The 57,671-nt window shown below is 31.9% G+C and carries 50 protein-coding genes and 2 tRNA genes (1 of these 52 cut by a window edge); 22 read left to right on the top strand and 30 right to left on the bottom strand.

The window, feature by feature from the left end; genetic code table 11:
• Positions 1 to 35 precede the first annotated feature (35 nt).
• Positions 36 to 233 carry a Sec-independent protein translocase subunit TatA/TatB gene (locus tag IEV77_RS02790; protein WP_188461632.1) on the top strand — a complete coding sequence of 66 codons (198 nt, stop codon included), beginning with the start codon at positions 36 to 38 and terminating at the stop codon, positions 231 to 233.
• 78 nt (positions 234 to 311) lie between these two features.
• Here IEV77_RS02790 and IEV77_RS02795 read toward each other — a convergent pair whose 3' ends face one another.
• The 3 genes from IEV77_RS02795 to IEV77_RS02805 all read right to left on the bottom strand — a co-directional run bounded on the left by IEV77_RS02795 (position 312) and on the right by IEV77_RS02805 (position 4,178).
• Complete coding sequence (locus tag IEV77_RS02795) at positions 312 to 1,289, bottom strand: DUF4837 family protein (RefSeq protein ID WP_188461634.1); 978 nt, start codon at positions 1,287 to 1,289, stop codon at positions 312 to 314.
• Positions 1,290 to 1,315: 26 nt separating this feature from the next.
• On the bottom strand, positions 1,316 to 2,908 hold the full coding sequence (locus tag IEV77_RS02800; RefSeq protein ID WP_188461636.1) for a LysM peptidoglycan-binding domain-containing protein: 1,593 nt from the start codon (positions 2,906 to 2,908) through the stop codon (positions 1,316 to 1,318).
• An 82-nt stretch (positions 2,909 to 2,990) separates the two neighbouring features.
• The gene (locus tag IEV77_RS02805) at positions 2,991 to 4,178 is read right to left on the bottom strand and encodes a phosphoglycerate kinase (RefSeq protein WP_188461638.1); all 1,188 of its coding nucleotides are present in this window, start codon (positions 4,176 to 4,178) and stop codon (positions 2,991 to 2,993) included.
• A 74-nt stretch (positions 4,179 to 4,252) separates the two neighbouring features.
• Here IEV77_RS02805 and IEV77_RS02810 point away from each other — a divergent pair, with 74 nt between their 5' ends.
• Both IEV77_RS02810 and IEV77_RS02815 read left to right on the top strand, forming a co-directional pair.
• A complete protein-coding gene (locus tag IEV77_RS02810; protein WP_188461640.1) occupies positions 4,253 to 5,407 on the top strand; it encodes a DNA polymerase III subunit in 1,155 nt (384 codons plus the stop codon).
• Between the two features lies 1 nt (position 5,408).
• Positions 5,409 to 6,329: a diacylglycerol/lipid kinase family protein gene (locus IEV77_RS02815; RefSeq protein WP_188461641.1), complete on the top strand. Its 921-nt coding sequence runs from the start codon at positions 5,409 to 5,411 to the stop codon at positions 6,327 to 6,329.
• Between the two features lie 54 nt (positions 6,330 to 6,383).
• Here IEV77_RS02815 and IEV77_RS02820 read toward each other — a convergent pair whose 3' ends face one another.
• The 6 genes from IEV77_RS02820 to IEV77_RS02845 form a co-directional block, all read right to left on the bottom strand.
• Complete coding sequence (locus IEV77_RS02820) at positions 6,384 to 6,896, bottom strand: OmpH/Skp family outer membrane protein (RefSeq protein ID WP_188461643.1); 513 nt, start codon at positions 6,894 to 6,896, stop codon at positions 6,384 to 6,386.
• 230 nt (positions 6,897 to 7,126) lie between these two features.
• On the bottom strand, positions 7,127 to 7,978 hold the full coding sequence (locus IEV77_RS02825; protein ID WP_188461645.1) for a class I SAM-dependent methyltransferase: 852 nt from the start codon (positions 7,976 to 7,978) through the stop codon (positions 7,127 to 7,129).
• Between the two features lie 11 nt (positions 7,979 to 7,989).
• Positions 7,990 to 8,493 (bottom strand): hypothetical protein, encoded by a 504-nt coding sequence (locus tag IEV77_RS02830; RefSeq protein ID WP_188461647.1) that lies wholly within the window; start codon positions 8,491 to 8,493, stop codon positions 7,990 to 7,992.
• A 55-nt stretch (positions 8,494 to 8,548) separates the two neighbouring features.
• Positions 8,549 to 10,420 (bottom strand): tRNA uridine-5-carboxymethylaminomethyl(34) synthesis enzyme MnmG, encoded by a 1,872-nt coding sequence (gene mnmG / locus IEV77_RS02835; protein WP_188461649.1) that lies wholly within the window; start codon positions 10,418 to 10,420, stop codon positions 8,549 to 8,551.
• 131 nt (positions 10,421 to 10,551) lie between these two features.
• Positions 10,552 to 10,971 carry an rRNA maturation RNase YbeY gene (gene ybeY, locus IEV77_RS02840; RefSeq protein ID WP_188461651.1) on the bottom strand — a complete coding sequence of 140 codons (420 nt, stop codon included), beginning with the start codon at positions 10,969 to 10,971 and terminating at the stop codon, positions 10,552 to 10,554.
• Positions 10,964 to 14,395, bottom strand: coding sequence for a DUF4175 family protein (locus IEV77_RS02845; RefSeq protein WP_188461653.1), 3,432 nt, complete (start codon positions 14,393 to 14,395; stop codon positions 10,964 to 10,966). The genes ybeY and IEV77_RS02845 overlap by 8 nt, the downstream gene beginning before the upstream one ends.
• A 143-nt stretch (positions 14,396 to 14,538) precedes the next feature.
• Between IEV77_RS02845 and IEV77_RS02850 the strand changes: the two genes are divergently transcribed.
• From IEV77_RS02850 to IEV77_RS02860, 3 genes are all read left to right on the top strand, one after another.
• Positions 14,539 to 15,579, top strand: coding sequence for an alkane 1-monooxygenase (locus IEV77_RS02850; RefSeq protein ID WP_188461655.1), 1,041 nt, complete (start codon positions 14,539 to 14,541; stop codon positions 15,577 to 15,579).
• A gap of 106 nt (positions 15,580 to 15,685) precedes the next feature.
• Positions 15,686 to 17,203 (top strand): glutamate--tRNA ligase, encoded by a 1,518-nt coding sequence (gene gltX, locus IEV77_RS02855; RefSeq protein WP_188461657.1) that lies wholly within the window; start codon positions 15,686 to 15,688, stop codon positions 17,201 to 17,203.
• A 184-nt stretch (positions 17,204 to 17,387) separates the two neighbouring features.
• A complete protein-coding gene (locus tag IEV77_RS02860) occupies positions 17,388 to 18,308 on the top strand; it encodes an SPFH domain-containing protein (RefSeq protein WP_188461658.1) in 921 nt (306 codons plus the stop codon).
• A gap of 51 nt (positions 18,309 to 18,359) precedes the next feature.
• On the opposite strand, the gene IEV77_RS02865 is transcribed toward IEV77_RS02860, so the two are convergent.
• The 4 genes from IEV77_RS02865 to IEV77_RS02880 form a co-directional block, all read right to left on the bottom strand.
• Complete coding sequence (locus tag IEV77_RS02865; RefSeq protein WP_188461660.1) at positions 18,360 to 18,569, bottom strand: hypothetical protein; 210 nt, start codon at positions 18,567 to 18,569, stop codon at positions 18,360 to 18,362.
• An 82-nt stretch (positions 18,570 to 18,651) separates the two neighbouring features.
• Complete coding sequence (locus IEV77_RS02870) at positions 18,652 to 19,809, bottom strand: GNAT family N-acetyltransferase (protein WP_188461662.1); 1,158 nt, start codon at positions 19,807 to 19,809, stop codon at positions 18,652 to 18,654.
• A gap of 66 nt (positions 19,810 to 19,875) precedes the next feature.
• On the bottom strand, positions 19,876 to 20,358 hold the full coding sequence (locus IEV77_RS02875) for a DUF1761 domain-containing protein (RefSeq protein WP_188461663.1): 483 nt from the start codon (positions 20,356 to 20,358) through the stop codon (positions 19,876 to 19,878).
• Positions 20,359 to 20,471: 113 nt separating this feature from the next.
• Entirely contained in the window at positions 20,472 to 22,475 is a 2,004-nt protein-coding gene (locus IEV77_RS02880) for a glutamine--tRNA ligase/YqeY domain fusion protein (RefSeq protein WP_188462949.1), read from the bottom strand.
• A gap of 99 nt (positions 22,476 to 22,574) precedes the next feature.
• On the opposite strand from IEV77_RS02880, the gene IEV77_RS02885 reads away from it, so the two are divergent.
• The 4 genes from IEV77_RS02885 (at position 22,575) to IEV77_RS02900 (ending at position 24,721) form a co-directional block, all read left to right on the top strand.
• Positions 22,575 to 22,784 (top strand): zinc ribbon domain-containing protein, encoded by a 210-nt coding sequence (locus IEV77_RS02885; RefSeq protein ID WP_188461665.1) that lies wholly within the window; start codon positions 22,575 to 22,577, stop codon positions 22,782 to 22,784.
• 66 nt (positions 22,785 to 22,850) lie between these two features.
• On the top strand, positions 22,851 to 23,213 hold the full coding sequence (folB, locus tag IEV77_RS02890; protein ID WP_188461667.1) for a dihydroneopterin aldolase: 363 nt from the start codon (positions 22,851 to 22,853) through the stop codon (positions 23,211 to 23,213).
• A 95-nt stretch (positions 23,214 to 23,308) separates the two neighbouring features.
• Positions 23,309 to 23,379, top strand: a tRNA-Cys gene (locus tag IEV77_RS02895).
• A gap of 202 nt (positions 23,380 to 23,581) precedes the next feature.
• On the top strand, positions 23,582 to 24,721 hold the full coding sequence (locus IEV77_RS02900; RefSeq protein WP_188461669.1) for an erythromycin esterase family protein: 1,140 nt from the start codon (positions 23,582 to 23,584) through the stop codon (positions 24,719 to 24,721).
• Between the two features lie 55 nt (positions 24,722 to 24,776).
• On the opposite strand, the gene IEV77_RS02905 is transcribed toward IEV77_RS02900, so the two are convergent.
• The 6 genes from IEV77_RS02905 to IEV77_RS02930 all read right to left on the bottom strand — a co-directional run bounded on the left by IEV77_RS02905 (position 24,777) and on the right by IEV77_RS02930 (position 32,199).
• Positions 24,777 to 25,127 (bottom strand): ribose-5-phosphate isomerase, encoded by a 351-nt coding sequence (locus IEV77_RS02905; protein ID WP_188461671.1) that lies wholly within the window; start codon positions 25,125 to 25,127, stop codon positions 24,777 to 24,779.
• Between the two features lie 67 nt (positions 25,128 to 25,194).
• Positions 25,195 to 25,881 (bottom strand): LysE family translocator, encoded by a 687-nt coding sequence (locus IEV77_RS02910; RefSeq protein ID WP_188461673.1) that lies wholly within the window; start codon positions 25,879 to 25,881, stop codon positions 25,195 to 25,197.
• 110 nt (positions 25,882 to 25,991) lie between these two features.
• Entirely contained in the window at positions 25,992 to 26,663 is a 672-nt protein-coding gene (locus IEV77_RS02915; protein ID WP_188461675.1) for a head GIN domain-containing protein, read from the bottom strand.
• 59 nt (positions 26,664 to 26,722) lie between these two features.
• Positions 26,723 to 28,957 (bottom strand): ribonuclease R, encoded by a 2,235-nt coding sequence (gene rnr / locus IEV77_RS02920; protein ID WP_188461677.1) that lies wholly within the window; start codon positions 28,955 to 28,957, stop codon positions 26,723 to 26,725.
• Between the two features lie 245 nt (positions 28,958 to 29,202).
• Positions 29,203 to 30,663: a T9SS type A sorting domain-containing protein gene (locus IEV77_RS02925; RefSeq protein ID WP_188461679.1), complete on the bottom strand. Its 1,461-nt coding sequence runs from the start codon at positions 30,661 to 30,663 to the stop codon at positions 29,203 to 29,205.
• Between the two features lie 39 nt (positions 30,664 to 30,702).
• Positions 30,703 to 32,199: a T9SS type A sorting domain-containing protein gene (locus IEV77_RS02930; protein ID WP_188461681.1), complete on the bottom strand. Its 1,497-nt coding sequence runs from the start codon at positions 32,197 to 32,199 to the stop codon at positions 30,703 to 30,705.
• Between the two features lie 757 nt (positions 32,200 to 32,956).
• On the opposite strand from IEV77_RS02930, the gene rpiB reads away from it, so the two are divergent.
• The 3 genes from rpiB to IEV77_RS02945 are packed head-to-tail and all read left to right on the top strand — an operon-like array spanning position 32,957 to position 34,810.
• Positions 32,957 to 33,391 (top strand): ribose 5-phosphate isomerase B, encoded by a 435-nt coding sequence (rpiB, locus tag IEV77_RS02935; protein ID WP_188461683.1) that lies wholly within the window; start codon positions 32,957 to 32,959, stop codon positions 33,389 to 33,391.
• Positions 33,392 to 34,306: a cation diffusion facilitator family transporter gene (locus IEV77_RS02940; protein ID WP_188461685.1), complete on the top strand. Its 915-nt coding sequence runs from the start codon at positions 33,392 to 33,394 to the stop codon at positions 34,304 to 34,306.
• 60 nt (positions 34,307 to 34,366) lie between these two features.
• The gene (locus IEV77_RS02945; protein ID WP_188461687.1) at positions 34,367 to 34,810 is read left to right on the top strand and encodes a GNAT family N-acetyltransferase; all 444 of its coding nucleotides are present in this window, start codon (positions 34,367 to 34,369) and stop codon (positions 34,808 to 34,810) included.
• On the opposite strand, the gene IEV77_RS02950 is transcribed toward IEV77_RS02945, so the two are convergent.
• The 6 genes from IEV77_RS02950 to IEV77_RS02975 all read right to left on the bottom strand — a co-directional run bounded on the left by IEV77_RS02950 (position 34,807) and on the right by IEV77_RS02975 (position 42,279).
• A complete protein-coding gene (locus IEV77_RS02950; protein ID WP_188461689.1) occupies positions 34,807 to 35,646 on the bottom strand; it encodes an OmpA family protein in 840 nt (279 codons plus the stop codon). The two genes, IEV77_RS02945 and IEV77_RS02950, sit on opposite strands and share 4 nt — an antisense overlap.
• A gap of 64 nt (positions 35,647 to 35,710) precedes the next feature.
• Entirely contained in the window at positions 35,711 to 37,348 is a 1,638-nt protein-coding gene (locus tag IEV77_RS02955) for a S41 family peptidase (protein ID WP_188461691.1), read from the bottom strand.
• A 7-nt stretch (positions 37,349 to 37,355) separates the two neighbouring features.
• Positions 37,356 to 37,736, bottom strand: coding sequence for a ribonuclease P protein component (gene rnpA / locus IEV77_RS02960; protein WP_188461693.1), 381 nt, complete (start codon positions 37,734 to 37,736; stop codon positions 37,356 to 37,358).
• 162 nt (positions 37,737 to 37,898) lie between these two features.
• Positions 37,899 to 39,725 (bottom strand): M1 family metallopeptidase, encoded by a 1,827-nt coding sequence (locus IEV77_RS02965; protein ID WP_188461695.1) that lies wholly within the window; start codon positions 39,723 to 39,725, stop codon positions 37,899 to 37,901.
• A 56-nt stretch (positions 39,726 to 39,781) separates the two neighbouring features.
• Positions 39,782 to 41,392 (bottom strand): S8 family peptidase, encoded by a 1,611-nt coding sequence (locus IEV77_RS02970; RefSeq protein WP_188461697.1) that lies wholly within the window; start codon positions 41,390 to 41,392, stop codon positions 39,782 to 39,784.
• A gap of 26 nt (positions 41,393 to 41,418) precedes the next feature.
• Entirely contained in the window at positions 41,419 to 42,279 is an 861-nt protein-coding gene (locus IEV77_RS02975; RefSeq protein ID WP_188461699.1) for an MBL fold metallo-hydrolase, read from the bottom strand.
• Positions 42,280 to 42,423: 144 nt separating this feature from the next.
• Between IEV77_RS02975 and IEV77_RS02980 the strand changes: the two genes are divergently transcribed.
• A complete protein-coding gene (locus tag IEV77_RS02980) occupies positions 42,424 to 42,774 on the top strand; it encodes a DUF202 domain-containing protein (protein ID WP_308419199.1) in 351 nt (116 codons plus the stop codon).
• 148 nt (positions 42,775 to 42,922) lie between these two features.
• A complete protein-coding gene (locus IEV77_RS02985; RefSeq protein ID WP_188461701.1) occupies positions 42,923 to 44,773 on the top strand; it encodes a cation:proton antiporter in 1,851 nt (616 codons plus the stop codon).
• Between the two features lie 184 nt (positions 44,774 to 44,957).
• Here the strand turns inward: IEV77_RS02985 and IEV77_RS02990 are convergent, their stop codons facing one another.
• Both IEV77_RS02990 and lepA read right to left on the bottom strand, forming a co-directional pair.
• On the bottom strand, positions 44,958 to 45,182 hold the full coding sequence (locus IEV77_RS02990) for a hypothetical protein (protein WP_188463010.1): 225 nt from the start codon (positions 45,180 to 45,182) through the stop codon (positions 44,958 to 44,960).
• A gap of 170 nt (positions 45,183 to 45,352) precedes the next feature.
• Positions 45,353 to 47,149 carry a translation elongation factor 4 gene (lepA, locus tag IEV77_RS02995; RefSeq protein ID WP_188461703.1) on the bottom strand — a complete coding sequence of 599 codons (1,797 nt, stop codon included), beginning with the start codon at positions 47,147 to 47,149 and terminating at the stop codon, positions 45,353 to 45,355.
• A 161-nt stretch (positions 47,150 to 47,310) separates the two neighbouring features.
• Here lepA and IEV77_RS03000 point away from each other — a divergent pair, with 161 nt between their 5' ends.
• Positions 47,311 to 49,728: a TonB-dependent receptor domain-containing protein gene (locus tag IEV77_RS03000; protein WP_188461706.1), complete on the top strand. Its 2,418-nt coding sequence runs from the start codon at positions 47,311 to 47,313 to the stop codon at positions 49,726 to 49,728.
• A gap of 207 nt (positions 49,729 to 49,935) precedes the next feature.
• Here IEV77_RS03000 and IEV77_RS03005 read toward each other — a convergent pair whose 3' ends face one another.
• A complete protein-coding gene (locus IEV77_RS03005) occupies positions 49,936 to 51,045 on the bottom strand; it encodes a TolB family protein (protein WP_188461707.1) in 1,110 nt (369 codons plus the stop codon).
• A 61-nt stretch (positions 51,046 to 51,106) separates the two neighbouring features.
• On the opposite strand from IEV77_RS03005, the gene IEV77_RS03010 reads away from it, so the two are divergent.
• Positions 51,107 to 52,330, top strand: coding sequence for a M28 family peptidase (locus IEV77_RS03010; protein ID WP_188461709.1), 1,224 nt, complete (start codon positions 51,107 to 51,109; stop codon positions 52,328 to 52,330).
• Positions 52,331 to 52,333: 3 nt separating this feature from the next.
• Positions 52,334 to 53,326, top strand: a complete 993-nt coding sequence (dusB, locus tag IEV77_RS03015; protein ID WP_188461711.1) for a tRNA dihydrouridine synthase DusB — start codon at positions 52,334 to 52,336, stop codon at positions 53,324 to 53,326.
• On the opposite strand, the gene IEV77_RS03020 is transcribed toward dusB, so the two are convergent.
• Together IEV77_RS03020 and rbfA are read right to left on the bottom strand one after the other, a co-directional pair.
• Complete coding sequence (locus tag IEV77_RS03020) at positions 53,323 to 54,528, bottom strand: ABC transporter permease (protein WP_188461713.1); 1,206 nt, start codon at positions 54,526 to 54,528, stop codon at positions 53,323 to 53,325. The two genes, dusB and IEV77_RS03020, sit on opposite strands and share 4 nt — an antisense overlap.
• Positions 54,529 to 54,927 carry a 30S ribosome-binding factor RbfA gene (gene rbfA / locus IEV77_RS03025; RefSeq protein ID WP_188461715.1) on the bottom strand — a complete coding sequence of 133 codons (399 nt, stop codon included), beginning with the start codon at positions 54,925 to 54,927 and terminating at the stop codon, positions 54,529 to 54,531.
• Positions 54,928 to 55,132: 205 nt separating this feature from the next.
• Between rbfA and mce the strand changes: the two genes are divergently transcribed.
• The 4 genes from mce to IEV77_RS03045 all read left to right on the top strand — a co-directional run.
• Positions 55,133 to 55,537, top strand: coding sequence for a methylmalonyl-CoA epimerase (gene mce / locus IEV77_RS03030; RefSeq protein WP_188461717.1), 405 nt, complete (start codon positions 55,133 to 55,135; stop codon positions 55,535 to 55,537).
• A gap of 47 nt (positions 55,538 to 55,584) precedes the next feature.
• Positions 55,585 to 55,658 (top strand) — tRNA-Ile (locus IEV77_RS03035).
• A 538-nt stretch (positions 55,659 to 56,196) separates the two neighbouring features.
• Positions 56,197 to 57,075: an RsiV family protein gene (locus IEV77_RS03040; protein WP_188461719.1), complete on the top strand. Its 879-nt coding sequence runs from the start codon at positions 56,197 to 56,199 to the stop codon at positions 57,073 to 57,075.
• 198 nt (positions 57,076 to 57,273) lie between these two features.
• Positions 57,274 to 57,671: the 5' portion of a VIT1/CCC1 transporter family protein gene (locus tag IEV77_RS03045; RefSeq protein ID WP_188462953.1), read on the top strand. It continues 319 nt past the right edge of the window; the window shows 398 of its 717 coding nt (coding positions 1-398); its start codon is at positions 57,274 to 57,276; its stop codon lies off the right edge, out of view.

Raw genomic sequence — 57,671 nt, forward strand, 5'->3', positions numbered from 1 at the left:
TAATTATTAACTTTGTGCTTTAAAAATAAATCAATATGAGTTTATATATGTTACCCTTAGCAATAGGCCCTTGGCAAATAGCACTTATTGTTGTTATTGTACTATTATTATTTGGTGGGAAAAAAATACCAGAATTAATGCGTGGTTTAGGTAGCGGCATTAAAGAATTTAAGGACGCTAGCAAAGAAGAAGAGAAAGACGCAGCAAAAGACACTAAAGCTACTAAAGAATAGTGTTCTTTTTATATCAAAAAAAACCCATCAATTACTAATTGATGGGTTTTTTTGTGGAATTAAATAGTTGCTATAAGCCTAATCGTTTATTTTAAGCGACTTTATTATAGCTTCCAACTCAAACATATAATCACGTTTTTCTACTGAAGGTGCAAAAGCAAAACCTTCAATTACAAGAAGTCTGTTATTAATTTTATCGTCAATAATATAATTAATAAAAGGTCCAGACATAAAAGCATTTTTCACATCCCAAAGTCCTTTAGTTTCAATTGCAGGTTTGTTATCAATAATCGTTTCAAAAACTGCTGGAGCATATGCTTCTTCGGTAATCATATAAGTGCCTTCCGTAGGTCCAGGAATATATGCCTTACCAATAGAGTCTCTTAATTTTATAATCTGATTTACCAAACTGTCATCTTTTTTTATAGCATCATATGGCAGTTGAAAAATCATTAAATTGGTAGTTCCCGTTGTAATGTCTTTTCGTATCCAAAAAAAGTTATCATCTTCTTTTGCTATTCTATAGGCAGTTGGGAATTTAATTGAAATCCCTAATTTTTCTTCTAAATTGTTGTTATTATGAAGCGATAAACCAATACGTCTTTGCTTTTCTTTAATCTCTTCGCTTTTAAATGCTGCTATTATTTTTTGAGAATTATCTTCTATCTGCTGAATAATCTCATTATCTGTTTTACCTGTTATAAGCACCAATTTTTGAGGCTTCGCATACACATTTGAAATTATTTTTACAGCAGCTTCACCTCCTTTTTCCACTTTTAAAACCGTTCTATTTTTAGTTACAAATCCTGAAAAAACAGCAGGAGGAATCTGACTCATGTTAAATAAGGGTTCGTCTTGAGGCAAGCCATCAACAGGAGCAGCTAAAGTGTTTCTAATAGCTTCCCCAACATTTCCTTCCCAAAGGTCATTATCTATGACTACGGACAAGTTATTAATGTTCCCTGATGAATTGGAAAGCATTTTTGGATCAGAAGATTTTTTTCCATCGCAACTAATAATAAGCAAAAACGATAATAAGAATAGTGATTGTTTCATGTATATAAATATGTTGGTTTAAAAACTTAACCTTTAGAAATTTTAAGTTTCATTCCAGGCTTTAAATTACTTCCACTAATATCGTTCCAATCTCGAAGGTTTTGAATAGAAACTCCAGGAAATTTTTGAGAAATACTCCAAAGAGAGTCTCCACTTTTTACAGTATATATATTTTGACCACTTGAAGTAGTTGTAGTTACAGGCTTTGGGGTTGAATTAGTTTCTTGAGTTGCAACTGGATTTCTTGGGTAAAGGGATAAACGCTGTCCTATACTAATATTATTGCTTCGTAAACCATTCCAACGTTTTATATCGCTTACCCGAACACTGTATTTTCTTGCAATGTAACCTAAATTATCACCACTTTTAACGCGATATGTAAGTTTGGAGCTCATTGCCGAAAATTGTGGCAATTGCTTTTCACGCGCATCTAATTCTGCTTTTGCTGAGGTATAAATGGTAGATTCATTGGTAACAAATGTTCCAATAGAGGTTCTAGGTAGTCTTAAGTAATAATTTTTATTCTCTACTACAGGTATAATATCTAATTTATACGAAGGGTTTAAAAACTGAAGTTCTTCAATAGTTAAATCGGTAGCTTCGGCAACCTGATCGAGCGTTATCATTTGTTTTACTCTAATAGTATCTGTTTCAAAAGCATAAAACATCGGTTTTTCAGAAACAAATCCATGCTCTTTAGCATATTCAAAAATATACATGGTTGCTAAGAAAGCAGGTACATAACCAGCCGTTTCTCTTGGTAGATTATGACGAATGTTCCAATAGTTTTCATAACCTCCAGAGCGACGAATGGCTTTGGACACGTTTCCAGGCCCTGAATTGTAAGCCGCTAAGGCCAAATCCCAATCTCCAAAAATTTCATATAATTTTGATAAATAAACAGCTGCAGTGGTAGTTGATTTTATTGGATCGCTTCTTTCATCTACATAACTGCTAACATCTAATCCATATTGTTTTCCAGTAGCATACATAAATTGCCATAAACCTGTTGCTCCAACTCGAGATTTTGCTCTTGGGTTTAAGGCCGATTCCACAATGGCTAGATATTTCATTTCTAAAGGAATGTTATAAGCATCCATTTCACGCTCGAACATTGGGAAATAAAAAGAACTCAAGCCCATAATCCGTTCAAAATAACCTCTTCTATTTTTTAAGAAGTTTTTTATAACACTTTCTAAAGAAGGGTTGTATTCTACATTAAAAGGGGTTCTAGCATTTAATCTTGCAAGCCTTGCTTTTAATGTATCTGTAGATAATTCTGGATAATCTATTGTTTTGTAATCTAGGTCGGAAACTGTTTTATAGATGGTATCATAAAGCGTATTGTTATAAAGTTCTTCAAACCATTTGGCATCTATTTCCATCGCTAATTCATGGTCTCTCAGGGAATCTAATTCTGAAATTTTTGGAACAATACCTATCTTATTTTTATAAATGGTTTTTCCATCTATAATAGTATCCACCACGTAATTTTCACCTTCAACTAAGTCGGCTTTAGAAAGTTTATCGTTTAGATTTTTAACTTCTAAAGAATCCTGGGCATAAGAAATGCTGATACTTAAAAAGAATAATAGAAAGTAGATTTTTTTAAAATTCATTTATTTTCTTGTTTAACTATGGTAAACGTTGTTACAATTAATTTCTTATGTGTTTTAGAATATCAAGCCTAACTTTTTAAGTTTAATTTAAAATAGCTGCAATTCCAGGAAGTGTTTTGCCCTCTAGGCTTTCTAACATGGCTCCTCCACCAGTGCTAACATAACTTACTTTATCTTCAAATCCAAATTGTTTTACTGCTGCAACAGAGTCTCCTCCTCCAACTAAAGAAAATGCGCCGTTTTTAGTGGCTTCTGAAATAGCATAACCTAAAGCAATAGTTCCTTTTGCAAAATTAGGCATTTCAAAAACTCCTAAAGGTCCGTTCCATAAAATGGTTTTAGATTCCATAATTACTTGAGCAAAAAGAGCTTCGGTGTTTGGTCCAATATCTAATCCCATCCAACCATCTGGAATATTACTAACATCGCAGGTATTGGTATGCGCATCGTTACTAAAAGCATCAGCAATTATAGCATCTACAGGTAAATGTACTTGCACATTTTTTGCTTTTGCTTTTTCCAAAATTTCGCTGGCAAGTTTTAATTTATCATCTTCAACTAAAGAATTCCCCACTTTTCCTCCCTGAGCTTTAATAAAAGTAAAGGTCATTCCTCCACCAATAATTAAATGATCAATCTTATCTAATATGTTATCAATAATAGTGATTTTCGAAGATACTTTTGCTCCTCCTAAAATAGCACAAACAGGTTTTTCACCTGTTTTCATAACTTTATCAATACTTTTTATTTCTTGTTCCATCAAAAAACCAAAACATTTATTATCCGGAAAAAATTGAGCAATGACAGTTGTTGAAGCATGCGCTCTATGTGCTGTTCCAAAGGCATCGTTTACATAAATGTCTCCTAAACTGGCAAGTTGTTGAGCAAAAGCTTCATCTCCTGCTTCCTCTTCCTTATGAAAACGTAGATTTTCAAGTAATAAAATTTCCCCTGGTTCTAGATTATTAGTTGCATTTATAGCGTCTTCTCCAACACAATTTGAAACAAATTTAACTTCTACTCCTAAAATATCTTCTACTTTATCAACAATGTGCTTTAAGGAAAACGATGCATCAACTCCTTTTGGTCTTCCTAAATGCGACATTAAAATACAACTGCCGCCATCTTCCAAAATTTTAATAATGGTTGGTTTGGCAGACTGAATTCTTGTATCGTCTGTAACTTTAAATTGATCGTTTAAAGGCACATTAAAATCGACACGAATAAGTGCTTTTTTATTTTTAAAATTGAAGTCATTAAGGGTTTTCATAAAAATTGATTTTGAATGACAAATATAATTTTTTCATTTCAAAAAAAAGAGTTGAATTCTGTTATCTTTGCCTTATGCTATTTAGTGAAATTCTTGGTCAAGAACATATAAAAACCCATTTAACACAAAGTGCTGAAAATGGTCGCGTACCTCATGCACAACTTTTTGTTGGTCCTGAAGGTTCAGGTACTTTACCAATGGCAATTGCTTATGCACAATATTTATTATGTAAAAATACGAATGGAGAGAACACAGGTGGCAACGACGCTTGTAATTTAAAATTTAATCATTTATCACACCCAGATTTACATTTCGCATTTCCAGTTGCTACTAACGATAAAGTCAAAAAACATCCAGTTTCCAGTATGTTTCTGGCAGAATGGCGCGAATTATTAGCAGAACAACCTTATGGTAATTTATTCGATTGGTTTAAAAAGCTTGGAATAGATAATAAACAAGGTCAGATTGGTGTAGATGAATCGACGGAAATTGTAAAAGCTTTATCATTAAAGGCTTACGAAGGCGGTTATAAAGTTATGCTTATTTGGATGGCTGAAAAAATGAACACTGCCGCTTCTAATAAATTATTAAAGCTAATAGAAGAGCCTCCAAATAAGACTGTTTTTATACTTATAGCTGAAGACGAAGGACAAATTATAAACACAATTCGTTCTAGATGTCAAGTCTTGCATTTTCCTCCATTAGCGGAAGAAGTCATTAAAGATGCTATAATCAAAAATTATACTTTAGATTCAACCATTGCTACAAAAATTGCACATCAAGCAAATGGAAATTATAATAAAGCCTGCGATTTGGTGTATCACGATAGTGAGGACACACCTTTTGAATCTTGGTTTATCTTTTGGATAAGAAGTGCCTTTAAAGCCAAAGGGAATAAAAGTGCCATTCATGATTTAATTTCCTGGAGTGAAGATATTTCTAAAACTGGTCGTGAAACACAAAAGCAATTTTTACAATTCTGCATGGTATTTTTCAGACAAGCGCTGTTGTTAAATTATCAAGCCGATAGTTTGGTTTATATTGAGACCAAAACTGAGAATTTCGATTTAAAAAAATTCGCCCCTTTTGTTCATGGAAATAACATTCTTGAGATTACACAAGAGCTTCAAGATGCCATTTACCATATAGAACGGAATGGAAATTCTAAAATTATCTTAACAGATCTTTCCATAAAGTTAACCAGATTGCTTCATAAAAAAGAAGATTAAAATGACAGGCTCAAAAAGATGGTTTGTTATAATTAATCCGACTTCTGGTAATGGTTCATGCAATCGAAAATGGACAGACATACAAAAACTTCTTATTTCCAATAAATTTAATTTCGAATTTGTATTCACACAATACCAAAATCACAGCTTCGAATTAACTCAAGGCGCTATAAAACAAGGTTTTAGAGATTTTATTTGTGTTGGAGGCGATGGAACACTACACAATATAATTAATGGCATCATGGACCAAAAAGAGGTTCTCTCAACAGACATTCATGTTGGTATTATCCCGATTGGAACCGGAAATGATTGGGTTAAAACGCATCAAATTCCAAACCAATTGGAAAAAGCCATTGAAATAATAAAAAAAGGTAGTTTAAAAATACAAGATGTTGGTAAAATAGACTTGATACCTGAGAATAAAAGACCTGTCTATTTTATAAACCTTGCGGGAATTGGTTTTGATGGCTATGTGGTAAGTAAGGTTAATAAATACAAGCATTTGGGCACCTTGGCCTATTTAGCTGGTGCATTTTTAGGCTTATTTTCCTTTCAAAATTTTCGATCGAAAGTATCTGTAAATGCAGAACAAATTGAATCTAAAACATTAATGATTCTAGTTGGAATCTGTAAATATTCTGGAGGTGGCATGCAATTAACCGAAACATCAAATCCATTTGATGGTATTTTAGATATCAGTATTGTTAAAGACATTGGAAAATGGGATATTATTAAAAATCTCCCGAAGTTATTTAATGGAAAAATTACAAGCCATAAAAAGGTGGAAACTTATAAAACTACTTCTGTATCGATTGATTTATTAGATACTAAAAAACCCTTTATTCAAGCAGATGGTGAATTAATTGGCACAGGAAATATAGAAGTTTCTATCATTCAAAAGGCCTTTTCGTTTTATGCTTAAGCAAAAAAACGCCTAACTTTCGTTAGACGTTTTCTAAATTTTATTTACTAAATACTATTTTTTGTATCCTGCATTTAATGCATCTAAAATAGTTTTGGTAATATCATTAGCTTCTGAACCATATATAACGCTACCACCTTCATTACTTCCAAAGATATAAGTGTAACCGTTTTTCTGACCATAATCTTTTACATAACCTCTAACTTTAGAAATTAATGAATCGATTTCAGTTTGACTTTCTAATTGAATTTGTTGCTCTTCAGCTTGGATACCTTGTTGAAGCATTTGTTGTTTCTGACTTAATACTTGGTATTCTTGTTGTGCTTGAGCATCAGACATAGTTTGAGCTTTTTGCTGAAATGCTTGTGCTTCTACTTGAAATGCTCTTCCAATACTATCTGTTCTTTTTTGGAAAGTTTCAATCAAAATTTTAAATTTTGCTTCGATATCTATTTTCTCTTGATATTTATTGATTAGTTCACTATTATCAATAAATCCTGTTTTTTGTGATTGATCACAAGAAACTAATGTGATAACTGCTAAAGCAATTAAAAATATGTTTTTCATTTTTTGTTTTTTTTTTAATTTGCTGCAAATGTAGAAAAGTAAATGTGATAGTTTTAAAAAATTGCGAATAATTTACTTAATAAAGAAAACTTATTTAAAACTTCTAATATTATAGGCTTCCTCGATTAAAATTGGATTCACTAGAGGCGTTTTAAGCCATTTTAAAGAAAATCGACACTTACACTTCGTTTGAATAGAAAACTCATCGGCTAAATCTTTTAAATTAAGTTTTAGCTGTTTTTTATGACATAAATTAACGAAGAATACTCTCCAGAGCTTTTAGCTTTCATATTTGAAAGCCAACCAACACGAAACCCATTAAAAATACTTAAAGTCCCTTTTCTATATTTTTCAGAAAGCATACTTACATAATATGAATCAAATGTCATAGGAAGTGTTTTTACTACTTCCATTTGTTCTTTTAAAAACAGATTAGAAATTGATTTTTTTGAAAAATGCCAAAGATGTCTTGGCACATCAAAAGCCGCCCAGTAATTTTTATAATAGGATGCATCGTAACTTTTATAATTAGGAACGGCAATAATTAAAGTGCCTTCTGCTTTTAGCAATTTCTTTAAGACTGAGATTTGATTCTCTAAATTTGGCAAGTGTTCTAAAACATGCCAAAGCGTAATAACATCAAAACTGTTTTCTTCAAACTTTTCAAGTTGATCAATATCGAATACCGCTTGATTGGTTTTTTTGTTAGCAATTTCTCTTGCTTGCTTATTTGGTTCAATTCCGGAAACCTCCCATTGATTTTTTTGTGCTGTTTGCAAAAAATCTCCGGTCCCGCAACCAATATCTAAAAGCCGTTTTTTGTTTGAAGAAAATGAATTAATTAATTTCAGCTTCCGTTTTAAAGAAATATCACGAACTATATGATAGACTTTTTCAAACAGGTTTCTTTGGGAATCTGTGTGCGAAATATAGTCTTCGGTTTTATAGTATTCTGGAAGTTTTACTTCGGTTGGTTGAGGAACAGTTTCAAGAAACCCGTAAGTTTCGTTTTCAATTAATTGGAATTCTTCGCCAGAAACTGAGTGGTCTTTTACGGTTAAGTATGGTTTTAATTGCTTCACTTAGTATTTACTTAATAGGCTTTGAAGCCCATTCTAATATCATTTAAATAATCTGAAATAACATATCTGTAAAACGAATCCATTTTAAGACAATCTTTATGCTCATCAGTAGTAACTGTAATTGCTATAAAGTATTTTGTTTTTCCACTCTTTACTAATTCGGGATCATCATTTTTAAAAATGTAATCTGTAAAATCAATATATTTAGAAGTATCAGCTTCCCCTAAAACACTAAAATTAAACCAAACCCCTTCTACTTTTAATCTAAAATTATTTGGATTGAATCCTTTCTCATTTTTATATCTATCATCCAAATACCTATTAAAAACAATTGGACTACTATAGATTTGAAAGGTGAATTTATTTAATCTTTCTAATTCATTTTTAGAATTCTCATCCCCTTGGACCACATTAAAACCTCTAACATCTGGAACAGACTTTACGGGAAAACAACCATAAAAACTATTGAAGCCCACGAGTAATAAAAGAAAAATAAGACGCCTTTTCAAACTCATAAAGTTGATCTGAATTTAAATGTTCCACGTGGAACATCTCCAAAAATAATTTCAATTACCTCCCCATATAAACTAAAAGTACAGATACATCACTAGGTGAAACTCCGCTAATACGTGAAGCCTGAGAGATGGTTACTGGCTGAATTTTATTCAATTTTTCACGAGCCTCTAAGCTCATTGATTTTAAATTTGAGTAATCAAAATTCTTAGGAATCTTAATGTTTTCTAATCGATTTAATTTGTCGGCATTATTCTTTTCCTTCTCTATATAACCAGAATATTTAATTTGAATTTCTGCCTGTTCGATAATCTCATTATCCAAATCATGCTCTTGAATATAGCTCTCAACAGATGCTACTTGACGCATGTCATCTATGCTGATATTTGGTCTAGAAAATATTTTTTGCATCTTATCAGACTGCTTCATTAAAGCTGAATCTTTAGCTTCCAGAATAGGATTAATCTCTTCGTGCTTCACACTTGTATCTGCAAAAAACTTAACAAAAGCTTCAGATTTAGTTTGCTTATCTTCCATACGTCTCATACGTTTTTCAGAAGCCAAACCTAATTCAAACGACTTAGGAGTCAATCGGAAATCGGCATTATCCTGACGCAAGAGCGTTCTATATTCTGCACGAGAAGTAAACATTCTGTATGGCTCTTCCGTACCCTTCGTAATTAAATCGTCAATTAAAACACCTATATAAGCTTCACTCCTAGTAAGAATAAAAGGATCTCTTTCCTGCACTTTCAAAGCCGCATTTATACCAGCCATTAATCCTTGAGAAGCCGCTTCTTCATAACCCGTTGTTCCGTTAATCTGACCTGCGAAATACAAACCTTCAACTAACTTAGTTTCTAAGGTATGTTGTAATTGTGTTGGCGGAAAATAATCGTATTCAATAGCATACCCTGGACGAAAAAATTTAACCTTCTCAAATCCCGCAACAGAACTTAATGCTTTAAATTGCACGTCTTCTGGTAAGGAAGTTGAGAAACCATTGATATACATTTCAACTGTATTCCAACCTTCAGGCTCTACAAATAATTGATGTCTGTCTTTGTCAGCAAACCTATTTATTTTATCCTCGATAGAAGGACAATATCTTGGCCCTAAGCTTTTAATTCTACCATTAAACATTGGAGACCTATCAAAACCTTCACGAAGTAAATCGTGTACCTCAGAACTAGTATAAGTTAAATAACAAGAGCGCTGTTTTGTCAACGGTTTAGTAACATCTAAATATGAAAATTTCTCAGGATTTTCGTCTCCTGGTTGTTCCGTCATTTTAGAAAAATCTAAAGATCTTCCATCCACTCTTGGAGGTGTTCCAGTTTTCATTCTCCCAGATTCGAATCCAAAACCTACTAATTGTTCTGTAATACCAGTAGCAGCTTTTTCACCTGCTCTTCCCCCACCAAAATTCTTATCACCTATATGGATAAGTCCATTCAAAAAAGTCCCATTAGTCAACACAACCGACTTAGATCTAATCTCTAAACCAAGAGATGTTTTAACTCCAGCCACTTTATTGTTTTCAACAATAAGACCGGAAACCATTTCCTGATAGAAGTCTAAATTTTCTGTACCCTCTAACATCAAACGCCAATCTTCAGCAAAACGCATACGGTCACTTTGCACACGAGGACTCCACATGGCAGGTCCTTTAGACTTGTTAAGCATTTTAAACTGAATAGCAGAGGTATCACTAACAATTCCACTATACCCACCTAGAGCATCTATCTCTCTAACAATTTGTCCTTTTGCAATTCCTCCCATAGCAGGATTACAAGACATTTGAGCAATGTTCTGTAGATTCATGGTAATAAGCAAGGTTTTGCTTCCCATGTTCGCCGCAGCTGCCGCAGCTTCGCTTCCAGCGTGCCCACCACCAACTACTATAACATCATATACTGTATTAAACATACGTTGTATTTATTCTTTAAATTCTCTCCTATAAAATTATAGAAGTACTAAATTGTTCCACGTGGAACAATTATGATTATTTTATATAAAACTCTTCGTTAGAATGAAATAATTCGCAAAGATAGTCTGATTTACTGAATATTAGCAAATAATTGTAAGTAATGATTCTCCTTCTCTCTCATTAGTTTAGCATCTTCATCTGTCTTGTCCTTGTAACCACAATAATGTAATATACCATGAACCATCACGCGACGTAACTCATCTTCTAATGAAACTTCAAAATCAACAGCATTGTCTGCTACTCTTTCAGTAGAAATATAAACATCACCTTGTATTATTTTTCCTACTGTATAGTCGAAACTAATAATGTCTGTTAAGGTATCATGTTGTAAAAATTCGACGTTTAATTTGAGTAGGTAATCATCATCACAAAAAATGAAATTGATCTCGCCTAACTTCTTTTCTTCATTTAAAATTACTTTTTCTAACCAAGTAGATATTTGAGATTCATTACTAAGTTGAAATGTGTTTTCTGAATTATAACTAATCATTTTCTTGTTTGAAATATTCTTTAACTTTTTTATTATAAACTGGCTGCAAAGGTAAACTTTGTCTGTTTAAAATTTCATTTGTGTTAAAATATTCTTTGGCCTTAGGAATTTGGCTATTTGTATTGTTATCGAACTCATTCGAATTTGTTTCAGATTTACGCTTCGTATCCTGTCCTTGTTGAAATGTCGCATTTTCCATTTTCAATAATTGATGTTGTAAATTCATCATTTTTTCAAGCGTTCTTTGTGTAAAACCTTTGTTCAATAAATCCATTTCAACCTCTTCCATTTGCTTTAAAAGATTGTTGCCAGAAGGATTCATTCCCTCTTTGGCTAACTTCTCTTCTAAGGCTTGTCTAATTTGTTGCTGTTGCTGATAAATTTTAAACAACTCTCCATTCATTTCTTCAGACATAGATCCTTCTCCTTCTCCTTGCTTTCCACCTTCACCTCCAGATTTTCCATCTTTACCTTCTTTTCCTTTCTTATCACCCTTATCTCCTTTTTCACCCTTTTCGCCTTCTTTACCTTTATCGCCTTCCTTACCATCACCCTCTTCTTTAGGCTCACCTTTCTCACCTTTTTTCATGCCTTTCTCCATCTCCTTGTTAAGCTCTTCCTGACTCATAATAATATCCGGCAAACCTTGATCTGGTTTCCCTTGACCACCTTTTCCTTGTCCGCTAGCCTGCATTTGCATAGAATCCATAACATTACTTAAAAAGTCCGCCAAATTATTAGCAGAAGTAATCGTGTATTGCTGATTGGAAACTCCCTGGAAAATGTTATTTTCTGAAAATTGATCTAAGGACTTATCCATATTATAAAACACTTCTGAAATTTCCTTGTTTACAAATTCCGAAAGCTTAGGTTGTCTTAAAGAAAGTGCAAATAAACTATCATCGATATGAGAAAAATGCTCTTTTAAGGTATATTGCTTTTTTAAATATGTGGCATATTTATTATGATTAACCTCAATACTCTTAAACTGATTCATCAAAGCTTCTTGATCTAAAGAAAACAGAATCAGATTGTCTAAAATTTGACGTAACATATCAATATCTTCCTGCATCTGTTCTCCTCCACCCATCATTTGCATGCCAGCTTCCATTTTCTGACTCATGCTTTTCATTTTTTCTCCAGCTTGTTTTTGCTTTTGAGATGCTTTCTTTTGATTTTCTTCAGCACCTTTCTCTTCATTCTTTTCTTCGTTTTCTTCCTTTTTACCTAATTCGTCTGAAGCTTCTTCTTGATCTTTTTTAATATCTTCTTGCTGTTTTTCCTCATTAGGAATCTTCATTGGATCTCTTAAACTTTCGTTTTCCTTTTGAAGTTCCTCCATCTCTTTTTTGAAATCTTCAAACTCCTTATTTAATTCTTCCTGCTTCTCTTTGGTATTATTTTCTTTTGTTTCGTTTGAAAGATCCAATTGCTTTTTAGCTAAATCCTCTAATTCCTTTTGAAGTTTTTCTAGCTTTTTAGTCACATAATATTTCTTAGTTAATTCTAACAATTGCTCTAAACTTCGTTTCTTATTTTTATTCTGCTTAGCAAGTTGTTCCAACTTCTCAGAAAGTTCTTCCTTATTAATTTTCTCTTGAAGTTTTTCTAATTCCTCTAAAAGCTTTTCATCTTTTTTAAGTTGCTCTTCATTCTCTTTTAAACGTTCCTTTAAATCTTCTTTAAAAGGGTCTTTTTCATCATTATCTTTTTGAAATTTCTCTAAATTTTCTTTCAGCTCTTTGTTGAAATTTTTCATCATTTCTTCTTGTTGCTTCTGACGTTTCAAGAAGTTTTCCAACTGACGTTTATCGTTAAAATTTAATTCTGCTTTTTCTTTTTGGGTTTTAGATAAAGATTCTAATTCTTTTTCCCTCTCTTCAAACTTTTCTAAGGACTTATCTAAACTTTGAATCGTTTCACTTTGCTGTTCTAATTGCTTTTGTTCCTCTTCTTCCTTGGTTAATTTTCTATAGGAATAAACAGTACTTTTTGTGCTTTTGAAGTTATGTAACGCATCGTTATCAAAAACCTGAAAGAATAAATTGTAGCTAACTCCTTCTTTTAGTTCCAATTGGTTTGGAAAAGCACTAATAAATTCTGCCACATTGGATGATGAGATTTGAATAGGTTCAACCTTCACATCTAACTCATTATCAATAGGATAATAAACTAATTGAAGTTTACTTATTCCGTAATCATCACTTGCTTGCCCATGAAAGTAAAGAGATTGTTGATCCAAACTATCAACAGCCATTTTCATGTTCAACTCCGGATGTTCATCTGAAATAACGTCGATATTATAAGATAATGTTTCGTAATTTTTAAGTTTGGAATTACTAGTCGTTAAGCTGTAATCCAATGGTTTAGAGACCTGCTTTGTGGTTTCAAATTTATTGGAACTCGTCTTAGATAATTGAACAGTATCTTTAGAAATCAATTGAACGCTGTCCGTAGCCTTGGTTGACAATTTCCATGTGATTTTTGTTCCCTGTGGAACTATTGCATTTCCGGTACTTTTTAAAACTTCATCCGTTTTCTTGGTATAGGAAGGATAATCCAAATACATTTCAAAATTTAGTAGGCTAGGTACTTCAGCAACACTCAAAACATAAGGTCTTGAATTGACATTATTTGCCGACAGTTGAAATTCGATATCAGATTTTGGCTTTGAAAAAACATACTCAAACTGACCTGTACTTACTTGTTGAAGGACATAAGATTCATTATTAAAAGTAATTTTCACATTTTCAGGCATAACTTCTCCTGCTGTGGAAACTATTAATTTAAAGTCCTTACTTTCATTCGTGTTTAAAGATTCATTCAGAATAAAAAACTGAAAAGGCGCTGGAGGTTCATAAGCTGTTTTATAATTTACAACACGATTATAACTCTCGCTAAACAAATTTATATGACCAGTTACAAAAGTTAAAAGCAAAATAAGCACTGGAATAGCCGCATATTTAAGATACTTTAAACTGGATTGAAAATTGACTGCCAATTTAAAAGGAATGGGTTGTAATTCTGAAGATTTTTGATTGATACTTGCTAGTAACAGTTCAGATTGTTGAGCATCTTCTTTTAATTGAAGTACATTTAAAAGTTTGTCGCTAACCTCAGGAAAATGATTTCCAATAATTTTTGAAGCTTCTTTGTAATCTATTCCCTTTTGAAGCTTAAATAATTTAGCTAATGGAATGGCAATAAATTTAAAAAACAAGCTCAACTCTACTGCTATAAAAACCCAAAATAATACGGTTCTAGACGCAGTGTTTAGCCAAAGTACATATTCCACAAAAAGCGTGAACAAGAAATATAAAAAGCCTAAAGCAAAAAATAGGATGACTCCTTTAAGCAATTCGTTGGTATAAAATCGCTTAATAAATTGCTCTAATTTTAATTGAATGTCTTCAAATTTTGTCATCTAACTCAAGTACCTGTTTTCTTAACCACTAAAATTACAATAATATTTTTACTCTAAATGGCATAGAATTGGTAAAACTTAGTTAATTTTAAATGCCTAGAAATAGGATTCCCTACTTCAAGGGAATGAAAATTCAATTTTTAATGAAAGATTTAAAGTATTTAGCCGCTTTGTCCATTCCCATAATGGCATTTATGGGCATTTATTTAAAAGGTTATTTCACGTATTTAACACCTTTCTATGCTTTTGTTTTAATACCTATTATGGATTTACTACTTCCACTGGATCCAACGAATTTAAATCCTGAAGAAGCAACTGATAATTTAAAAACCAAACTATTCGATTGGCTACTATATCTAAATCTTCCTATAGTTTACGGACTGATCTTTTACGCTTTAATAACAATGTCCATAACATCTTTTAACACTTTTGAAATAATAGGACTTATTTTATCCGTTGGTACTGTTTTGGCTGTTAATGGCATAAATGTGGCTCATGAACTTGGTCATAGACAAAGTACTAACGAACGCTTTTTAGGTAAAGCCTTATTGCTTCCTTCCTTTTATATGCATTTTTATATAGAGCATAATTTTGGCCACCATTTACACGCTGCGACACCTGAAGATCCAGCCACTGCAAAATACAATCAATCCATTTACTCGTTTTGGTTTACCTCTACCTTTCGACAATATTTTAATTCTTGGAACATTCAGAAAATGTTACTTAAAAATAATAACAACGCTTTCTTTTCAACCAAAAACGACTTGTTGTGGTATGGTATGTTTCAACTAAGTTATCTCATCTTAGTATTTGTGTTTTTTGGAACTATTGGATTTGTTTTTGTACTAGCTGCCGGAATTGTTGGTTTTATAATGTTAGAAACCGTAAATTATATTGAGCATTATGGTTTGTTACGTTCTAAATTACCATCGGGAAGATATGAACGGGTTAAGCAAAACCACTCCTGGAATTCCAATCATGCCCTTGGTAGAATTGTACTCTATGAATTAACCAGACATAGCGATCATCATTATAAATCGTCTAAAAAATATCAAATTTTAGACAGTTATGAAGATAGTCCGCAAATGCCTTATGGTTATCCAACTTCCATGGTTATCTCACTCTTTCCGCCGTTATGGTTTAAGATTATGAATAAACGGGTTCCACGTGACATGGTTTCTTAAAAAAGACAAGAGAAAAAAGTATATTTAAAATAGACTTTCTCTTTATTCTATTTTCTTTGTTCTTTCTTCTACTCTGCTATATCTTTGCAACTTCAAATAAATCAAGATGTCTAAACAAGTTAGAGTGCGTTTTGCACCAAGTCCAACAGGACCTTTACATATTGGAGGTGTTAGAACAGCACTTTTCAACTACGTTTTTGCTAAAAAACACAACGGAACTTTTATTCTAAGAATAGAAGATACAGACCAAAATAGGTATGTTGAAGGAGCCGAAAATTATATTATTGAATCTCTAAACTGGTGTGGCTTTCCTTTTGATGAAGGTCCAGGGAAAAATGAAAAATTTGGTCCTTATAGACAAAGTGAACGCAAGCACATTTATAAAGAATATGCCGATAAATTGATTGCTTCTGGTAATGCTTATTACGCATTTGATACAGCCGAAACATTAGATTTTCATAGAAAAGATCACGAAGAAAAAGGTAAAACCTTTATCTATAATTGGCATAACCGTTTAAAATTAGATAACTCCTTATCTCTTTCTGTTGAAGAAACACAAGCTAAATTAGATGCAGGTGAAGATTTTGTGATTCGGTTTAAATCGCCTCAAGATGAAACTTTGCATTTAACGGACATTATTCGTGGTAATATTACTATTGAAACAAATGTGTTAGACGACAAAGTTTTGTTTAAAAGTGATGGCATGCCAACCTACCATTTAGCGAATATTGTGGACGACCATTTAATGGAAATCTCTCATGTTATTCGTGGGGAAGAATGGTTGCCTTCTTTAGCTTTACACTATCAATTATATAAAGCTTTTGGTTGGGAAGCTCCTGAATTTGCACATTTACCACTTATCTTAAAACCTACAGGAAAAGGTAAATTAAGCAAACGTGATGGCGATAAATTAGGGTTTCCTGTATTTCCATTGGCATATAAAGATGAAAAAACAGAAGAACTATCTCGAGGCTATAGAGAAGATGGCTATTTTCCTGAAGCTGTTGTTAACTTTTTAGCCTTTTTAGGTTGGAATCCAGGAACAGAACAAGAAATTTTTAGTCTAGAAGAATTGGTTCAGGCTTTCGATTTAAGTCGTGTGAATAAAGCTGGAGCGCGTTTTGATCCAGATAAAATAAAATGGTTTAATCACCATTATATGCAAGAACAAAATAATGATGATCTAGCAGAACAGTTTAAATTGCTTTTCCCTGAAGCTTTAAACGACATCGATGTTAATTACGTTTCAATGGTTATCAACTTAATTAAAGAAAGAGCGACTTTTGTAACTGATTTTTGGGATTTAGGGAACTTTTTCTTCGAAACTCCTTCAGATTTAGATGAAAAAGCTACCAAAAAAGCTTGGAAAGAAGATTCTCCTGAATTAATGAAAGAACTAATCACTATTATTTCTTCAGTTGAAGATTATACGGTTGAAAACCTTCAAACAGCCATTAAAGGCTGGATTACTTCAAAAGAAATAGGTTTTGGAAAAGTCATGATGCCATTACGTTTGGCATTGGTTGGTGCTTTACAAGGTCCTGAAGTTTTCGATATTATGTATTTAATAGGAAAAGACGAAAGTGTTAGACGGATAGAAAATCTTATCAACACATTATCATAAAAAAAGCGACCAAACGGTCGCTTTTTTGTTTTAATTATGTTCTGTAAAAGTGGAACTGTAACAAAAGGGATACATAAAGCTACTAATAGTATACATTGTCTTTTTACATGTTCATTCTCATGTTATTGTGACAATTATAGCTTAAATTAGTAATCATATTTTTTTAACCCTAATAAATTCTATTATGTCCATTTTATACATTCCTATTTTAGTATTTTGTGTGTTTCTTTTTATCTCTCTATTTTTCATAGTGAAACAACAAACAGCCGTAATTGTCGAACGTTTTGGTAAATTTCATAGCATTCGTCATTCTGGATTACAATTAAAAATTCCATTGATGGATAGAGTTGCTGGAAGATTGAGTTTAAAAATTCAGCAGTTAGATGTTTTAATTGAAACAAAAACTTTAGATGATGTTTTTGTTAAACTAAAAGTATCAGTTCAATATAAAGTGATTAGTGAAAAGGTTTACGATGCTTATTACAAACTAGATTATCCGCATGAACAAATAACCAGTTATGTGTTTGATGTAGTTCGTGCTGAAGTTCCAAAAATGAAATTGGACGATGTGTTTGTTAAAAAAGATGATGTGGCTTTAGCTGTAAAAGCTGAATTAAACGAAGCTATGTCCGATTATGGTTTTGATATTATTAAAACTCTAGTTACAGATATTGATCCAGATGCTCAGGTAAAACAAGCCATGAACAGAATTAACGCGGCTGATAGAGAAAAAACAGCTGCTCAATATGAAGGTGATGCCCAACGTATTCTAATAGTTGAAAAAGCAAAAGCTGAAGCAGAGAGCAAACGTTTACAAGGACAAGGTATTGCAGATCAACGTCGTGAAATTGCTAGAGGTTTGGAAGAATCTGTGGATGTATTAAATCGTGTTGGAATTAACAGTCAAGAAGCATCTGCTTTAATTGTTGTAACCCAACATTATGATACTTTACAAGCTATTGGAAGCGAAACCAACAGCAATTTAATTTTATTACCAAATTCGCCTCAAGCAGGAAGCCAAATGTTAAACGATATGGTAGCGAGTTTTACTGCTAGTAACCAAATTGGTGAAGCCATGAAAAATAACAAGAAGAAGAAAGAGTAATTACGTTTTAATCAACTTATAAAAGCCTCGAATTTATAACATTCGAGGCTTTTAGTTTTTATGATTCTTTTTATATTTAAGGACCAAATCTTTTAAAGTTGCTAAATAAATTTCTAAATCTTCTGTAGAAATTTCTGGATGATCCATATTTGGAATGGTATCAGGATTTTCATCTAAATACTTATAGACTTCTGGATAATTGGTTTCAATATCTCTTATTAAAGTAGATATTTCAGAAAGTAAGTCTTTCACAGTTTTCATATTTTTAATCATGTTTTTAGATTTTAAAAGGTAGTGATAATAGCCAACCTATTTAAATTAAAAGTAGAGAAAATTCTGGAAATCAAGATTTGAATGGATGTCTTTCTTCCCAATCTTGTTTCGGATTCATCAGTTTAAAAATATACTTTAATACGGTATTCATAACCCAATTGGTATGTTTCATGTAAAGAACCATTTTTTTAGGCTTGGCTCCTACCGAACTTTTAATTGCCATAGCCGTTCTTGCATAAACAATAGAAGAAAAATTGTTTTCAATACCAAAGGAAGCCATATCGTAAAGCATGTTTAGATATAACTGATTGGCGTATTGATGCTCACTATCATAACCCAGAAAATAAGTTTCCAATGCTTTTCCATTTAATATTAAAGTATAAAACCCAATAAGTTGGTTGTCCAAATAATATCCGAACACTTTGAAATGATCTTTTAGATGCATTTTAAAGCTGTAAAAATGATTTTCTGGAAGTATGAACGTGTTTATTTTAGCATGCTCTGAAACGTTTTTATAAAGCGCGTGGAGCAGAGATTCATTCTCCTTTATATCTTCTAAGTTCAATTCACGTTTTTGAACCTTTTTAGACTTTTTTCTGGCTGTTTTATATCTATCTCGATACTTTTTATTTAAATCAGCATAATAATCGTCAAAATGATTCCAATGGCTTTTAACGGCCATGATCATGTTTGGTTGCGCTATGACTTTGTGAATTTGATGGACACCGAATAATTCTGCTTCTTCGTGAATATCATCATCAAGAAAAAAATCTTTAAGCATAATCATTCGAATACGCTTATTCTTATTGATTTTTATATCTTTTTTAAGCTGAAGGGTCGCTTGATAAATATGTTTGAGAAATTCTGATTGAGAAATTTCATGCACATTAAAATATAAACCATGTTGGCCGGTTTGCGTTAAATTTCCAACAACCAGAACATTTCCTTTTAATAATTTAGAGACTGAATTTTTAAATTTTTCAACAAAAAGGCTGTCCGTTTCATTTCTAAACATGTCCTTTAAATACAATTCGACACGCTGAATTAAAGCGATTCCAATTAAAGTTTCATCTTTAAAAACACCTACATAATTTAAAGATATATTATTAGGCGAAGCTTGCTCCAAAGCTTTAAAATAAGCTGTTTGCAAAAAAATATCGTGCACAACAAAACCATCCCATTCGGGAGGTAGTTGTTTATAAGAATTATAGATTTTATAGTTTATCAAAGTGAAAAATAAAAAAGACTGAAAATAAATTATTTCAGTCTTTAAATAAGTTAAATCATTACAAAATTAGACCCAGCCACAAACAATGCCACCCATTAAAATAGCACATAGCAACCAAAAACCACTATTAATCCATATGTATTTCCAACTTTTACGTTCAAATAAGGCATTGATTGCCATTACTGGAAATAAAAGTAAAACACCTGCTATAAAACCATGCAAAGCGCCATGCTTAAAGGTTCTAAAAGCCATGCCGTAATCGGACATAAAAGCATTATAAGAAGGTAAAGCCTTGGAAGCATCACCTCCAATCATACCTAAAGCTCCAGTTTGGTGATTGGTTAAAAACTGCAAAGCAAATGCAAATAAAAATGAAAAGAGAAAAGTCAATCCAAAAATAACAGCCATATTTCCTCCTTTTAAAGATTCGGCAGTTACACCAGATTCACGCATCCAAGCATTTCCAAAAGTTTTTGGATGATACCAAATAAAACCTATAACAAGTGGTACAAAAGCGGCAACCAAGATTGCCAAAAAATTATATTCCATAATAATAATTTGTTAGTTAGTTGGTTAAAGGTACTTAAAATAAAGAGAATTAAATAAATAAAAAAGCCTCGAACTAATTGATTCCGAGGCTTTAAAAATTATTATAAATGACTTTAAATAGCTTTAGCTTCTGCCACTAAAATGTCGTTTGAGTCTTCTAGTGCTTTTTCTATAAAATCGCTAATGGCTTCATTTTTATCCTGTCCGTTTTTAAGCAAAACATTTAAAGTTAGCATGGCGGCAATTCGGGTTCCAACTTTTTTGGCCGCTGTGTTAAATAAAGGCTCCAATTCTTCATAACTAACGTTTTTAGCTAGTTCCAGAATTTCAGCTTTTATTTTTTCTTGTTTCGCTTCAGGAAGATTCGTGTATTTTTTTCCTAACTGCTGAATCACATCAATAGCCTTACGTTCACTTCGACTGCGCTCAGTGACCACATTATTTTGTTGTGGCTTTGCCACTTGTTTTGCCCAAGAATCTTTTAATCCAACAATTTTATTAAAAATTAAAGTTTCAGACGTTGTATCATTATCAACATTAAAATAACCTAAACGTTGAAATTGAAACCTGTCTCCTACTTGAGCTTCAGCTAAACTAGGTTCTATAAAAGCTTCGACTAATTTTAGAGAATTAGGATTTATAAATTCCATAAAATTCTTGTCTTGATGAGCATCTGGAGCTTCATCTAAAAACAATCTATCGTATTCTCTAACTTCAGCTTTTATAGCATGAGCAATAGAAACCCAGTGCAAAGTGCCTTTTACTTTAATGGTGGTATCTTCAGTATATGTGCAATGAATTTCAGTAATATTACCTTTTTCATCTTTAACAACACCTTCTCCTTTTATGATGTAAGCATTCTTTAAACGCACTTCTTTTCCTAAAGTCAGTCTAAAATATTTGTTATTTGCTTCTTCTTTAAAATCGTCTTTTTCAATATAAATTTCACGAGAAAAAGGCACTTTTCTAAAACCAGCCGCATCATCTTCCTGATTATTTTCTGCTTCCAACCATTCTACTTTTCCTTCAGGATAATTGGTGATAACAACTTTAATAGGATCTAAAACAGCCATTACTCGGGGAGCAGTTTTATTTAAATCTTCGCGAATACAAAACTCTAATAAAGCTACATCAATAACATTATCACGCTTGGCAACCCCAACAGTTTCAACAAATTTTCTAATAGAATTTGGGGTATAACCACGACGACGAAGGCCGGAAATAGTTGGCATTCTTGGATCGTCCCAACCTGAAACTATCTTCTCTTCTACCAATTTTAGCAACTTACGTTTACTCATAATGGTATAACTTAAGTTTAAACGAGCAAACTCACGTTGTTTTGGAAGCATTGGAAGACTTTCGGGCTGATACTTGTATATTTGGTCTTTAAACCAATCGTAAAGTTCTCTGTGAGGCTTAAATTCAAGAGAACAAAGCGAATGAGAAATTTGTTCTATATAATCACTTTCTCCATGAGTCCAGTCGTACATTGGATAAATACACCAATCATTTCCAGTTCTGTGATGTGCTTTCTTTAAAATACGATACATCAAGGGATCACGCATCAACATATTTGGGTGTTGCATGTCTATTTTAGCACGAAGTACGTGAGAACCTTCATTAAATTCGCCATTCTTCATACGCAGAAACAAATCCAAATTTTCTTCAATGCTTCTATTTCTAAAAGGTCCATCGACACCAGGTTGTGTAGGCGTTCCTTTTTGTTGCGCCATAGCTTCGCTAGATTGCGAATCGACATAAGCTTTCCCCTCTTTAATAAGATCTATAGCCCAATCGTATAACTGTTGAAAATAATCTGAAGAATAGACTTCATTAGCCCATTTATAACCTAACCAGGAAATATCAGCTTTTATAGCATCTACATATTCCTGTTCTTCTTTTGCTGGATTGGTATCGTCAAAACGCAAATTTACTGGTGCGTTGTATCTTTCACCTAAACCAAAACTAATTCCAATGGCTTTGGTATGACCAATATGCAAATAGCCATTTGGTTCTGGAGGAAAACGAAAACGCAAAGCTTCTTTTTTTAAGCCATTAGCTAGATCTTCTTCTATAATATGCTCAATAAAATTGAGTGATTTTGCTTCTTCAGACATAAGATATTCTTTATTCAAAATATGAAGCACAAAATTAGGTAATTTTACACTAAATGTAACATCTGAAGCGTTTTTCATACCTATAAATAAAACAAAATCATGGAACACAGAAATTACGAATGCCCAAAATGTCATGATCGCACTTATGATACAGACCAAATGCAAGCAACTGGTGGACTTTTCTCTAAACTTTTTAACATTCAGAATAAAAAATTTACCTCAGTAACTTGTACAAAATGTACCTATACAGAGTTTTATAAATCCAAAACCAGTAGCATAAGTAATATCTTTGATTTCTTCACTAATTAATTATTTAACTAAAAATTTATTTTAGATATTTTACAAACCTGACGTTCTGAATAGTATTTTTGCGTTATGGGAATTATTAAAGTTGAAAATATCAGAGTTTTTGCACATCATGGTTGCTTAAAAGAAGAAACTAAGATTGGTTGCGATTATAGTGTGGATTTAGAAGTAAAAGCTAATTTACAAACCTCTGCTAAGACAGATGATTTAAGCGATACCGTTGATTATGTTTTTCTAAATAGAATTGTTAGAGAAGAGATGCTAAAACCTTCTAAACTATTGGAAACAGTAGCTAAACGCATTTTAAAAAGAATTTTTTCTGAAGATCAACTTATTAAAAAAGCGACTATTTGTGTTAGCAAGCTAAATCCTCCTATTGGTGGTGATGTTGAAATGGTTACAATTAAAATGACAGAAAAGCGTAAAAAGTGACATCTAACTAGTGTAAAACCTTTATTTTTTTTACATTTGCAATCGTTAATTCGTAAAAGAATTAAACATATTCTTGCTTATGCAGGAACTAAAAGGGTGTCGTGGCCGAGTGGCTAGGCTCAGCTCTGCAAAAGCTGCTACAGCGGTTCGAATCCGCTCGACACCTCAAAGAAGAGTTACCAATAGGTAGCTCTTTTTTTTTGTTTTAAATTTTAAGAAAATTAAAACACTATTAACTATAATAAATTATAATATTTAGAAGTTGAAAAGACCTGCCAGGTTTTAAAAACCTGGCAGGTCCAGAAAGGAAAATAATTTATTAAAAATCAATTAAACCAAACGGCGTAACGTTGTCTTCTTAACTCTGCATGAAAAAAACGACACTATTACTTTTTATGATTTTCGGATTAAATATTATTTCTGCTCAAGTAGAACAGAATATTTATGAATTGAACACTATTGATAATCTTTTAAATAATGAGGTTAAAGTTATCATAGATAAAAACTTGACTGATAAAACAGTTGTTTTCTTAGGAGAATCAGAGCACAATAATGGTTCAGATTTTTTAGCTAAAACGGAATTTGTTAAGTATTTAGTATTAGAAAAAGGCTATAAGGATATTGCTTTTGAAGGTGATTTTTTCGGACTTTATTTTGACCATAATAAAATAAACTTATCCTCATTTTGGTCACGTTCTATTCAATGCCTAGAACTATTTGAATTTCTAAAAGAACATCATGTTACCATATGGGGCTTTGATAACCAAATGAGTTCAGGCTATACATGGAGTAATTTTACAAATAAATTGACTGAATTTCTAAATAAAAATGAAATCGCTTATAATGAAGACTTTGTTCTTTTAACTGAAACATTTATTAAACATAGAAAAGATGCAAATAAATATCTAACCAACCCTCAAGTTGATTATTTAAAAAGCGAAATTAATAGTTTATTGAAAAATGATAAAATAATTAAAGACACTCTTTGGTTCCAAATTTTACAAAACTATAGAAGTGCTATTATATTAAATACAACTTATGCAAATAGTCAAAAAGGAATTCCACTGAGAGATAGCCTAATGGCAAAAAACTTGGACTTTTTAGTTAAAACGATGACTAATAAAAAGTTCATTGTTTGGGTACACAATGGCCATATGGCAAAATATGAATATGATTTTATGAAAGGACAAACTATGGGTAGTCAATTTGTAAATTCTAATCCGGATGTTTCTTACCACATAGCCTTTTCATCCATATACATGCCTTATAGAAAACCTAAATGGATAGAAAAAGCTAGCAATGACGAAGATGACTTACTTCATTTTTTACCTTCTATTGAAAAAAATTATTTTATTGACTCCAAACAACTAATTAGTAATTATCCAGAATATGCCGAAAAAGAATATGAAGGCATGTTTAATCTTGAGAAAAACAATACGAATTGGTTCAAGCATTTTGATGCATTAGTTTTTATATCAAAAGGGGAAATAGTAAAATATTCTGAATAAAATTAGACCTGCCAGGTTTTAAAAACCTGGCAGGTCTAGAATAATTTATAAAAAATCAATTAAACCAAACGGCGTAACGTTGTCTTCTTAATTCTAAAGCTACTTGTGCTTCCATTTTAAGAGCATCTGCGCGAGAACTTATTGGATCTATATAATTGTAAAGACTTGGTCTTAAATAAGAACCGTATTTCTCTACAATATTTGAAGATAGTTTATATCCTTTTTTATTTCTATGCCCTGTTTTGTGTTGTTCAAAACGCTCTTTAGGTGTCTTGCTAGTCATCCCGACATATAAACATTCCAAAACGCCATTAAACTGGGGATTAGCTTCACGAAATTTCCTATTTTCAGTAAAAACACGCTTGGATAATTCTACAACATAAATGCGATATAGTGTTTTTGCCATTAGATAAAGAAACAAATTACTACCAGTACCAATGTTTTGGAATCAAAATCTGATAAATAATGCTTAATTAATTATTTTTTATAAGATCAATCTGCTCTAGTTTATCTTTTAAAAGCTCCTTTTCTTTTGGGAAAAATGCTTGAAGTAATAATAGAATACCAAATCCTAAAATAACTAAAGAAACAATTTTCTTAGTTTTAAAAATACGTCTGGGAGTTAATTTGTTTTTAAGGGTTTTTGCGGCTGCAATTTTCAACAAGTCCACTAAAAAATAAACGGTTAGAATAGTTCCTAAAAAAACCCAAAGTTGATTATTAGATTCCGTAAAAGAACTTCCTATTACAATAAATCCTAACCAACCTAGCAGAACTCCAATATTAATAAAGTTTAACAGAAAGCCTTTAATAAACAATTTACCGTAGTTTTTTTTGAATTCTATTCTGTGGTATTCTCTAAGGATATCACGGAAAGATTTAGATGCTTTTATAAAAGAAATAATTCCATAAGCTGTTAGTAAAACACCACCAAAAACTAGAAAGTTTGGATCGTCTTTTATTTTATGAAGCAACTTACTTGTACTATAAAATGCAACTATAATAAAGAAAATGTCGGCTAGAATAACTCCAGAATCAAAAATCAAAGCACTTTTAACCCCTTTTGTTGCGCTAGTTTCCAAAAGCACAAAAAAAACGGGTCCTATAGTGAATGATAAAATAATACCAAATGGAATTGCTGTAAGAATAGCATCTTGCATACAAACGAGGTGTTTTATACAAAGCTACATAAAATTTTTAGCGATTTAATGGAAAAAAGTAAGTAGCTTACCTTTAGACCTATTAAAAATAAATTAAAAAATAATCTTTTTTAATTTTTACGGATAATTTTACCTCCAAAAACCGTGTTTTCAGTAACTGTTTCAGGATTCCCATAGATATAAGCTGTTCCACCTGCCTTAACCTTAACATCAACTTCTTTTGTTGCTTGTAAATGAGCTTCGCCAGCAGCTTTTATATTCACTTTTGCAGTATCACTTAATAAATCTTTTCCATGATACATACCACCAGTTGTTAAAACGATGTTTTGATTTTTTGTATTTCCTGAAACTATAATATCACCACCTGTAATTGATTTTGCTTCAACATAAGTAATATCCTCAACCATGACTTTAATTTTTCCACCTTCTTGAGCACGAAGATCTATTTCAAACTGATTAATAACATCGTTAGAACTAATAAAAGTACCTTCATTTGCATCTATGATATCTACCTTATTGAAATATAATTTAACTGTGGTATTGGCTCCATCAAAAACTTTTGCAATACTCATCTTTATTTTTAAAACCCCATTTTTATTAACTAGAACCACATCGCTTGTATTACTACCAGTAATAACCACTTTATTAGAATCTGATTTTATAAGCTCTACTTCTATTCTATCATAAACTTTAAGTTCTTTAAAATCTCCTAAGTTTGTTTCAATTTGTGCGTTTATACTTGTTGCTATTAACAACAAACCAGCTATAATTATTTGTTTCATCTGTATTATTATTTTTTAATAAAATTTAAAGGAATTATTGAATTATGGTAAATCAATCCTTATTCCTCATGCTTACCAATTAAGGTAAAATCTAAATGTTTTTTAACTAAATCTGTATCTTTTACCTTAACTACTACCTCGTCTCCAAGTTGATACATGGTTTTAGAATTCTTTCCAATAAGTGCATAATGGTCTTCATCGAATACATAATGATCGTCTTTCATGTTTCTAACACTCACCATTCCTTCACATTTATTAGAGATAATTTCTACATAAATACCCCAATCTGTAACTCCTGAAATAACTCCAACAAACTCTTCATCTTTATGATCTTGCATAAATCTAATTTGCATGTATTTAATGGAATCTCTTTCAGCCTTGGTTGCTAAATTCTCCATGTTACTTGAATGGTTGCATTTATCTTCGTAAATATCTTCACTTACCGATTTTCCACCATCTAAATAATGCTGTAACAAGCGATGAGCCATAACATCTGGATAACGTCGAATTGGTGATGTAAAGTGACTGTAATAATCGAAAGCCAAACCGTAATGCCCAATATTCTTTGTTGTATACTCGGCTTTACTCATGGTTCTAATGGTTAAAGTATCCACTAAATTTTGTTCCTTTTTACCGTTTACTTCACTTAATAAATTATTTAAAGATGAAGCAATACTCTTTCTATCCTTAAAATTTAATTTATAACCAAAACGACCAACTACATTTTGTAATGCCGCTAATTTACTTTCATCCGGTTCGTCGTGAACACGATATATAAAAGTCTTTTTTGGAGATTGTTTTCCTATAAATTCAGCAACTTTTCTGTTTGCTAACAACATGAATTCTTCAATTAGTTTGTTAGCATCTTTACTAGTTTTAAAGAAGACACCAACTGGGTTAGCTTCTTCATCTAAATTAAATTTCACTTCCACTTTATCGAACGAAATAGCTCCAGAACTCATACGTTTTGTACGCATAATTTTAGAAAGTTCGTTTAATTTTAAAGTAGCAAAAGCTACTTCTGGCGTGGTTTGATATTCTGAACCTGAAATTGCAACTTCAGCTGGAATAGTGGTATCTATGGATGATATATCTGCCTTCTTAGGAACAACAGGATTATTTTCTATAATAGCTTGTGCTTCTTCGTAAGCAAATCTAGCATCACTATAAGTTACAGTTCTTCCAAACCATTCATTTTTAACTTCTGCTTTATTATTTATTTGAAAAACCGCTGAAAAAGTATATTTCTCTTCGTTTGGTCTTAGTGAACAAGCATTATTAGATAAAACCTCTGGAAGCATTGGTACCACACGATCTACTAAATAAACCGAGGTTGCTCTTTCATAAGCTTCATCGTCTAAAATAGTATCTGGTTGCAAGTAATGAGACACATCTGCAATATGAATTCCTATTTCATATAAACCATTATCTAAAACTTGAAATGATAAAGCATCATCAAAATCTTTAGCATCTTTTGGATCTATAGTAAAGGTTAGCACATCTCGCATATCGCGACGTTTGGCTATTTCTTCTGGAGTAATGGAAGTATCAATTTTGTTCGCAAATTCTTCTACTTCTGGAGGAAATTCCAATGGCAAACCATATTCAGCTAAAATGGCATGAATTTCTGTATTATGCTCGCCAGGTTTTCCTAAAACTTGCAACACATGTCCATTTGGAGAATCGGAATTATCCGGCCAATCATCTAGAGAAACTAGAACTTTATCGCCATCTTCCGCTTTATTAATTTTACTTATAGGTACAAAGATATCTTTGTACATTTTAGTGCCATCCACTACTACAAAAGCAAAATTATTATTTTTACTAAACTGAATAACACCAACATATTCGCTCTTTGCGCGTTTTATAATACTGGTAATTTCGCCTTCACGTTTCCCACGTTTTAAGCGTTTGTAAGAATAAAATTCTACTTCATCTCCGTGAAGCGCTTTGTTCATGTTATTTGAAGCTATATATGTATCTTCTTCAAAATCGTCGCAAATAATATATCCTGCACCTCTGGAAGCCATATCGACTCTACCAATGTGATATTCTGTATTAACAATGGCTTTAAATTTACCACGTTCTACTTCTTCAATTTCTTTTTCAATTTTAAGTTGTTGAAGTTTTTTTATAATTTGATTGCGACTGCTAGCATCGTTAACGCCTAGTTTTGAAGCAATTTGTTTATAGTTAAAGGATTGGTTTCTATCTTTTTTTAAAATACTTAGAATGGTATTTGTAAGGTTGGAAATCTTGTTATTTGAAGGTTTCCTGTGTTTCTTTTTTGTCATGTATTAATTGTAATCATTTCATTCCTTTAGAAAAAGGAATCTTATAGTTTTATAAACATAATACTTTTAGAGAAGAGTTTAACACTTTCACTTTAATTATTAGTAGTGAACAGGTTATTAGAAGTATTAAGTTTATGCAAAGCTACGTTTTTATTATTAAATGCCTGTTTCTTTAATATTAAGTTAACGTAAAAAGGCTTACAAATTAATGCAAACCTTTATTTTTTTTAATAATATTTAGTTATTTACTCAATAACAAGTTGCTTGGTGGCTTTTCCTTGACTTGTTTCTATTTCTACTAAATACATACCTGGAGATAAATGAGTAGTATTTATAACTTTTTCTTTTGAAGTACTAATAAACTGCCCTAAAGTATTATAAATATTTGCTTGTTTAAACTCTAATCCTTCTTGTAACTGAATGTTTACTTGATTATTGGCAGGATTTGGATATAAACTAAATTTAGATAATACAAATTCGTCTGATGATAAAACTTCGCTTAAATCGTATACCTTAACTTGACCTGAATTAATTCCGTTTTCAGAATTAGAATGTGAACCAATAATAATGGTATGACTATCACCAGATAAACTAATATTACTACCAAAATAATCATTTTCGTTTTCTCCATTTATACTATTCCCTATTTGCGTCCAACTATTCAATATGTACTTAAATATCTTTACTTGACCTGAATTCCACAAATTATCTTCATTATTAATACAACCAATTGCTAATATTGATCCATCTGAAGATAAACTAACACTTGTTCCTAAATTCTCACCAGGAATATCACCAAGTATATTATTTCCTATTTGTGTCCATACTCCTAATATATTTTCATAAACTTTTACTTGTCCTAAAAAATCATTATTATTTCCTGAAGCACCTATAGCTATAATTTCACTATTAGAAGATATTGAAACAGTCCAACCAAAAAAATCCTCAGCTTCATCACCATTTAAATCTTGTCCTATTTGTGTCCATATTCCTTCTAAATTTTCATAAACTTTTACTTGACCTGATTGATTTCCATTAATATCATGGCCTAAAGCACCTATTATTAAAGTATTACCATCTGATGATAAGTCAATACTATCTCCAAACACATCACTAATAAATTCACCTTCTATATCAGCTCCTATTTGCATCCAAACTTCACCAACGTATTCGTAAACTCTAACATAACCTGATAAATTATCATTATACGTATAACTAGGTGCACCCATTGCCACTATGGTACCATCTGATGAAATACTAACTGATAATCCCAATTGATCTAATGATGTACTTCCATTCAAATCTTGACCAATTTGTGTCCAAACATCATTAATATTCTCATAAACTCTTACTTGTCCTGATGCAGGACCATTTGCATCATTAGCATAAGCACCTATAGCAAGTATATTACCGTTTGCTGATAAGCTAGTGCTTACACCAAAACCTTCATATGATATTCCATTACTAATATCTTGTCCTATTTGTGTCCAAACACCACTAATATTTTCATAAACTGCTACAAATCCAGAAGATTCACCATATTCAGAACTGTACATAGAAGTAATTGCCACTATGTTACCATTTGAAGAAATTGAAACATCCTTACCTAAATAATCATAAGCTTCTTCTCCAAAAAAAGTTTGACCAATCTGAGTTTGACTAAAAATTAAAAAAGGAAATAGTAAAAAAAGTAAAGTATGTTTCATAATAAGTAAGATTTGGATAGTATAAAGATACAAAATATGTTACTCTATAACTAATTGCTTAGTTGCTTTTCCTTGATTGGTTTCTATTTCTAATAAATACATTCCTGGAGATAAATGAGTGGTATTAATTACTTTTTCTTTTGAAGTACTAATAAACTGACCTAAAGTATTATAAATATTTACTTGTTTTAACTCTAAATCTTCTTGAAATTGGATGTTTACTTGGTTAATAGCTGGGTTTGGGTATAAACTAAATTTAGATAATACAAATTCGTCTGATGATAAAACTTCGCTTAAATCGTATACTTTAACTTGTCCAGAATCATTACCATTTCCAGCATTATGGATAGCTCCAAAAGCTACTATACTACCATCGCTAGATATAGAAACACTATAACCACTAAGATCTTGAGCATCTTCACCATCCATATCATTTCCTATTTGGGTCCAAGACCCATCTTGATTTTTATAAACCCTAACATGACCAGAATTAAGACCATTTACGCCATTATTAAATTCAGCACCAATAGCAATTATAGTACCATCACTTGATAAAGAGACGCTATTACCACTAAGATCTCCTTCTGCTTCACCATCTATATCGTCACCTATTTGAGTCCAAGAACTAGCTTGATTTACATAAACTCTTACATGTCCAGAATTAATACCATTTCCATCGTTATCTGGAGTTCCAATAGCTACTATACTACCATCACTAGATAAGGAGACACTATCACCATATTCATCAAATTCATCACCAGTATCTTCAGGAATAATATCAGCGCCTATTTGATTCCATACTTCAGATACAGCATCGTATTCATGAATTCTTATTTGTCCAGGATTACCTTCAATTCCAATAGCCCCAACAGCTAATATAGTACCATCACTGGATAAAGAGAGTCCACTACCCATTTGATTATTAATAGCTTCGCCATCTATATCTTGTCCTATTTGAGTCCAAGATCCACCTTGATTTTTATAAACTCTGACATGACCAGAACCACTACCATTTTCATTATTAGCTAGAGCACTAATAGCAACAATACTACCATCACTAGATAAGGAAACTTTCCTACCACTGCGATCACCACTACGTTCCCCATCTATATCCTCGCCTAATTGAGTCCAAGTAGTCGTTACAGAATTGTATTCATAAACTCTTACATGTCCAGAACTAAACCCATTTGCTCCATAATTATTAGGCGCACCAATAGAAACTATAGTACCATTGCTAGATAAAGAAACACTTGTACCACTTTGATCACCAGAAGCTTCCCCATCTATATCTTGTCCTATTTGAGTCCAAATTCCACTTATATTTTCATAAATTCTTACATGACCAGGTGCTTGATATATACCACCACTAGTTCTATTATAACGACCTCCAATAGCTATAATATTGCCATCACTAGATAAAGAGACACTATAACCACTTTCATCACCTGCAGATTCACCATCTATTTCAACACCTATTTGAGTTTGCGAATGACTTAAAAAAGGTATAAATATTAATAATTGTAATATTTTTTTCATGATTTGGTTTTAGTTTTTTATCAATTTAATGGCTTTAACACAATGATAAATAAATTATATTACTTTTTAAATAATATGAAATAAAACCCTTATTTTTTGTCCTAAAATTATAATTTACTATCTATTATTAGACTTTAATAAATTTTAATAACTGTATAAATTTATAGGTTTTATATTTTACTATGACAATCCAGAAATTAATTCTTTAAAGCTGAATTTTATAGTTATCCACATATATATAGATAATCAACTTTTTCTTTTAAAATTTAAAAAAATATTGTTGATGATTATAGTGTGTTAATAGCGTCTATAACTTTATTGAATTTTATTTTGATACTATCTTATTGACGTTCTATTAATATGTAATTAACAATTACTTTACATTTAAGAGCTTCATTTATAGCGTTATTTAAAAAGCTATTAACAACTTTTACGCGTTGTTAACAAGTGGTTTTTATTAGAAATGACTCATAAGATTTTCTATTTTTAATGTTTATAACCTAAAAATTTGGTCTGAAAACTTGTCTAAAAATAGATGAGTTATATTTAGGTATTTTGATCCCTATTTTTGATTGGAAAAATTACTGGATAAACCATGTTTTAGTTTTAAATAATTATAAACAGTTATTAACAGGTTATGAGTTTTAATATGGATAGCTATTAACAATTGAATTTTCTTGTTTACTAAAGGTATAAAAAATATAGAGGTATGTTACTACATTTTGTACCTTTACAGTAACAAAAACACAACTAAAAAATGAAAATTTCAATAGGTAACGATCACGCGGGAACCGAGTATAAATTTGCTATTCTGAAGCATTTAGAAGCTAAAGGATATGTTGTTACAAATTATGGTACAGACTCCAACGAGAGTGTTGATTATCCAGACTTTGTACATCCTGTTGCTCAAGATGTGGAATCTAAAAAAGCAGATTTCGGTATTATTATTTGTGGGAGTGGTAATGGTGCAAACATGACAGCTAATAAACATCAAGGTGTTCGTTCTGCATTATGTTGGACTAAAGAAATTGTTGCCCTTGCCAGACAGCATAATAATGCGAATATTTTAAGTATTCCATCACGTTTTACAGCTTTACCACAAGCTATTGAAATGGTAGATACTTTTTTTGAAACCGCTTTTGAAGGTGGACGTCATGAAAACCGAGTAAATAAAATTGCTGTGTCTTGTTAAATGAGCCAATCTCACAATAATCACACGCATGATTATAAGGATGTAAAGGATAGAAATCTTCTGATATCTATCTTTCTTAACATCTTAATTACTGTTGCTCAAATTGTTGGTGGATTAGTTTCTGGAAGTTTGGCTTTATTAAGTGATGCTTTACATAATTTTAGCGATGTTATTTCTTTAATTGTAAGTTATGTTGCTTCAAAATTATCTAAACAGAAAGCTTCAATCAATAGAACCTTTGGTTATAAACGTGCCGAAATTTTAGCCGCTTTTATTAATGCGTCAACTTTAATAATTGTTGCCATTTTATTGATTATTGAAGCAGTAAAACGTTTTCAACATCCTCAGGAAATAGAGACACATCTGGTTATTTGGCTATCGTTAATAGCTGTTTTTGCCAATGGGTTTAGTGTTTTATTACTTAAAAAAGATTCTAAAAATAACATTAATATCCGTTCAGCTTATTTACATTTATTAACAGATATGTTAGCAAGTGTAGCCGTATTGATTGGAGGCTTGTTAATGAAGTATTACCAGGTGTTCTGGGTTGATAGTTTGCTAACGTTTTTAATTGCTTTATACTTGATTTTTGTGGGTTACGACTTATTAAAAACCTCAACTAAAATGTTGATGCTTTTTACGCCAGACCATATTAATATTAAAGAGGTTGTACGAGTTGTTAATCAGTTACCAAAAGTTAAAAAATTACACCACGTTCATATTTGGAATTTAAGTGACAATGAATTGCATTTAGAAGCTCATTTAGATTTAGAAGAGAATATTTCAACTCGAGAGTTTAACGATCTTTTACTAGTTATAGAAAGTGTGTTGCATGATGAATTTAACATCAATCATGTTACCATTCAACCAGAATATAAAAAGGAAGACCCTAAAGAAGTTATTGTTCAAGATTAACTAATTCCTGCGAAGGCAGGAATCTTAAATTAGAATTTAAGTTATTTATAAAATTAAACTATGTTAGATATACAAACTAAAACTTTTAACGATTTAAACATCCAGGAGCTCTACGATATGCTTCAATTAAGAGCTGAAGTATTTGTTGTAGAACAAGATTGTGTTTATCAAGATGTGGACGGAAAAGACCAAAAGGCATGGCATGTTTTGGGTTATAAAGACAGTAAATTAGTTGCTTATACTCGCGTTTTTAAACCAGGAGATTATTTTAATGCAGCCAGTATTGGAAGAGTTGTAGTATCTGGAAATGAGAGACAACATAAGTATGGTTATGATATTATGAAAGCTTCCATAAACGTCATTAAAGAAGATTTTAATGAAGCAACTATTAAAATTTCGGCACAATGTTATTTAAAAACTTTTTACAATAATTTAGGGTTTACAGAAACTGGAGAAGAATACTTAGAAGATGGAATTCCACATATGGCAATGATAAAAAACTAATTAGTTTCTCCTACATAGGTGATTAAAATTTCCACACGTCTATCGAATTTAGGTTCACCACCTAAAGGGAATTTTCTACGCATACCAACGTATTTCATACGTCTTTTATCTACGCCTTTTTTGGCTAAATAATCGTAGATATATTTTGCTCTAGCAAGAGATAAATTGCGTTGTTTGGTTTTTCTATCAAGCGCATCTCTACTATTTTGAGTACAGCATACATGGCCTTGAATGGTAAAGTAAATATCTTCTCTTTCAACCATGATTTTTGCCATGTCTTCTAAAGTTTTTTTAGATTCTGGCAATAAAACGCTATAACCAGTTTTAAATAGAATATTTTCTAGTAATATTTTGTCTCCAGCTTTTAAATTTTTATCATTTAAAGATTCTGTAATGTCTTTTTTTTCTGGTTGTACAAGCTCCCTTGGTGGATTGTAGGGTTGGACTATAATCTCTACTTTTCGGTTTAAACCTCTTATTTTATTTAGATCTGCTTCTTTTATAAGTTTCACTAATATTTTTCCCTTACCATCAACATTGGTAATTATACTTTCGTCAAATTCGTTGTTAGAAAATATGGTTTTAATAGCGTTTGCTCTTTCTTGGGAAAGCACGAGATTATAAGAATCACTTCCTCTGTCATCTGTAAAACCGTAAATAGATATTTTTTGAATGTCAAGAGCTTCAATTTCCGAAAGAAACATAAGTAATCTACTATGTTCCGTATCTGGAACTAAAAATTCATCCGTTTCAAAATAGACCTCATGCGTCAGCTCGGTTTGAGCTGTAACATTAATACCAATTAAGAATAACGTTAAGATGGCAAGTTTTTTCATAGTAGGCACATGAGATTTCAAGTAAATATAAGTATTTACATTGAATTTTTCAATGGAACTGGAATTACCTTAAATAGTCCTTGTATTTAGTAGGGTTCGAAAGAATTTCTGTAGCTTTTTTAATTTCAGGATTGTGGTTTAAATAAAAATCGTATAAACCTTCTCTGTAGACATAGCGTTTTACAATTTCGTCTGTTAACAATGATAAAATCTTGTCTTTATTTTCATTAACAGCTAACTCTTTAGAGTTTTTTAAGTTTTTTAATAAGGTGTTATAATCTGCTTGAATATTATCGTCCAATTCTTCTTTTACAGCATTTTCGTAAACACTATTTAAAGATTTTTCAGTTTCTGTTACGAAAGAAAAATTATTGGTATTTAAATAATCTTTAAAATTTTTGAAGTCGGAGTCTTTTAACTCGAAATCATTGATATCAGTTATGTTTTGATGATTATAATAGTAATTTGTGGCGTAATCGAAAATAAAATAATCGTTTAAGATAGCATCTGTAATAGCTGAATTTTCAGATATTTCAATAGTTTCATCAGGAAGAACGCCTCCACCATCAAAAACAGGACGTCCATTTTTAGTTTTAAACTCGTGATATTCTTTACTATCAATTCTTACAGCATTTCCTTCATCGTCTCTATTCCAGTAATCCAAAGACTGAATACATCTCCCTGAAGGCGTATAATATCTGGAGATGGTAATTTTTAGCTGTGTACCATATGCTAAGGGTTTAGGACGTTGTACTAAGCCTTTACCAAAACTTCTGGAACCAAGAACCACAGCTCTATCAAGATCTTGAAACGAACCAGATACAATTTCACTTGCCGATGCGGAACTTCCATTAATTAAAACCACTATTGGAATTTCAGTATCAATAGGATCTTTTTGTGTGTAATAGGTTCTATTATATTTTTTAACTTTCGATTTTGTAGTAACAACCAATTGCCCTTTTGGAACAAATAAATTGACCACATTTACAGCTTCGTGAAGCAAACCACCAGGATTACTTCGAAGATCTAAAATAATGCGTTGGGCTCCTTGAGCTTTCAAATCTTTTAGCGCATATGCAGTTTGTGAGGAAGCTTTATTATTAAAAGTACTTAATACTATATAGCCGGTTTTGTCGTTTATCATAGAAAAATAGGGTACAGCATCAATTTCTATTTCAGAGCGCTTAATAGATGTTTTAAATTCTTTTCCCTGGCGTAAATAGGTGACTTCTACTAAAGAATTTGGTGTGCCATTAAGTAAGTTGCCAGCATCGTCTTTATAGGTTGCAATAACTACGTCTTCTACTTTAATAATTTCGTCACCGGCTTTTAATCCAGCTTTATCTGCAGGGTAATCTTTGTAAGGTTCTACTATTACTAACTTATCTTTTAAGGTTCTTACTTTGGCTCCAATTCCTGTATAATCTCCAGTTCTTCTTATGCGTTCTGCTTCGACATCTTGTTCATTATAGAAATTGGTATATGGATCCAAATCCTTCAACATGCTTTTAATGGCTGTATCCATTAAATCTGCAGGATTGGTTTCATCCACATAATTCATATTAATTTCTTTGTAGAGCGTGGTGAAAATTTCTATTTGCTTTGAAATTTCAAAAAAATCGTTTTGAAAAGCTGATGATGTAAAAAATACAATGATAGCCAATGCAGGAATGATGATGATTTTCTTTAATCTGGTTTTCATAAGAAATTTATTCTTTAATGCTTTTTTCTATAAATTTTTGAAGCAATTTTTTCATTTTGTCTTCAACTTCAATGTAAGTTGGCTTTTCTTTCCCAATGTACAAAATCATAAACGCATATTGTGCTGTCATGTTGTTAAAATAAGTTGCCTTGTGTAATCTATAGGCTTCACGTAACAAACGTTTAATTCTATTTCTATCTACAGCTCTTTTAAAATTCCGTTTGGATACAGATACTCCTGCTTTTACTTTTAGAGTATCATCTTCCAACGTGGTTTTTAAATACACCATTCTTAAAGGATAGGCTGAAACCGAATTTCCATCGAGGAATAATTTCGAAATAAGTTTTTCGCTTTTAAGTTTTTCTTTATGTGAATAGGATGCGTTCATAATTTATATAGAAAACAAATGTAAGAATTCCTACCATGATTAAAAGTGAAGGTTGCAGGGAATTTTATAAGCCTCTTTTTTATCTCATTTTTAATAGGAAAGAATAAAAAAAGACTGCCTTATTTAGACAGTCTTTTTTTAAGAAATTATTTTTTGAAAGCTTTACATCTCAAATTTATTATTCACTTTATTGATATCAGCCATTAACTCTTTAGGATCTATTTGAACCGATTTAATTGGTTTAGATGCTTCGAAGGTATAAGTTGGGTAAGCCCACGCCCAGTTAGGTTGTGGTGTTGCAGTAGTTGGTTTTTTACCACGCATCATACGTAAAGGAATGTAATAATCTTCTGTAGTCCCGTCTGTATAAGTTATTGTTAAGTCTATAGGCATTGGCATAAGTCCAATACGTTCCAAAGTAACAATATTACCACTAACAGCTTTTACACCATAATCGATAGTATTGGTTGTTTGTCCAAAATCTGTTAAATACCAATCTAACTCCAAATTAGTAATTTTTTCAGCACTTCGAATAAAATCGTTGGGTGTTGGGTGTTTAAAAGCATTATCCTTATAATACTTTTTAATTGCTGCTTTTAAATTATCTTCTCCAATAACATAACCTAATTGCGACATAAAAACTTCACCTTTACTGTAAGCTGAAATGCCATAAGCTTGATTGTATTCAAATCTATCTGCATGTGTAGTTAAAGCTTGTTCTTTTCCTGAAGTAGCCAAATAAATATAACCTTTATAGGCATTTTCGGCAGGATTTTCTTCTTTAGAATCCATAATATCATTCATAGCATAATCGCTAATGTAACTTGTAAAACCTTCGTCCATCCAATAGTATTTAAGCTCGTTTGTAGCTAATAAAAACTGAAACCAAGTATGTGCTAATTCGTGAGCTGTAACACCTATTAAACTTCCTAATTTACGTTCTCCAGTAATTAATGTACACATGGCATATTCCATTCCTCCATCTCCACCTTGAATAACAGAATACTGCTTATATGGGTATTTACCAATATTTGTACTGAAATATTCCATCAACTCAACTGTTTTTGGCTGTAGTTTTTTCCAGTTTTCAAGATAAGTAGCCTCTAAAGTCTTTTTATAAAAGAAGTGTAGCATAGGACCATCTGGAACCTGCATGGTATCATGAATAAATTCTGGATCTGCAGCCCATGTAAAATCGTGAACATTAGGCGCTAAAAAGTGCCAAGAAAGTTTGTCACCTTTTTGTTTTTTTACTTTTTCAGTTTCGTATCCATGACCAATTTCGTTCGGGTTTTGTAAGTAACCTGTACCGCCAAGAACATAATTTTTATCGATGTTTATTGTTACATCAAAATCTCCCCAAACGCCATGAAATTCTCTTCCAATGTATGGATCTGCATGCCACCCTTCAAAATCGTATTCAGCTAATTTAGGATACCATTGCGTCATTGATAAGGCAACGTCTTCAGAACTATTTCTTCCAGAACGACGAACTTGTACTGGGACTTGACCATTAAAAACCATATCGAAAGTTACTTTTTCGCCTGGTTGAATTGGTTTGTTTAATTGCACTTGTAAAACAGTTCCAATGACATCGTAATTTAAGATAATACCATTTTGCTTTAATGAAGTTACTTCTATATAACCTATTTCTTTTGGAGTTAATTTACCAATTCTATCTCCAACACGACCATCCGGATCTGCAATAGTTTGAGATCTAACATCCATTTCGCTTCCTGGTTGGAATGCATTAAAATACAAATGATAATATACTCTATTCAACACATCTGGAGAATTGTTTGTATAAACCAATTGTTGAACACCAGTGTATTGGTAGTTCTTTACATCCATGGAAATGTCCATTTTGTAATCTACATGCTGTTGCCAATAACCTGGATTGATTTCAGACTTATAAAGATCTATTTCTTGAGCATTTGCTGTCGAAAAAATAAAACTCAGACTGAATAAGGATAAAAAAAGATTTCTCATTTTTAAAGTATTAAAAAACCCCATCTTTTGAAAGATGAGGTTTCGATTTATTAAATTTACTTAGATAATTGCTCTGCCATAATAAGTGCATTATAAGCATTTACAATTTTTGCTGATTTTGATAAATCACCAATTGGCTGAATATCTTCAGTATCTCCACCAACAATTACTTTTGTAGATAAAGCTAGTCCAGAATCCATGATAATTTGTTTTACTTGCTTAGCAGTAAGGTCTGGATAATAAGACCAAATTAAAGCAGCAACACCAGCAACTGCAGGAGCAGCCATTGAAGTTCCACCTTTAATATCATATTCGTTTTCTGGAGTTGTAGAGTAAATTTTCGCTCCTGGAGCAAAAACATCTACATTAATTTTTCCATAGTTAGAAAAAGCAGCAACCATATTAGAACCATATTTAGGCTCTAAAGCACCAACAGTAATAAATGTTTCAGATACTTCTGGACCATTATCTACTTGATCGTTAGGGTAACAAGCTATTAGGTCTAAATCTAAACCTTCGTTTCCTGCAGCATTTACAAAAATAACGTTGTTTTCACTAGCATAAGCAATAGCATCTCTTACCCAATCGCTATGTTTTGAATAATATTTACCAAAACTTCCGTTAATTACTTTTGCACCATTATCTACAGCATATCTAATAGCTAGAGCAACATCCTTATCTCTTTCATCTCCATTTGGAACAGTTCTTAAGCTCATAATTAATACGTTATTAGCAACGCCATCAACACCTAATCCGTTACCACGTGAAGCAGCAATAATTCCTGCAACGTGTGTACCATGACTTTCACCTTTTTCTGAAGGAAGTACATTGCCATTACCGTATCCAACATCTGTTAAATCGTCTGGATTATCTCCTGTAGTTCGCCCATTAAATTCAAGATTCAAGTTGGCATTTAATTTATCTGAAAAATAATTAAGACCTTCATTGATAGAGGTTAGGGCAACTTGAGTATTATCGAAACCATTTCCGTACATAAAGTTTAATACACCTGTTGCTTTAGTTAAAGCTTCGTCTTCTGAAGTGATTGCTTCTACTTGGGCAACTGTATAATCTTCTGTACCTAAATATTTAGATACTAATGAATCCGCTTCTTTTACTTGCGCATAAATTTGATCGTATTGTGCTTTTCTTTGAACGGTTTCATTATATTCTTTATCATATTCAGCTTGTGCTTTTGCAAAATCTGGATGATTAGTATCTCCCATTGCAAGAATACGCACATATTCTAATTGCTCATCGTAAGCATCACCTAAATAATTCCAACCATGAATATCGTCTATGTAGCCATTGTTATCATCGTCGATTCCATTTCCAGCAATTTCACCTTTATTAACCCAAATAACATCTACTAAATCTTCATGTTCAATGTCAATTCCAGAGTCTATTACTGCAACGATTACTGTTTTACCTTTTTTGTTTTTAATAATTTCGGCATAAGCTTTTTCAACGCTCATTCCAGGAATAGTATCTTTTACAAGATCTAAATGTCCCCATGTGTGTTTTTCGTTTTCAGTTAATTCTGATACTTTTAAAGTAACAGAATCTATGTTTTCAACAGGAGTTGAAACAATATCAGCACCTCCACCACAACTAGATAATGTGGTAGCAACAATTGCTGAAAGTAATAAAGGTTTCATTAATTTCATTTTGATAAAAATTTTAATATAAAGTGTTAGTTAAATATTTCATTACAGGTATAAACATTATTTAGTCGCACGCCTTTTTCGGTATGTTTTACTGTAATAATCTCGTTATGTGCATCGTGTTCCAAAAATAAGTAATAATTATTGCTTGCTGCTAAATTCAGGAATTTTTCTTTTTCATCTAAAGTTAATAATGGTCTCGTATCGTAGCCCATTACAAACGGAAGTGGAATATGTCCAGCTGTTGGCAATAAATCTGCCACAAAACAAATGGTTTTTCCTTTATAATTTATCATAGGAATCATTTGTTTATCTGTATGTCCATTAGCAAAGAAAATATCAAATCCTAGAGCAGAATTTTTTAAGAAATCTTGATCCGGAAGTGCCGTGAATTTTAATTGACCACTTTCTTCTAAGGGTAAAATGTTTTCTTTAAGAAATGAAGCTTTTTCTCTATTATTAGGTTCTGTTGCCCATTTCCAATGATCTTGATTACTCCAAAACTGCGCATTCTTAAATGCAGGTTCGTAGCCTGTTTTATCTTTATTCCATTGCGCAGATCCGCCACAATGGTCAAAATGAAGATGCGTCATAAAGACATCAGTAATATCGTCTCGATGAAAGCCAAGTTGTTTTAGTGAGTTATCTATGGAATGGTTTCCCCATTGAAAATAATAGCCAAAGAACTTATCGCTTTGTTTATTTCCCATGCCTGTATCTATTAAAGTAAGCTTGTCTCCATCTTCAATTAATAAACATCGTGCAGCAATATCAATCATGTTGTTGCTGTCGGCAGGATTTGTTCTTTGCCATAAAGATTTTGGAACCACGCCAAACATGGCACCACCATCTAATTTAAAATTTCCAGATTCAATAGGATATAGTTTCATAAGTTGTGCAAATTACTAAAAGGCTTAATATAAGTAATAAATAACAGATGATATTAGCTCTATTTTAACATTTAATTATAGTAATCAATGTTACAATTAATTTGGAGCTTAAAAAATTAATCATAATTTTATAAAAAATGAATCATGAAAATTTTAAATCCAAATCCCTTAAAGGTAAAGAAAATGAAGCTTCTACGATTTGGTCGCGATTTTAAGCCTGATAAAGAAGTTATTTTAAGGGATTATTTAGCGATTGAACGCACTAGATTGGCTAATGAACGCACCTTATTGTCTTACATAAGGTCTTCTCTTTACCTACTGTTGGGGGGAATTGCTTTTTTTCAGCTTAAAGATTTTGTAAATTTTAAATTTTTAGGATTGCTTTCGCTTTTATTCTCTGCTTTGTTTTTTATAATAGGTGTTTACCGGTTTGTTTTACTTAAAAAAAGCCTGAAACGATTGTACTATATGTCCGACTCTAAAAATGACAAATAATAATTTCACATTTTCATTTATTTAGCACTTGAATTTTCTACACATATTTTACTGAAGTTTATAATAGTAAAATAAAAAAGTATTATTTTGCTACCAAAATATTTTAAAATTTCCTTACAAGGTCTTTTTTTAAAACCATTGAACATATATGATTGAATTAGGAGGTATAATTATTCTGGGCATCTTAGCACAATGGGTAGCTTGGAAGCTAAAAATTCCAGCAATTTTACCCTTAATTTTAATTGGACTTTTGGTAGGACCAATTTCATCCGAATTTTTTAGTGCAGATGGTTCCAAATGGATAGAACCCATTTGGAACGGGAAAGAAGGTCTGTTTCCTGGAGAAAGTTTGTTTTATTTTGTTTCTCTGGCTATTAGTATAATTCTTTTTGAAGGAGGTTTAACCTTAAGAATGGGAGAAATTAAAAATGTTGGGCCTGCCATTACAAAACTTATAACCATAGGTTCTATAGTAACGTTTTTTGGAGCCGCAGTGGCAGCGCATTATGTTTTTTACCTAACTTGGGAAATATCATTTTTATTTTCTGCTTTAATTATTGTTACAGGACCAACTGTAATTACACCCATACTTAGAAATATACCACTTAAAAAAGACGTCTCTGCTGTATTAAAATGGGAAGGAATTTTAATCGATCCAATAGGTGCTTTAGTTGCTGTATTGGTATTCGAATTTATTAGTGTAGATGGAGGAGGAGAATACACAAAAACAGCTTTTATTGAGTTCGGTAAAATTGTACTTTTTGGTTCTACATTTGGGTTTACTTTTGCCCATGCTCTTAATTTTATTATCAATAAAAAATGGGTGCCTCATTATTTAATGAATGTGTTTGCGCTAGCCTCTGTTTTAGGTGTTTTTATTCTTTCCGATACATTTGCTCATGAATCTGGATTACTAGCTGTAGTGGTTATGGGAATGGTTCTAGGGAATTCTAAATCGCCTTACTTAAAAGAATTACTTTATTTTAAAGAATCCTTAAGCGTTTTACTTATTTCAATCTTATTTATTCTGTTAGCAGCCAATATTAATATTGAAGATTTACTATTAATTTATAACTGGAATACAGCTATTTTATTTGGGATTGTTGTATTTGTACTTAGACCAATTGGAGTGTTTCTTAGCACCCAAGGTTCCAATTTAAAGTTGAACGAAAAACTTTTTATTAGTTGGGTTGGACCACGTGGAATTGTTGCAGCGGGTATTGCTTCGTTATTTGGATTAAAATTAGCTAAAGATGGTGTTCCTGGCGCGGAATATATTACACCTTTAGTGTTTATGATTGTTCTTGGAACCGTTTTATTAAACGCGACAACTGCTAGAATGTTTGCAAAAATGGTTGGTGTCTTTTTAAATAAATCTGAAGGAATATTAATTGTTGGAGCTTCAAGGATTTCTAGATTAATAGGTCATTATTTGGAGTCTAATGGAAGACATGTGGTACTTATTGATAGTAATCCAACTAATATTAAACAAGCTAAGGATTTGGGATTAGAAGCATTAAATACCGATATTTATTCTGATACCCTTTTAGATAATATCGAATTGAACGACGTAGGTTATGTTATGGCACTTACTGGAAGTTCGGATATTAATAAATATGCTATTAATAAATTTAGTAATCAATTTGGCGAAAATGGCTCTTTTAGATTAGTAGCTTCAGATGAAATTAACAATGCTGATGTTAGCATAAAGGAAGGTTTATTTTCTCATACAGACGATTATTTTTCTCTTACAGAAGTTGCAAGAAAATATCCTACAATCAATGAAATAAAAATTAATGATAAAAGTCATTATGAAAGCTTATTACAAACAACAATTAATGATAAAGATATTATTCCATTGTTTTTAAAGAATACGAAAGGAGATTTTGAAATTATATCTTCTAATAATAAGCATGTTGAAGAGGTAGGGGCTGGTTGGACATTGGTTTATTTAGGAAAGCTGTTATCTGTTCCAAAAACAGAATTATCAAAAGATTAAGGCGTCAAAAAGTCTCTTAATAAAGTCTTGATAATAAGGGTTCTATTCTGATTAATTGAAAATTTAATATTTTCAAGATCGTGATCTGTCAACTATTTTATTAATTAAATGGGCGTGTTTGTGTGAACAGATTTTCCATAGGAAAACCGGATTGACATACATGCCATTTGCTTTGTAATTACTTCTAAAAAGTAAAAACATTTAACCATTTTAAAATAAAAATTATCAGAACAGTTACGCCGCCACTAAAGAATAATGCCCCTTGCCAATAGAAAGTTTTTGTTCCCCATTGTTTAAACATTTTTTTACCATATTCTTTTTCGGCATAGCCACGAGTAACTTTCCAATATAGAAAAGTGATTATTAAAAAAAGTGATATTGCAATTAATAGTATCCCAGTTTTTCCCATGTATCAAATTTTTACTTAATGTGTTTAATTTGTTGCCAACAGATAGTGGCGCAACAATATATTTATAATTAATATGAATTCAAATAAAAATTCCTGCATAAGCAGGAATCTATATTAATTTGATTAGAATCTGTATTTGTAGTAAGCGATTCCTTTTTTAAAAGGAATTCTTAATCGTTTAACTTTAAAACAGCCATAAATGCTTCTTGCGGAATTTCCACATTTCCTACTTGACGCATACGTTTTTTACCTTTTTTCTGCTTTTCAAGTAATTTACGTTTTCTAGAAATATCTCCTCCATAACATTTTGCCGTTACATCTTTACGAAGTGCTTTTATGGTTTCACGAGAAATAATTTTAGCTCCAATTGCCGCTTGAATAGGAATATCAAACTGTTGTCTTGGAATTAATTCTTTTAATTTCTCACACATTTTTTTACCAATAGTATGTGCATTATCAGCGTGAATTAAAGCAGAAAGTGCATCAACAGGCTGTGCATTTAGTAAAATATCCACACGCACCAATTTCGATGTTTTCATTCCAATTGGATGATAATCGAAAGAAGCATATCCTTTTGAAACAGTTTTTAAGCGATCGTAAAAATCGAAAACAATTTCGGCCAATGGCATATCGAAAGTCATTTCAACTCGCTCTGTAGTTAAATAGGTTTGGTTAAGAACCATTCCTCTTTTTTCTATACAAAGAGACATGACGTTTCCAACAAAATCCGATTTAGTTATAATGGTAGCCTTAATAAATGGTTCTTCAACACGATCTAATCCAGAAGGATCTGGTAAATCGGTTGGATTATTAACAATGACTGGAACATCTGGATATTTTCTAGTAAAAGCATGGTAACTAACGTTAGGAACTGTTGTAATAACAGTCATATCAAACTCACGTTCTAAACGTTCTTGGATAATTTCCATGTGAAGCATTCCAAGAAAACCACAACGGAAACCAAATCCTAAAGCGGCCGAACTTTCAGGAGCAAAAACTAATGACGCATCATTAAGCTGTAATTTTTCCATCGAGTTTCTTAACTCTTCGTAATCTTCCGTATCTACTGGATAAATACCAGCAAAAACCATAGGTTTCACATCTTCGAAACCTTCAATAATATTAGTTGTTGGATTTTTGGCATCTGTTAATGTGTCTCCAACTTTTACTTCTTTTGCTTCTTTGATACCTGTAATTACATAACCAACATCGCCAGCTTTTATTTCTTGTCTAGGAAATTGTTTAAGTTTTAAAGTACCAATTTCATCAGCAAAATAATTTTTACCTGTAGCAATAAATTTAATATTTTGTCCTTTTTTAATAGTACCATTAAGTACTCTAAAATAAGTTTCTACACCACGAAACGGGTTGTAAACAGAATCGAAAATTAAGGCTTGTAAAGGCTCGTCTGGATTTCCTTTTGGTGCCGGAACACGTTCTATAATTGCGGCTAAAATATTTTCAACCCCAAAACCGGTTTTTCCACTTGCATGGATAACTTCTTCTGGATCACAACCTAATAAATCAACAATATCGTCTGTAACTTCTTCTGGATTTGCACTAGGTAAATCCACTTTATTTAAAACAGGAATAATTTCTAAATCGTTTTCTAAAGCTAAGTATAAATTAGAAATGGTCTGAGCTTGAATACTTTGTGCCGCATCAACGATTAGCAAGGCACCTTCACAAGCGGCGATAGATCTAGAAACTTCGTAACTAAAATCTACGTGTCCAGGAGTATCAATTAAATTTAAAATATATTCTTCACCTTTGTAAGTATACTCCATTTGAATAGCATGAGATTTAATGGTGATACCTCTTTCACGCTCCAAATCCATACTGTCAAGTAATTGTTCTTTTTTTTCGCGCTCGGTTACGGTGCCAGTAAAATCCAATAATCTATCCGCCAAGGTGCTCTTACCATGGTCAATATGTGCTATAATACAAAAGTTTCTAATGTGCTTCATAAGGTCTAAATCTTAGCTAAAAAGCTAATCTGCAAATATAATTATTTTAAAATTGCTTTAAATATTAATAACTAACTAAATGAAAATATTTTATTTACGGGAAAACCGTAAAAATAAGTTCAAAACTATTATTATATTGTAATCCCAAATATTCTTATGTTTTGAAACTAAATAACTTATTCCTTCTTTTTATCTTTTTACTGCCGTTCTCAGTTTTAGGTCAGGATATAACTATAACGGGAACTGTATTGGATATAGAAAATAATCCCATTTATTTTGCAAATGCCGTGTTATTATCTGTTGAAGATTCTACAGCTATAAAAGGTACTTCGACTAACGATAAAGGTTTTTTTGAAATAAAGAATGTCAAAGAAAGCAATTATTTACTGAAAATAAGTTTCATTGGCTATTCAGATTTTAATAAAACAGTGACTGTTTCCACACAAGATCTTTCTCTTGGAGTTGTTATTTTAAAGGAAAATAACGAATCCTTAGATGAAGTAAATATTGTAGCAAACAAACCAACCATTAAAAAAGAAGCAGATAAATTGGTGTTTGGAGTAGAAAATACCGCACTTTCTGAGGGCAGTTTACTCCAAGTTGTAAAAAGTACGCCTGGTGTTTTGGTTCTAGATGGACAAATAACTGTTAAAGGGTATGCTCCTGCAGTTTATATTAATAACAGAAAAGTACAATTATCTTCTGATGAGTTAATGCAACTTTTAGAAGGCTCGCCTGCAAATGCTATAAAATCGGTGGAGGTTATAACTAACCCTTCAGCTAGCTACGATGCGGAAAGCGGTGTGGTAGTTAATATCATTATGTCTAAAAACTTGGTAACAGGCTATAGAGGCAGTGTTTTTGCAAATTACACACAAGGGGTATTTCCAAGGTATAATTTAGGAATGACTAATTACTTTAAAAACGAAAAGATTAATCTATTTGTAAATTACAATTATACAGACGATAAAATTAATAGAGATAATGACGATGGGGTTTATTACTTCGATGCAAATAACCAAGTAGATGAAGTCTGGAAATCTTCAATTAATAGAAATACATGGTCTAGATCTCATAACTTAAATTTTAATATCGATTTTCTTTTAAATGAAAAAAACACACTAAGTGTATCTTCTAATATCTTATGGACACCTTATTTTGAATATAAAATTCATAATAATACCAATGTTTATAATGCCGCTAATGTGTTTCAATCTCGATTTGAGGCAGACAATTTATCTACTGACGATAAATATAATTTAGGATTTGATTTAGATTATGTACATCAGTTCTCAACAGGTAGCTTGGCATTTAACAGTCAATTTACAACATACGATTATAACAGATTTCAAGAATCTTCTAGCAAGTATTATAATCAAAGTAATGTATATATTGGTCCAACAGCTTTCAATACAGATGCCAACCAGAATACACAAATTTTCACAAGTCAATTAGATTACAAACTTTCTATTAACGAAACTTCTAATTTTGACGCTGGTACCAAATATTCAGGTATTAAAACTGTAAACGATGTCACGCGCTATGATTACGATTTTACTACGAATCAAGAGATATTAAATACTGCAAATTCTAGTGCATTTAATTATAACGAATCCATTTTTGCAGCCTATGCAAACTATGATAAGGCATGGGAAAAATGGAGCTTAAAAGCAGGTTTGCGTATGGAGCAAACAAATGTTAAAGGCGTTTCTATAACTAATAACCAAACCGATAAACAAAGCTATTTAGATTGGTTTCCAACAACGAGTATTACCTATCAAGCTGGAGACGTTCTTAGTTTCTATTCTACTTACAAACGTAGTATTGAAAGACCAAGTTATAAAGATTTAAATCCGTTTACCTTTTTCTTAAATGATAACATGTTGGTAGTAGGTAATCCAAACTTAAAACCAACTTATAACGATCATTATGTTATAGGGTCTTCCGTAACTTCCTTTTTAACTTTAGAAGCTTATTATATTACTGAAAAGGATAATATTTTAGAGTTGCCTTTACAGGATAATTTAACCAATCAAATAATTTTTTCACCCGTAAATATTGACAAATCTATAGAGTATGGGTTTGATATTATTACATATTTTAATATAACAGAGAGGTGGTTTGTTTATGCTGTAACGTCCTTTTATAACTCTCAAGAAGAAACAAATACACCAGATGGTTCTATAGAAGCTGATAAATGGTCTAACTATAGTATATTAAGTAATGACATTTCCTTTTTAAAAGACCGTAGTTTATCTGCAAATATGACCTTTATTTATCAATCTGAGATATTACATGGTTTTATGGAAGTTAAGGCTAGATTAGAATCTGAAATATCAATCTCAAAAACCATTTTAAATAAAAAAGCTATTATTTCTTTAAGCGCTGCAGATTTATTTAATCTGGGAGATTTTGATACTACAACAGATTATCTAAATCAGCGCAGCTATTACAACACAGATTTAGATAATAGATACATTAAAGTAGGCTTTAGGTATAAGTTTGGAAATACTAAATTAAAAACTAACGAACGCCAGAAAGAATTAAAAGAAAGAGACCGAATTAAAGAAAGAGATTAATCTTTTTTAATCCTGCCATTCTGCAATAAACAGATTGGTATCTGTTTTGTTATATTTCAGACTGTCAATCCTTTTAGTCTTGCCATTCTGCAATAAACAAAATGGTATCTGTTTTATTTTATTTCAGACTGTCAATCCTTTTAGTCTTGCCATTCTGCAATAAACAAATTCGTATCTGTTTTGTTATATTTCAGACTGTCAATCCTTTTAGTCTTTCCATTCTGCAATAAACAAATTCGTATCATGTCCACCACCATTATTTCTATTGGAAGAGAATATTAATTTTTTACCATCGTTTGAAAACACTGGAAAAGCATCAAACGTATCGCTATGTGTAACACGCTCTAAGTTTTTACCATCTATACCTATTAAATAGAGATTAAAAGGAAATCCGCGTTCAGATTCAAAGTTTGAGGAGAATAAAATCTTTTCTCCAGAAGGATGAAAAAACGGACTCCAATTAGCACTTCCTAAATCGGTTAATTGTCGTAAATCGCTACCATCCGCATTACAAATATATAGTTCCATTTCTGTTGGTTGCACTAATCCTTCAGCTAATAAATCTTTATATTCTTTTATTTCTTCTTCAGTTTCCGGTCTAGAAGAGCGGAAGATAATTTTAGTACCATCAGGCGAAAAGAAGGCGCCACCATCATAACCCAATTCAAACGTAATTTGTTTGACATCGCTACCATCAAGATTCATGGTGTAAAGCTCAATATCGCCACTTCTATCTGATGTAAATACAATTTTATCACCTTGAGGAGAAACGGTTGGTTCTGCATCATAACCAGGTTCATTAGTAAGCTGATTCACAATGTTACCCTCTAAATCGGCTACAAAAATGTCGTAAGTATCATAAATTGGCCAAATGTATTTTCCATTTTTACGCAATGGCGCCTCAGGACAATCTTCGCCACCTAAATGTGTAGAAGCGTAAATAATATGTTTGTTATCTGGTAAAAAATAAGCACAAGTGGTTCTACCTTTTCCATTACTCACCATTGGAGGAATGTTGTCCTTAAATGTTTCATCAGCATTCATTAAAAACATTTGATCACAATTCACATTCCAGTCTTTATAATTAGATTGAAAAACCAATTGCTTATCGTCGAAACTCCAATAGGCTTCAGCATTATCACCTCCAAAGGTAATTTGCTTTAAGGATTTAAAATGAGTTTCATCTGCATAAATTAAAGTGTCAACCCATTTTGTTGCGCCAGACTTAGCATCTGCACCTTGTTTATTATCGTTTTTACACGATACTATAAGTGTTAAAAATAATAAGCTATAAAGAAATCTAAAAACCATAGACATAGATTAAAGTTTAAATAAATGGCAATTATTGCCTAATTTTGCCAAAAATAAGATTTATAATATGAAGAAAATATCGTTATTGGTTCTTTTTATATCGTTTTTAGGCTGCAAACAAGAATATAAATATGAAAATAAAATAAAAGAAGATGTTGTATTTCTTGCAGATGATAAGTTAGAAGGTAGAGAAACGGGTACTAAAGGTGAACAGGAAGCGGCAGCTTATATTGTTGAGCGTTTTACTAAAATAGGTATGCAACCAAAAGGCACAGACGGGTTTTATCAGACCTTTAGCTTTAAGCCAAAAACAGATCCACACGGGGAAGTTAAATATGTAAATATGGCTGAAGATTCTACAATAACAGGAACTAACGTTTTGGCTTTTATAGATAATCATGCTGAAAACACGATTATAATTGGCGCTCATTACGACCATTTAGGTTTTGGAAGTGATGGATCTTTACATAGAGGTGATACAGAAATTCATAATGGCGCAGACGATAATGCTAGTGGTGTAGCCATTATGTTAGATTTAGCAAGCAAATTAAAAAATGCAAATACATCTAACAACTATTTATTTATGGCTTTTTCTGGTGAAGAAATGGGTTTATTAGGCTCTAATTATTTCACTAAAAATGCCACATTAAATTTAAACAATGCCAATTACATGATTAATATGGATATGGTTGGACGCTTAAAACAAGATAGTACTTTGGCTGTTTATGGCGTTGGAACTTCACCACGTTGGAAACAAACCTTATCTGCAACCAATCCTGGTTTTAAACTTATTGAAAGCGAATCTGGTGTTGGACCAAGTGATCACACATCTTTTTACTTGCAAGATATTCCTGTATTGCACTTTTTTACAGGCCAGCATGAGGATTATCACAAACCTGGAGATGATTCAGAAAAGTTGAATTATGAAGGAATGGACGCCATCTCAAATTATATTTTTGATATTATAACAGAATTAGATGACGATGGTAAACTTTCTTTTAGAAAAACCAAGAATGAAAGTGAAGAGACACCACGTTTTAAAGTAGGATTGGGAGTTATTCCAGATTATTTATTTGATGGCGAAGGCATGAGAATTGATGGTATTAGCGAAGAAAAACCAGCGCAAAGAGCAGGTTTAGAAAAAGGCGATATTGTTATTAAACTGGGTGATAGCACCGTAGTTGATATGATGAGTTATATGAGAGCTTTATCTGCTTTTAAAGAAGGAGATTCAACTCAGGTGGTCGTAAAAAGAAATGAAGTAAACGTTGAGAAAAACATTCAATTTTAAGTTTTGGTGAAAATAGGTAACATAGAACTTCCAGATTTTCCATTGCTTTTAGCTCCTATGGAAGATGTTAGTGATCCACCTTTTCGTGCATTGTGCAAGGAACAAGGTGCAGACGTAGTTTACACTGAATTTATTTCAAGTGAAGGTTTGATTCGTGATGCAGCAAAAAGTGTCATGAAACTGGATATCTATGAAAAGGAGCGCCCAGTTGGCATTCAAATTTTTGGAGCCAATCTAGAAAGCATGCTTCAAACCATTGATATTGTTGAAAGGTCGAATCCAGATATTATCGATATTAATTTTGGTTGTCCAGTAAAAAAAGTGGTTAGTAAAGGAGCAGGAGCAGGCATTTTAAAAGATGTTTGTTTAATGGAACAGCTTACTGCCGAAATGGTAAAGCGTACCAATATTCCAATTACCGTTAAAACCCGTTTGGGTTGGGATCACGATTCGATTAGAATTGTTGAGGTTGCCGAAAGATTACAAGATGTTGGCTGTGCTGCCATTGCTATTCATGGCCGTACCAGAGCCCAAATGTATAAAGGCGAAGCCGATTGGAAACCTATTGCAGATGTAAAAAATAATCCAAGAATGCACATTCCTGTGTTTGGAAATGGCGATGTGGATACGCCAGAAAAAGCCATGCTCATGCGTGATGTTTATGGTTTGGATGGTTGTATGATTGGTCGTGCTACTATTGGAAACCCATGGTTTTTTAAGCAAGTGAAGCACTTTTTTAATACAGGGGAGCATTTAGGACCTGTGACACTAGAAGAACGTGTGGAAGCCGCTAGAAGACATTTACAAATGGCTATAGATTGGAAAGGGGAGACTCTTGGAGTATTTGAAACCAGAAGACATTACACTAATTATTTTAAGAACATTCCAAACTTCAAGGAATATAGAATGAAAATGGTAACCAGTGATCAATCTAAAGACGTTTTTGAGGCTTTTGATGAGGTTTTAGACGTGTTCTCCGATTATCAGTTTACTTAATTTTCTACTAGATTTTTAGTAATCCTTACCGAAGCTATTTTTGAGGCTAAAACGCCTAAAACAGAAATGGTTATGAAAACTATTACTAAGTTTTCGAATTTTAGAGTGACTGGATAAGGCAAGGATGGCGTAATCATAATTAGAGAAAAAGTACTTTGAAGCCATACAATTATGCAACCAAGTAGTAAACCAATTAATCCTCCAACAACCGACATTAAACTTCCTTGAAGAAAGAAGATGTTTCGGATGTTCGGGATAGTTGCACCCAGATTATAAAGGGTTTTTAGAGTGCTCTTTTTATCTAGAATCATCATAATTATGGAGCCAATCACATTAAATAAAGCAATTATTAATACCAGGGTAAAAATTAAATAAACGGCTAAATTTTCTGTATTCAGCATTTTATAAAGAGCATCATTTAATTGTGCACTATTTTTTAAATTAATTTTATCTCCCAGAACTGAAGTAATTTCTTTTCTTGCTTGTTCTTCAGTAGCGTTTTCTTTCAGTTTAAATTCAATAGCCGTTACTTCATTGTCGCTAAAATTAAGCAACGCTCTAGCCATATCAATAGGAGCATAAATGTACTTATCGTTTAAATTTTCATTCACATCAAAAACGCCAATATTTACAGCATCAAAGGTGTTGAAGGCTTGTTTTGCGTTCGTTATTTGTCCTTTTCCAGGTTTTGGAACGTACAGATTCATGCGTTTTCCATAATCTAAAACGCCAAAAGATAGGGTGTTTGCTATTGCCCAACCAGAAACAATCTGGTTAGTTTTTTGAGAGAGCCAGCTTCCTAAAACTACAACAGAATCGATGGCATTTACAACTTCAAAATTCTCGTCAACACCTTTAATGTAGGCATTTGGATAACTTTTATCTTCAAAAGTAATAAAGACTCGTTCCTCGATAATCTTAGAATAGGACGCGATACTTTCTAAATTATTTAACTTAGAAAATTCGTCTTCAGAAATTAAAAATGATTTGCCAGTAGAGGCTTCAGCCTTTAAATCTGGATCGATAATAGAAGTAAACTGAAGGGTGAAATCTTTTAAACCAGCGAAACCTGAAAGCACGATAAATAGAGAGGCCGCACCTAAAATTACGCCAATAGCAGCAATAATGGTAATAAAATTTATAGCATTGTTAGAGCTTTTAGAAAGCAAATAACGTTTGGCTATGTATAACGAAAAATTCAATTAAGATTTTTTACGTTTTCCTAATAGGTCTGGATCGTTAATTGGATTGTCTTCACCTTTTAAAGACTTGTCGATTTTATCGATATACTCTAAAGAATCATCAATAAAAAACTGAAGTGCAGGCATACGTCTCAATTGGTGTTTGGTACGTTGAGATAATTCATGTTTAATTAAAGGCGCATTAGATCTAATCCCTTCAATAAGTTCTTTTCCTTTATCATTTGGAAAAATACTTAAATACACTTTTGCAACAGATAGGTCGACGGTTACTTTTACTTTAGAAACTGATATAAGAATACCTCTCATACCACCTTGTGTAGCGGCTCCTTGAAGGACTTCAACTAAATCTCTTTGTAAAACTGAACCTATCTTTTTTTGTCTTTGACTTTCTTCTTCCATAATAACATTTTTTAAAAGTCATTTAAACCCTATAATCCTTGAATTTAGAATCTTGACATTTATAATAAAAACTCAGAATGAATTTCTACCATGCAAAAATAGCGATATTTAAAGATTATCTTACTTTTGAGGTGAGAATTCGTAACTTACTTTAAAAGGAATAATTAAGATTTCCTTCTACAGGGGAATGAAAATATAATTTACAATGAATAAAATAGAACATATAGGCATTGCGGTTAAAAATTTAAAAGAATCCAACGAGCTGTTTGCAAAGTTATTTGGAAAGCCACATTATAAAACGGAAGAAGTAGCTAGCGAAGGCGTTAATACCTCTTTTTTTCAAGTAGGAGAGAACAAGATAGAATTGTTGGAAGCAAGCCAACCTAATAGTCCTATTGCGAAGTTTTTAGAGAAGAAAGGAGAGGGAATTCATCATATAGCTTTCGATGTTACAGATATTGAAGCAGAAATTGCTAGATTAAAAAATGAAGGATTTATCGTTTTAAACGAGGTTCCAAAAAAAGGAGCAGATAATAAATTGGTGGCTTTTTTACACCCAAAATCGTCAAATGGCGTATTAATTGAACTTTGCCAAGAGATAAAGAAATAAAATGCTTGTAGAGTTTTAAAATTAATATTAGATTTGCACCCGATTTCGGTCCCATAGCTCAGTTGGTTAGAGCACCTGACTCATAATCAGGTGGTCCTTGGTTCGAGCCCAAGTGGGACCACTAGTAAAATCAAGCCTTACAGAGATGTAGGGCTTTTTTATTGCTATGAAGTTAAACTTTGGACGAACAAAAGTGTGTGTTTTGAGTGTTTCTCAATGAAAGATGTAGCTCAAAATTTAAATCTAAAATTTTTTTAATTTTGTCTTGGCACTTATATATTAATACTTGTTTTCTAATAAACCTCATCCGTAAATGCGTTCATTATAGTAAATTCATTTTTGTCTTATTCAACAAACGCATTTCGTACTTACTTTCAATTATTGTTGTTTCGGGAAAATCTGTTGAGATTAGTAATTTTTCCTATCAGACTATTTTAAATATTCTACAAAGTTTACTCTCAATTGGTCGGAATAGTATGATATAGGTCATTTACTCAATAAATAAAACCTATTACATTTACCATAAACTAAAGATAGTCGAATTATGAAGAAACTCGAAATACGTCTTTACCAGAATCTAGGTCAAGGACTCTATGCAATTACTACTTCAGATAAAGTGGTATATAAAAATTTAAGTAATAACTAATACGTAATAAACAATGAAATATTTATATGTCTTTTTACTTCTTAGTCTTTTTTCTTGCAAAAATGATACTAAGTTAGAACCTCCAATAGTAATTGATGAAGTCGTTCCTACTGACTTGAAAATTTTAAGCGATTCCACCATGGTTTTAGACAAAGACATTGAAATAAGCAAAGTGCTCTCTATTAAGTTAAAACAAAAAAGCCTAATAGAAATAGCGGATGAGCGAAATGAATTAAAGGAACTCATCATTGAAAAAAAATATTTTAAAGAAGAAGATGAATATACCTTGGACTTCACGTATCCTTTACTTAATGAAAACCTTAAGCCAACTAATGTTAATTTTAATGAATACATAAACGATTACTATGTGGACATTATTGGCACAGAGGCTGGGATTCTTGAAGACAAAGCATTAATATGTGACTCCATTAAAATAGACCAATTTAGAGAAAAACGCTATATCGATTACAAGATTTTTAATGTAAATGATCAATTGGTTAGCGTACTTTTTTATAAAGAGAATTTTTATTCCGGCACATTGCATCCTACATATTCTTTTGATTGCATGAATTTCGATTTGAACAGAGGTGTGTTTATGAATTATGAAGATTTCTTTAACGTTGGGTCTGAAGTAGAATTTACAGATATTTTAAACAAAGAAATTTCCAAACAAGAAAGCAAAGGTGATAAATATTACGACTGCTGGAAGTTATCTAATGATGACTTTTTTGAAAACAAGAATAATTTTGTTGTCAATGAAACTTACGTAGAATATTATTTTGACGATTGCGTAATGTGTCCATCTTATGCGGGAAGTTATTCCATAAAAATCCCACTGGTGCAATTGCTCTCTGTACTAAGAAAATACGATTTAAACCCTTTAGTTTTGTAATAACGTGTAATGCATTCATCAAAAAATAAACAAAAAATAAACAAAAAATAAAAAGAAGTTTCAATACTATTATGCCATTAGTGCAGAATTATCAAGTTCTAATCTAAAATATGACCTAGGTCATTCTTAATGAAAGTTAAATAACCAATCTTTGTATCTTGATGTTTATTATCAATTAATTAAAATCAACGGTATTTGATGGACGAAAACTCAGAAGAATTGGATGATTATTTAGACAATCATTACATACACCGAAGCAATTGGTTAAGAGCGGCAGTTCTTGGAGCAAATGATGGCATTTTATCAACTGCAAGTATCGCTCTTGGTGTTGCTGCAGCAAGCGATATGAGAGAACCTGTTATTTTAGCAACTTTAGCAGGATTGGTGGCTGGTGCTTTATCAATGGCAGCCGGTGAATACGTTTCGGTAAGCTCTCAAACAGATGTTGAAAAAGCCGATATTGAAAGAGAGAAAATAGAATTAGAAGAAATGCCAGAAATTGAATTACAACGATTGGCGGAAATTTACGAAAAAAGAGGACTAAAAAAAGAAACTGCTTTGATTGTTGCCAAAGAGTTAACAGAGCACAATGTTCT

The organism is Xanthomarina arctica (genome assembly GCF_014638915.1).
In the GTDB taxonomy this organism is placed as follows: domain Bacteria; phylum Bacteroidota; class Bacteroidia; order Flavobacteriales; family Flavobacteriaceae; genus Xanthomarina; species Xanthomarina arctica.

What these genes read in the sequence shown, in the direction of transcription:
- IEV77_RS02790 (WP_188461632.1), top strand. Translation starts at nt 36, where the DNA reads ATGAGTTTATATATGTTACCCTTAGCAATAGGCCCTTGGCAAATAGCA.
- IEV77_RS02795 (WP_188461634.1), bottom strand. Translation starts at nt 1,289, where the DNA reads ATGAAACAATCACTATTCTTATTATCGTTTTTGCTTATTATTAGTTGC.
- IEV77_RS02800 (WP_188461636.1), bottom strand. Translation starts at nt 2,908, where the DNA reads ATGAATTTTAAAAAAATCTACTTTCTATTATTCTTTTTAAGTATCAGC.
- IEV77_RS02805 (WP_188461638.1), bottom strand. Translation starts at nt 4,178, where the DNA reads ATGAAAACCCTTAATGACTTCAATTTTAAAAATAAAAAAGCACTTATT.
- IEV77_RS02810 (WP_188461640.1), top strand. Translation starts at nt 4,253, where the DNA reads ATGCTATTTAGTGAAATTCTTGGTCAAGAACATATAAAAACCCATTTA.
- IEV77_RS02815 (WP_188461641.1), top strand. Translation starts at nt 5,409, where the DNA reads ATGACAGGCTCAAAAAGATGGTTTGTTATAATTAATCCGACTTCTGGT.
- IEV77_RS02820 (WP_188461643.1), bottom strand. Translation starts at nt 6,896, where the DNA reads ATGAAAAACATATTTTTAATTGCTTTAGCAGTTATCACATTAGTTTCT.
- IEV77_RS02830 (WP_188461647.1), bottom strand. Translation starts at nt 8,493, where the DNA reads ATGAGTTTGAAAAGGCGTCTTATTTTTCTTTTATTACTCGTGGGCTTC.
- mnmG (WP_188461649.1), bottom strand. Translation starts at nt 10,420, where the DNA reads ATGTTTAATACAGTATATGATGTTATAGTAGTTGGTGGTGGGCACGCT.
- ybeY (WP_188461651.1), bottom strand. Translation starts at nt 10,971, where the DNA reads ATGATTAGTTATAATTCAGAAAACACATTTCAACTTAGTAATGAATCT.
- IEV77_RS02845 (WP_188461653.1), bottom strand. Translation starts at nt 14,395, where the DNA reads ATGACAAAATTTGAAGACATTCAATTAAAATTAGAGCAATTTATTAAG.
- IEV77_RS02850 (WP_188461655.1), top strand. Translation starts at nt 14,539, where the DNA reads ATGAAAGATTTAAAGTATTTAGCCGCTTTGTCCATTCCCATAATGGCA.
- gltX (WP_188461657.1), top strand. Translation starts at nt 15,686, where the DNA reads ATGTCTAAACAAGTTAGAGTGCGTTTTGCACCAAGTCCAACAGGACCT.
- IEV77_RS02860 (WP_188461658.1), top strand. Translation starts at nt 17,388, where the DNA reads ATGTCCATTTTATACATTCCTATTTTAGTATTTTGTGTGTTTCTTTTT.
- IEV77_RS02865 (WP_188461660.1), bottom strand. Translation starts at nt 18,569, where the DNA reads ATGAAAACTGTGAAAGACTTACTTTCTGAAATATCTACTTTAATAAGA.
- IEV77_RS02875 (WP_188461663.1), bottom strand. Translation starts at nt 20,358, where the DNA reads ATGGAATATAATTTTTTGGCAATCTTGGTTGCCGCTTTTGTACCACTT.
- IEV77_RS02880 (WP_188462949.1), bottom strand. Translation starts at nt 22,475, where the DNA reads ATGTCTGAAGAAGCAAAATCACTCAATTTTATTGAGCATATTATAGAA.
- IEV77_RS02885 (WP_188461665.1), top strand. Translation starts at nt 22,575, where the DNA reads ATGGAACACAGAAATTACGAATGCCCAAAATGTCATGATCGCACTTAT.
- folB (WP_188461667.1), top strand. Translation starts at nt 22,851, where the DNA reads ATGGGAATTATTAAAGTTGAAAATATCAGAGTTTTTGCACATCATGGT.
- IEV77_RS02900 (WP_188461669.1), top strand. Translation starts at nt 23,582, where the DNA reads ATGAAAAAAACGACACTATTACTTTTTATGATTTTCGGATTAAATATT.
- IEV77_RS02905 (WP_188461671.1), bottom strand. Translation starts at nt 25,127, where the DNA reads ATGGCAAAAACACTATATCGCATTTATGTTGTAGAATTATCCAAGCGT.
- IEV77_RS02910 (WP_188461673.1), bottom strand. Translation starts at nt 25,881, where the DNA reads ATGCAAGATGCTATTCTTACAGCAATTCCATTTGGTATTATTTTATCA.
- IEV77_RS02915 (WP_188461675.1), bottom strand. Translation starts at nt 26,663, where the DNA reads ATGAAACAAATAATTATAGCTGGTTTGTTGTTAATAGCAACAAGTATA.
- rnr (WP_188461677.1), bottom strand. Translation starts at nt 28,957, where the DNA reads ATGACAAAAAAGAAACACAGGAAACCTTCAAATAACAAGATTTCCAAC.
- IEV77_RS02925 (WP_188461679.1), bottom strand. Translation starts at nt 30,663, where the DNA reads ATGAAACATACTTTACTTTTTTTACTATTTCCTTTTTTAATTTTTAGT.
- IEV77_RS02930 (WP_188461681.1), bottom strand. Translation starts at nt 32,199, where the DNA reads ATGAAAAAAATATTACAATTATTAATATTTATACCTTTTTTAAGTCAT.
- rpiB (WP_188461683.1), top strand. Translation starts at nt 32,957, where the DNA reads ATGAAAATTTCAATAGGTAACGATCACGCGGGAACCGAGTATAAATTT.
- IEV77_RS02940 (WP_188461685.1), top strand. Translation starts at nt 33,392, where the DNA reads ATGAGCCAATCTCACAATAATCACACGCATGATTATAAGGATGTAAAG.
- IEV77_RS02945 (WP_188461687.1), top strand. Translation starts at nt 34,367, where the DNA reads ATGTTAGATATACAAACTAAAACTTTTAACGATTTAAACATCCAGGAG.
- IEV77_RS02950 (WP_188461689.1), bottom strand. Translation starts at nt 35,646, where the DNA reads ATGAAAAAACTTGCCATCTTAACGTTATTCTTAATTGGTATTAATGTT.
- IEV77_RS02955 (WP_188461691.1), bottom strand. Translation starts at nt 37,348, where the DNA reads ATGAAAACCAGATTAAAGAAAATCATCATCATTCCTGCATTGGCTATC.
- rnpA (WP_188461693.1), bottom strand. Translation starts at nt 37,736, where the DNA reads ATGAACGCATCCTATTCACATAAAGAAAAACTTAAAAGCGAAAAACTT.
- IEV77_RS02965 (WP_188461695.1), bottom strand. Translation starts at nt 39,725, where the DNA reads ATGAGAAATCTTTTTTTATCCTTATTCAGTCTGAGTTTTATTTTTTCG.
- IEV77_RS02970 (WP_188461697.1), bottom strand. Translation starts at nt 41,392, where the DNA reads ATGAAATTAATGAAACCTTTATTACTTTCAGCAATTGTTGCTACCACA.
- IEV77_RS02975 (WP_188461699.1), bottom strand. Translation starts at nt 42,279, where the DNA reads ATGAAACTATATCCTATTGAATCTGGAAATTTTAAATTAGATGGTGGT.
- IEV77_RS02980 (WP_308419199.1), top strand. Translation starts at nt 42,424, where the DNA reads ATGAAAATTTTAAATCCAAATCCCTTAAAGGTAAAGAAAATGAAGCTT.
- IEV77_RS02985 (WP_188461701.1), top strand. Translation starts at nt 42,923, where the DNA reads ATGATTGAATTAGGAGGTATAATTATTCTGGGCATCTTAGCACAATGG.
- IEV77_RS02990 (WP_188463010.1), bottom strand. Translation starts at nt 45,182, where the DNA reads ATGGGAAAAACTGGGATACTATTAATTGCAATATCACTTTTTTTAATA.
- lepA (WP_188461703.1), bottom strand. Translation starts at nt 47,149, where the DNA reads ATGAAGCACATTAGAAACTTTTGTATTATAGCACATATTGACCATGGT.
- IEV77_RS03005 (WP_188461707.1), bottom strand. Translation starts at nt 51,045, where the DNA reads ATGTCTATGGTTTTTAGATTTCTTTATAGCTTATTATTTTTAACACTT.
- IEV77_RS03010 (WP_188461709.1), top strand. Translation starts at nt 51,107, where the DNA reads ATGAAGAAAATATCGTTATTGGTTCTTTTTATATCGTTTTTAGGCTGC.
- rbfA (WP_188461715.1), bottom strand. Translation starts at nt 54,927, where the DNA reads ATGGAAGAAGAAAGTCAAAGACAAAAAAAGATAGGTTCAGTTTTACAA.
- mce (WP_188461717.1), top strand. Translation starts at nt 55,133, where the DNA reads ATGAATAAAATAGAACATATAGGCATTGCGGTTAAAAATTTAAAAGAA.
- IEV77_RS03040 (WP_188461719.1), top strand. Translation starts at nt 56,197, where the DNA reads ATGAAATATTTATATGTCTTTTTACTTCTTAGTCTTTTTTCTTGCAAA.